The organism is Streptomyces sp. NPDC047042 (genome assembly GCF_040644035.1).
Lineage (GTDB): Bacteria > Actinomycetota > Actinomycetes > Streptomycetales > Streptomycetaceae > Streptomyces.
The window spans coordinates 1-56,772 of record NZ_JBEYVP010000047.1; the positions used below are offsets into that span (position 1 = coordinate 1).

The 56,772-nt window shown below is 70.4% G+C and carries 51 protein-coding genes, 1 pseudogene and 1 riboswitch (1 of these 53 only partly in view); of the genes and pseudogenes, 16 read left to right on the forward strand and 36 right to left on the reverse strand.

Annotation, left to right across the window (positions count from 1 at the left end; all coding sequences use genetic code 11):
• Both ABZ855_RS39855 and ABZ855_RS39860 read right to left on the reverse strand, forming a co-directional pair.
• A pseudogene (locus tag ABZ855_RS39855) lies at window positions 1–100 on the reverse strand (16S rRNA (cytidine(1402)-2'-O)-methyltransferase); the annotation flags it as partial.
• A 602-nt stretch (window positions 101–702) separates the two neighbouring features.
• The gene (locus tag ABZ855_RS39860) at window positions 703–1,563 is read right to left on the reverse strand and encodes a thioesterase family protein (RefSeq protein ID WP_360815962.1); all 861 of its coding nucleotides are present in this window, start codon (window positions 1,561–1,563) and stop codon (window positions 703–705) included.
• 153 nt (window positions 1,564–1,716) lie between these two features.
• Here ABZ855_RS39860 and ABZ855_RS39865 point away from each other — a divergent pair, with 153 nt between their 5' ends.
• Window positions 1,717–2,973: an alpha/beta hydrolase-fold protein gene (locus ABZ855_RS39865; protein ID WP_360815965.1), complete on the forward strand. Its 1,257-nt coding sequence runs from the start codon at window positions 1,717–1,719 to the stop codon at window positions 2,971–2,973.
• On the opposite strand, the gene ABZ855_RS39870 is transcribed toward ABZ855_RS39865, so the two are convergent.
• The 10 genes from ABZ855_RS39870 to ABZ855_RS39915 all read right to left on the reverse strand — a co-directional run bounded on the left by ABZ855_RS39870 (window position 2,870) and on the right by ABZ855_RS39915 (window position 14,275).
• A complete protein-coding gene (locus ABZ855_RS39870) occupies window positions 2,870–3,538 on the reverse strand; it encodes a trimeric intracellular cation channel family protein (RefSeq protein WP_360816124.1) in 669 nt (222 codons plus the stop codon). The two genes, ABZ855_RS39865 and ABZ855_RS39870, sit on opposite strands and share 104 nt — an antisense overlap.
• Before the next feature lie 27 nt (window positions 3,539–3,565).
• A complete protein-coding gene (locus ABZ855_RS39875) occupies window positions 3,566–4,957 on the reverse strand; it encodes a M1 family metallopeptidase (RefSeq protein WP_360815968.1) in 1,392 nt (463 codons plus the stop codon).
• A 102-nt stretch (window positions 4,958–5,059) separates the two neighbouring features.
• Entirely contained in the window at window positions 5,060–6,274 is a 1,215-nt protein-coding gene (locus tag ABZ855_RS39880; RefSeq protein WP_360815971.1) for a dipeptide ABC transporter ATP-binding protein, read from the reverse strand.
• On the reverse strand, window positions 6,271–7,362 hold the full coding sequence (locus ABZ855_RS39885; RefSeq protein ID WP_360815974.1) for an ABC transporter ATP-binding protein: 1,092 nt from the start codon (window positions 7,360–7,362) through the stop codon (window positions 6,271–6,273). Before ABZ855_RS39885 ends, ABZ855_RS39880 begins: the two co-directional genes overlap by 4 nt.
• Window positions 7,359–8,366 carry an ABC transporter permease gene (locus ABZ855_RS39890; protein WP_105970537.1) on the reverse strand — a complete coding sequence of 336 codons (1,008 nt, stop codon included), beginning with the start codon at window positions 8,364–8,366 and terminating at the stop codon, window positions 7,359–7,361. The genes ABZ855_RS39885 and ABZ855_RS39890 overlap by 4 nt, the downstream gene beginning before the upstream one ends.
• Before the next feature lie 71 nt (window positions 8,367–8,437).
• The gene (locus ABZ855_RS39895; RefSeq protein WP_360815977.1) at window positions 8,438–10,189 is read right to left on the reverse strand and encodes an ABC transporter substrate-binding protein; all 1,752 of its coding nucleotides are present in this window, start codon (window positions 10,187–10,189) and stop codon (window positions 8,438–8,440) included.
• Window positions 10,190–10,245: 56 nt separating this feature from the next.
• Window positions 10,246–11,244: an ABC transporter permease gene (locus ABZ855_RS39900; RefSeq protein ID WP_360815979.1), complete on the reverse strand. Its 999-nt coding sequence runs from the start codon at window positions 11,242–11,244 to the stop codon at window positions 10,246–10,248.
• Between the two features lie 466 nt (window positions 11,245–11,710).
• Complete coding sequence (locus ABZ855_RS39905; protein WP_319209932.1) at window positions 11,711–12,508, reverse strand: enhanced serine sensitivity protein SseB C-terminal domain-containing protein; 798 nt, start codon at window positions 12,506–12,508, stop codon at window positions 11,711–11,713.
• Window positions 12,509–12,694: 186 nt separating this feature from the next.
• Entirely contained in the window at window positions 12,695–13,495 is an 801-nt protein-coding gene (locus ABZ855_RS39910; protein WP_360815982.1) for an enhanced serine sensitivity protein SseB, read from the reverse strand.
• A gap of 93 nt (window positions 13,496–13,588) precedes the next feature.
• On the reverse strand, window positions 13,589–14,275 hold the full coding sequence (locus ABZ855_RS39915; protein WP_360816127.1) for an AAA family ATPase: 687 nt from the start codon (window positions 14,273–14,275) through the stop codon (window positions 13,589–13,591).
• Window positions 14,276–14,497: 222 nt separating this feature from the next.
• Window positions 14,498–14,598, forward strand: a riboswitch (glycine riboswitch).
• 160 nt (window positions 14,599–14,758) lie between these two features.
• Between ABZ855_RS39915 and gcvT the strand changes: the two genes are divergently transcribed.
• The 9 genes from gcvT (at window position 14,759) to ABZ855_RS39960 (ending at window position 22,727) form a co-directional block, all read left to right on the forward strand.
• Entirely contained in the window at window positions 14,759–15,877 is a 1,119-nt protein-coding gene (gene gcvT, locus ABZ855_RS39920) for a glycine cleavage system aminomethyltransferase GcvT (RefSeq protein ID WP_360815985.1), read from the forward strand.
• A 101-nt stretch (window positions 15,878–15,978) separates the two neighbouring features.
• Window positions 15,979–16,356, forward strand: a complete 378-nt coding sequence (gene gcvH, locus ABZ855_RS39925) for a glycine cleavage system protein GcvH (RefSeq protein WP_360815988.1) — start codon at window positions 15,979–15,981, stop codon at window positions 16,354–16,356.
• A 29-nt stretch (window positions 16,357–16,385) separates the two neighbouring features.
• Window positions 16,386–17,648 carry a serine hydroxymethyltransferase gene (gene glyA, locus ABZ855_RS39930; RefSeq protein WP_360815991.1) on the forward strand — a complete coding sequence of 421 codons (1,263 nt, stop codon included), beginning with the start codon at window positions 16,386–16,388 and terminating at the stop codon, window positions 17,646–17,648.
• Window positions 17,649–17,704: 56 nt separating this feature from the next.
• Window positions 17,705–19,072, forward strand: coding sequence for an L-serine ammonia-lyase (locus ABZ855_RS39935; RefSeq protein ID WP_360815994.1), 1,368 nt, complete (start codon window positions 17,705–17,707; stop codon window positions 19,070–19,072).
• A gap of 28 nt (window positions 19,073–19,100) precedes the next feature.
• Entirely contained in the window at window positions 19,101–19,910 is an 810-nt protein-coding gene (locus tag ABZ855_RS39940) for a leucine-rich repeat domain-containing protein (protein WP_360815997.1), read from the forward strand.
• Between the two features lie 65 nt (window positions 19,911–19,975).
• A complete protein-coding gene (locus tag ABZ855_RS39945; RefSeq protein WP_360816000.1) occupies window positions 19,976–20,995 on the forward strand; it encodes a S66 peptidase family protein in 1,020 nt (339 codons plus the stop codon).
• Window positions 20,996–21,091: 96 nt separating this feature from the next.
• Entirely contained in the window at window positions 21,092–21,772 is a 681-nt protein-coding gene (locus ABZ855_RS39950) for a hypothetical protein (RefSeq protein ID WP_360816003.1), read from the forward strand.
• 66 nt (window positions 21,773–21,838) lie between these two features.
• Window positions 21,839–22,138 (forward strand): hypothetical protein, encoded by a 300-nt coding sequence (locus tag ABZ855_RS39955; RefSeq protein ID WP_360816006.1) that lies wholly within the window; start codon window positions 21,839–21,841, stop codon window positions 22,136–22,138.
• Between the two features lie 22 nt (window positions 22,139–22,160).
• Window positions 22,161–22,727: a DUF5709 domain-containing protein gene (locus ABZ855_RS39960; RefSeq protein ID WP_360816009.1), complete on the forward strand. Its 567-nt coding sequence runs from the start codon at window positions 22,161–22,163 to the stop codon at window positions 22,725–22,727.
• Between the two features lie 37 nt (window positions 22,728–22,764).
• Here the strand turns inward: ABZ855_RS39960 and ABZ855_RS39965 are convergent, their stop codons facing one another.
• Window positions 22,765–25,053, reverse strand: a complete 2,289-nt coding sequence (locus tag ABZ855_RS39965; RefSeq protein WP_360816012.1) for a BTAD domain-containing putative transcriptional regulator — start codon at window positions 25,051–25,053, stop codon at window positions 22,765–22,767.
• A 213-nt stretch (window positions 25,054–25,266) separates the two neighbouring features.
• On the opposite strand from ABZ855_RS39965, the gene ABZ855_RS39970 reads away from it, so the two are divergent.
• The 4 genes from ABZ855_RS39970 to ABZ855_RS39985 all read left to right on the forward strand — a co-directional run bounded on the left by ABZ855_RS39970 (window position 25,267) and on the right by ABZ855_RS39985 (window position 28,374).
• Window positions 25,267–26,148, forward strand: coding sequence for an NAD(P)-binding domain-containing protein (locus ABZ855_RS39970; RefSeq protein WP_360816015.1), 882 nt, complete (start codon window positions 25,267–25,269; stop codon window positions 26,146–26,148).
• A 27-nt stretch (window positions 26,149–26,175) separates the two neighbouring features.
• The gene (locus ABZ855_RS39975; RefSeq protein ID WP_360816018.1) at window positions 26,176–26,940 is read left to right on the forward strand and encodes an SDR family oxidoreductase; all 765 of its coding nucleotides are present in this window, start codon (window positions 26,176–26,178) and stop codon (window positions 26,938–26,940) included.
• Between the two features lie 68 nt (window positions 26,941–27,008).
• A complete protein-coding gene (locus ABZ855_RS39980; protein ID WP_360816022.1) occupies window positions 27,009–27,563 on the forward strand; it encodes a glycoside hydrolase family 25 protein in 555 nt (184 codons plus the stop codon).
• A gap of 115 nt (window positions 27,564–27,678) precedes the next feature.
• Complete coding sequence (locus ABZ855_RS39985) at window positions 27,679–28,374, forward strand: Crp/Fnr family transcriptional regulator (protein WP_360816024.1); 696 nt, start codon at window positions 27,679–27,681, stop codon at window positions 28,372–28,374.
• Window positions 28,375–28,405: 31 nt separating this feature from the next.
• On the opposite strand, the gene ABZ855_RS39990 is transcribed toward ABZ855_RS39985, so the two are convergent.
• The 6 genes from ABZ855_RS39990 to ABZ855_RS40015 form a co-directional block, all read right to left on the reverse strand.
• On the reverse strand, window positions 28,406–30,331 hold the full coding sequence (locus ABZ855_RS39990) for a hypothetical protein (RefSeq protein ID WP_360816027.1): 1,926 nt from the start codon (window positions 30,329–30,331) through the stop codon (window positions 28,406–28,408).
• Window positions 30,331–31,986 (reverse strand): protein phosphatase 2C domain-containing protein, encoded by a 1,656-nt coding sequence (locus ABZ855_RS39995; protein WP_360816030.1) that lies wholly within the window; start codon window positions 31,984–31,986, stop codon window positions 30,331–30,333. Before ABZ855_RS39995 ends, ABZ855_RS39990 begins: the two co-directional genes overlap by 1 nt.
• 1 nt (window position 31,987) lies before the next feature.
• Complete coding sequence (locus ABZ855_RS40000; protein WP_360816033.1) at window positions 31,988–32,668, reverse strand: hypothetical protein; 681 nt, start codon at window positions 32,666–32,668, stop codon at window positions 31,988–31,990.
• A gap of 68 nt (window positions 32,669–32,736) precedes the next feature.
• Window positions 32,737–34,668 (reverse strand): hypothetical protein, encoded by a 1,932-nt coding sequence (locus ABZ855_RS40005; protein WP_360816036.1) that lies wholly within the window; start codon window positions 34,666–34,668, stop codon window positions 32,737–32,739.
• Window positions 34,665–37,013 carry a hypothetical protein gene (locus ABZ855_RS40010; protein WP_360816039.1) on the reverse strand — a complete coding sequence of 783 codons (2,349 nt, stop codon included), beginning with the start codon at window positions 37,011–37,013 and terminating at the stop codon, window positions 34,665–34,667. Before ABZ855_RS40010 ends, ABZ855_RS40005 begins: the two co-directional genes overlap by 4 nt.
• Window positions 37,010–37,843, reverse strand: a complete 834-nt coding sequence (locus ABZ855_RS40015) for a hypothetical protein (RefSeq protein ID WP_360816042.1) — start codon at window positions 37,841–37,843, stop codon at window positions 37,010–37,012. The genes ABZ855_RS40010 and ABZ855_RS40015 overlap by 4 nt, the downstream gene beginning before the upstream one ends.
• 261 nt (window positions 37,844–38,104) lie before the next feature.
• Here ABZ855_RS40015 and ABZ855_RS40020 point away from each other — a divergent pair, with 261 nt between their 5' ends.
• Window positions 38,105–40,102: a beta-N-acetylglucosaminidase domain-containing protein gene (locus ABZ855_RS40020; RefSeq protein WP_360816044.1), complete on the forward strand. Its 1,998-nt coding sequence runs from the start codon at window positions 38,105–38,107 to the stop codon at window positions 40,100–40,102.
• Window positions 40,103–40,172: 70 nt separating this feature from the next.
• Here the strand turns inward: ABZ855_RS40020 and ABZ855_RS40025 are convergent, their stop codons facing one another.
• From ABZ855_RS40025 to ABZ855_RS40065, 9 genes are all read right to left on the reverse strand, one after another.
• A complete protein-coding gene (locus ABZ855_RS40025; protein WP_360816047.1) occupies window positions 40,173–40,385 on the reverse strand; it encodes an EF-hand domain-containing protein in 213 nt (70 codons plus the stop codon).
• Between the two features lie 42 nt (window positions 40,386–40,427).
• Window positions 40,428–41,342 carry a MerR family transcriptional regulator gene (locus tag ABZ855_RS40030; protein ID WP_360816050.1) on the reverse strand — a complete coding sequence of 305 codons (915 nt, stop codon included), beginning with the start codon at window positions 41,340–41,342 and terminating at the stop codon, window positions 40,428–40,430.
• A gap of 140 nt (window positions 41,343–41,482) precedes the next feature.
• On the reverse strand, window positions 41,483–42,094 hold the full coding sequence (locus ABZ855_RS40035; RefSeq protein ID WP_360816053.1) for an ADP-ribosyltransferase: 612 nt from the start codon (window positions 42,092–42,094) through the stop codon (window positions 41,483–41,485).
• Window positions 42,095–42,191: 97 nt separating this feature from the next.
• Window positions 42,192–43,400, reverse strand: coding sequence for a hypothetical protein (locus ABZ855_RS40040; protein ID WP_360816055.1), 1,209 nt, complete (start codon window positions 43,398–43,400; stop codon window positions 42,192–42,194).
• Window positions 43,400–44,164, reverse strand: a complete 765-nt coding sequence (locus ABZ855_RS40045) for a polysaccharide deacetylase family protein (protein ID WP_360816058.1) — start codon at window positions 44,162–44,164, stop codon at window positions 43,400–43,402. The genes ABZ855_RS40040 and ABZ855_RS40045 overlap by 1 nt, the downstream gene beginning before the upstream one ends.
• Window positions 44,165–44,420: 256 nt before the next feature.
• Window positions 44,421–44,924, reverse strand: coding sequence for an ATP-binding protein (locus ABZ855_RS40050; RefSeq protein ID WP_360816061.1), 504 nt, complete (start codon window positions 44,922–44,924; stop codon window positions 44,421–44,423).
• 262 nt (window positions 44,925–45,186) lie between these two features.
• Window positions 45,187–45,954 (reverse strand): enoyl-CoA hydratase-related protein, encoded by a 768-nt coding sequence (locus ABZ855_RS40055; protein WP_360816064.1) that lies wholly within the window; start codon window positions 45,952–45,954, stop codon window positions 45,187–45,189.
• Between the two features lie 78 nt (window positions 45,955–46,032).
• Window positions 46,033–47,259 (reverse strand): Ig-like domain-containing protein, encoded by a 1,227-nt coding sequence (locus ABZ855_RS40060; protein ID WP_360816130.1) that lies wholly within the window; start codon window positions 47,257–47,259, stop codon window positions 46,033–46,035.
• 210 nt (window positions 47,260–47,469) lie between these two features.
• A complete protein-coding gene (locus ABZ855_RS40065) occupies window positions 47,470–48,711 on the reverse strand; it encodes an Ig-like domain-containing protein (protein WP_360816067.1) in 1,242 nt (413 codons plus the stop codon).
• 153 nt (window positions 48,712–48,864) lie between these two features.
• Here ABZ855_RS40065 and glgX point away from each other — a divergent pair, with 153 nt between their 5' ends.
• A complete protein-coding gene (glgX, locus tag ABZ855_RS40070; RefSeq protein WP_360816070.1) occupies window positions 48,865–51,174 on the forward strand; it encodes a glycogen debranching protein GlgX in 2,310 nt (769 codons plus the stop codon).
• Between the two features lie 56 nt (window positions 51,175–51,230).
• Here glgX and ABZ855_RS40075 read toward each other — a convergent pair whose 3' ends face one another.
• The 8 genes from ABZ855_RS40075 to ABZ855_RS40110 all read right to left on the reverse strand — a co-directional run.
• The gene (locus ABZ855_RS40075) at window positions 51,231–51,635 is read right to left on the reverse strand and encodes a hypothetical protein (protein ID WP_360816133.1); all 405 of its coding nucleotides are present in this window, start codon (window positions 51,633–51,635) and stop codon (window positions 51,231–51,233) included.
• Window positions 51,636–51,647: 12 nt separating this feature from the next.
• Window positions 51,648–52,190, reverse strand: coding sequence for a GNAT family N-acetyltransferase (locus tag ABZ855_RS40080; RefSeq protein ID WP_360816073.1), 543 nt, complete (start codon window positions 52,188–52,190; stop codon window positions 51,648–51,650).
• Between the two features lies 1 nt (window position 52,191).
• Window positions 52,192–52,845, reverse strand: a complete 654-nt coding sequence (locus ABZ855_RS40085; protein WP_360816076.1) for a GNAT family protein — start codon at window positions 52,843–52,845, stop codon at window positions 52,192–52,194.
• Entirely contained in the window at window positions 52,842–53,165 is a 324-nt protein-coding gene (locus ABZ855_RS40090; RefSeq protein WP_360816136.1) for a hypothetical protein, read from the reverse strand. Before ABZ855_RS40090 ends, ABZ855_RS40085 begins: the two co-directional genes overlap by 4 nt.
• Window positions 53,166–53,278: 113 nt before the next feature.
• The gene (locus ABZ855_RS40095) at window positions 53,279–53,914 is read right to left on the reverse strand and encodes a response regulator transcription factor (protein WP_360816079.1); all 636 of its coding nucleotides are present in this window, start codon (window positions 53,912–53,914) and stop codon (window positions 53,279–53,281) included.
• Window positions 53,904–55,136: a sensor histidine kinase gene (locus ABZ855_RS40100; RefSeq protein ID WP_360816139.1), complete on the reverse strand. Its 1,233-nt coding sequence runs from the start codon at window positions 55,134–55,136 to the stop codon at window positions 53,904–53,906. The genes ABZ855_RS40095 and ABZ855_RS40100 overlap by 11 nt, the downstream gene beginning before the upstream one ends.
• Before the next feature lie 149 nt (window positions 55,137–55,285).
• On the reverse strand, window positions 55,286–56,083 hold the full coding sequence (locus ABZ855_RS40105) for an ABC transporter permease (RefSeq protein WP_360816082.1): 798 nt from the start codon (window positions 56,081–56,083) through the stop codon (window positions 55,286–55,288).
• A protein-coding gene (locus tag ABZ855_RS40110) for an ABC transporter ATP-binding protein (protein WP_360816085.1) crosses the window boundary here: on the reverse strand, window positions 56,080–56,772 show its 3' portion. 213 nt of this gene lie beyond the right edge of the window; only the last 693 of its 906 coding nucleotides appear in the window; its start codon lies beyond the right edge, outside the window — the gene reads right to left on this strand; it ends in the stop codon at window positions 56,080–56,082. The genes ABZ855_RS40105 and ABZ855_RS40110 overlap by 4 nt, the downstream gene beginning before the upstream one ends.

The window sequence follows — 56,772 nt, forward strand, 5'->3', positions numbered from 1 at the left end:
CCTCGTTGCCCTCGAAGTACGACACGACCCGGCCCTTGGGCTGCACCCCGAGCGCCTGGGTGAGCCGGCGCAGTCGCCGGGTGTCCTCGGCCGCGGCCAGGCAGCGTGCTCGGAAAGCCGGGCCGAGAAGCCCGGGCTGCAGGCTCAGACGGCGGAGTCGGGAACCCGCGCCGGGCCGCCCGCCCTGGAACGCGGGAGCGAGAAACCGCGCCGGGCCGCCCGCCCTGGAACGCGGGAGCGAGAAACCGCGCCGGGCCGCCCGCCCAGGAACACGGAAGCCAAAAGCCGCACCGGGGCCACACGCCCAGCCACACGGGAGCCAAAAGCCGCACCAGGGCCACACGCCCAGGAACGCGGAGCCAGAAGCCACTCCGAGCCGCCCGCCCAGCCACACAGAAGCCAAAAGCCGCACCGAGCCGCACGCCCAGGAACGCGGGGGCGGGAGGCCGCGTCGGGCGGTCGACTCGGTGGCGGCCCGCGTCGGGTGGGGCGGTGGGCCGTGCGGCCGAGGAGGGTCGGCAACTTCGGCCTGGCCGGAGGCGTCCCCGGCGCCTCGGGCGGGGCGGCGGGACTGCGGGGCGGCACCGCGAGGAGCCCGGCAGCTCTGCCCCGCCGGAGGCACCTCACCTGCCCGTCAGGGAAAGCGCGCCCGCAGGGACGCGCCCGACCTGACCTGCCCTGCCCTGCCCTCGGAGAGCGAACTCAGCCGAGCCGTACGCTCGCCAACTGGCGTGACTGGGCGACCAGTCGGTCTGCGCTGTCCCAGACCTCGGCGTCCTCCTCCAGGAAGCCGCCGGCCAGGTTGCGGGTCGTGATCGAGACGCGCAGCGGGCCCGGCGCCGGGCGGCAGCGCACATGCACGGTCAGTTCGACCGTCGGGACCCAGCCGGACATGCCGATCTCGAAGGCGGTCGGCGGCAGCGCGTCGACGGCCAGGAGCAGCGAGAGCGGGTCGGCGTCGCGGCCGTCCGCGAGCCCGAACCAGGACCGCATCTCCCCCTTGCCGGAGGGCGCGCCGAGCGCCCAGCCGAGGGTCGCCGGGTCGAGCTTGAGCATCAGCCGGTCGGCGATGGCGGAGCCGGCCGCACCCGGGTCGGGGGCGTCCTGCGGCCCGAAGCACTGGTCCATGGGCGGGAACACCGGCGGCTCGGCGCTCGTGCGGACGTCGTCGGGAAGGGCGTCCAGGTCGCCGTAGGAGGCGAGGACGCGGATCCGCTCGATCTCCTGGCCCTCGTCGTCGTACTGGAAGAGGGAGGCCGTGCCGGTCGACAGCGAGCGTCCGGTGCGGACCACCTCCGTGCGGATCACGGCCGGGCCCGGCCGGGACGCGGTGAGGTAGTGCGCGGTGACGCTGAACGGGTCGCCGTGCGGCAGGGCGTCGGCGAGGGCGCGGCCCAGTATCGCCAGCAGATAACCGCCGTTGACGGCGTTGAGGATGGTCCAGCCGGCGGAGAGTTCGGTGTCGTAGACACCGGGCGCACGCCGGGTGACGGCGGTGTCGCGGTCGAACTCGCTGTCGCCGATGCTCGCTCGCACGGCCTGGACGGAAGCTGCTTCTGGCATACGTGAAAGGTACAGCAGAACCATACTAAGCGGTAGCTTTTTTCGCTCACCTGTCTTCGCCGACCTCCGGCGCTCGGTAAGTGCCCGGAATGTCTTGGGTAAGGGTTCGCCCGCCACCGTGACCTCCCGCGCCCGCGCCGCCTCCTCCCAGACATGAGCCTCACCGGTACGCCGTTCCTCGTCACGACGATCGCGCTCGCCGCCGTCGCCGTACTGCTGCCCCTCGCCCTCTGGTCCCGGGTGCGGGGGCCCGCGCTCGTGCGCGGTGCCGCCAGGCTGCTGATGGTGCTGTTCGCCCAGGCCACCGCGATCACCCTGGTCTTCCTGGTGGTGAACAACGCCAACAACCTGTACGACAACTGGGGCGACCTCCTCGGGACGGGCGACCACGTCCAGGCCGCCGCCGACCTCGGCCCCGACGGCACCGGCGGTATCTCGCTGCGCAGCCTGCCCAAGGTGAGGCAGACATTCCACCAGGCGAACGGACCCGGCATGCACGCGGCCGGCGGAGTCGAGGTCACCGAACTCAGGGGCCGCGTCTCGGGCGTCGACGCCGAGGTCTATGTCTGGCTGCCGCCGCAGTACCACGAGGCCGCCTACCGGCACCGGACGTTCCCTGTCGTCGAGCTGCTGCCGGGCTACCCCGGCTCCCCGAAGGCCTGGTTCGGCTCCCTGCACGCGCCCGCGCAACTGCTGCCGTTGATGAGGAGCGGCCAGATCACGCCCTTCATCCTGGTGGCGCCGCGCACGACGCTCATCGCCGACGCGGACACCGGCTGCGCCAACATCCCGGGCCGGGTCAACGCGGACAGCTGGCTCAGTGTCGACGTACCGAAAATGGTCACGGACAACTTCCGTGCCGAGAGCGGGCCGGGCGGCTGGGCCGTGGCCGGGTACTCGGCCGGGGCGCACTGCGCGACGAAGCTCGCCGTGGCGCACCCCGACCGCTACCACGCCGCCGTCTCCATGTCCGGCTACAACGACCCCATGGGCGAACCCGTCTCGCTGGCCGCGCAGGACCCGCGGCTGCGGGCCGCGAACAACCCGTACCTGATCCTCGGGCACGACCCGGTCCCGCCCGCCGTCGCGCTCTACTTCTCCGGTGAGTCCGGCGACGGCTACGAGGCCGGTCTGGCCCTGCGGAAGGAGGCGAAGCCGCCGACCAGGGTGGACGTGGTGTGGCTGCCGCGCAGCGCCGGCGGCCACAACATGGCGCTGTGGCGGCCCCAGATCACCACGGTGTTCCGCTGGCTGACCCAGCAGTTCGACGCGAGCGGCCGGAATGCGGGCGGCGCCACGGGCGGGTTCACCGGCCGGACTCTTCCTCCTGAGCCGTCGACCGCCGGTTCCACGCACGCGGCGCTCGCCAGTGGAACCGCATCGCGAGCAGCCGCAGTGCGAAGGCCGTGACGGCCGCCAGCCCGCTGGTGACCGGGTTGAGCGCGTCGTAGCGGATGCACAGGACGACCAGCGCGGAGCCGACGATCGCCGGGACCGCGTACAGGTCACGGTCCCAACGCAGCAGCGAGGGAACCTCGTTGGCGAGTACGTCACGCAGCACTCCGCCGCCCACGGCGGTCGCGAGACCGAGGGCGGCGGAGGCGGTGAGGCCCAGGCCGTAGTCGTACGCCTTCACCGTGCCCGTGACACAGAACAGCCCGAGCCCCGCCGCGTCGAACACGTTCACGCCCGCCTGGATGCGCTCCACCTCCGGGTGGAGGAAGAAGACGAGCAGCGCGGCGAGCAGCGGAGTCAGGAAGTAGCCGAGATCCGTGAAGGCGGCCGGCGGCACCGCCCCGATGACCACGTCCCGCAGCAGTCCGCCGCCCAGCGCGGTGACCTCGGCGAGCACGGCGATGCCGAAGACGTCGAAGTTCTTCCGGACGGCGAGCAGGGCGCCGGAGATCGCGAAGACGAAGATGCCGACGAGGTCGAGGGTGTGCTGGACGGAGGGGCTGAAGAGCTGCTGGATCACCACCTCCGTATTCTCACCGGCGAGGGTTTACAGGGTGGGCTTGCCGGTCGTGAAGAGCCAGGTCCGGAAGAGATCGTCGAGCTGCTGCCCGCTGATCCTCTCCGCGAGCCGGACGAAGTCGTCCGTGTCGGCGTTCCCGTACCGGTGGAGCTTCGTCCAGGTGGGCAGGAGCTTGAAGAAGGCCGGGTCGCCGATGCGTTCGCGGAGCATCTGCAGGGTCATCGCGCCGCGCTGGTAGACGGCCGAGGCGAACATGGTGTCGCGTTGCGGGTCGCCGACGACGATCTGCCAGAAGGCGCTGTTAGCGGGGCGGGAGTTGTACCCGGCGAGGAAGGAGTCGTGCGCGGAGCGGGTGCCCTTGTACCCGGCCCACAGCCACTGGGAGTAGGTGGCGAAGCCCTCGTTGAGCCAGATGTCCTTCCAGTGGTCGACCGACACGGAGTCGCCGAACCACTGGTGGGCCAGCTCGTGCACGATGGTCGTCTCGTTGCGGACGGCCGAGTAGACCGGCTTGGTCTGCGTCTCCAGCGAGAACCCGGCCGCCGGCATGTCGTCGACGATCGCGCCGGTCTCCTCGAACGGGTACGGCCCGAAGACCTTCGACCAGTAGTCCGTGGCCTCGGCCGTCACCGCGTACACATCGACGTTGTTGCTGTTGGCCAGCACCGGGTCGATCGCGACGTAGATCGGCGTCCCGCCGGGCGTGACGCCCGTCTTCACATCGAACTTCCCGATGGTCGCGGTGGCGAGATAGGTCGCCATCTGCTTCTTCTCACGCCAGTGGGTGTACGTCGAGCCGCCCTTGTCGTACGTCGAGACCAGCCGGCCGTTGGAGACGGCGGTCAGCCCCTTCGGCGCCTTGATCCGGATGTCGAAGGCGGCCTTGTCGCCGGGGTGGTCGCTGGACGGGAACCAGGTGGAGGCGGCGTTGGGTTCACAGGCGACGAAGACTCCGTCGGGGGTCTTCATCCACCCGTAGCTGGAGCCGAAGACGATGGGCCCACCGAGCGGCTCGGGCACCCCGCCATAGGTGACGGCGACCTCGAACTCCCGCCCCTTGGCCAGGAATCCGCGGGGCGTGACGCGTATCTCGTCGCCGTCGCGCGCGAACTGGGCGCGTCTGCCGTTCACTTCGACCCGGGTGACCTCCAGCTTCTGCAGGTCCAGATCGAAGGACGAGAGGTTCTGGGTGGCCCGGGCGGTGATGGTCGTACGGCCGTCGAGGCGGTCGGTGTCCGGGTTGTAGGCGAGGTCAAGGGTGTAATGGCGGGCGTCGAAGCCGCCGTTGCCGAGCTGGGGGAAGTAGGAGTCGCCGATGCCGTCGGCCCCGGGGGCCGGATGGGAGGAGGCGGCGATGACAAGGAAGGAGGCCGCCGCGGTGGCGACGGCCCCTAAACGTGCCGAACGGGAGAGGGTCATGAGTCGTCCCTTTCGAGCGTGCACCGGTCTGATACGACGGACACGGACGACTCTGCGCTCTCCCGTTCAGGCATGCGCATGACTTTGCCAACTTGTCATGCCCTACTTGTCCGTTGACTCCTGCGGGTCTGACTCCTGCGGGTCCGTGGTGGCTTGTCGCGCCCCCGCGGCGGTAGCCGCAGATTCAGCACTGTCCCGCGCCCCTGGGTGGGTCTCCGCCGCCGGGGTTACCAGTTCCACGGCCTCCCTCGCCGCCGACAGCAGCACGGTGTCCTGCGGGGCCTGGTCCTCGGCGTTCTCCGGGTGGTGGCAGGCGACCTGCTGACCGGGCTTCAGCTCCAGGAGCGGCGGCTCGGTCGTCTTGCAGATCTCGGTCGCCTTCCAGCACCGGGTGTGGAAGCGGCAGCCGCTCGGCGGTGCGATCGGCGAGGGGACATCGCCCTTGAGCAGGATGCGCTCGCTCTTGGCGCCCCGGCGCTTGGGGTCGGGAACCGGCACCGCCGACATCAGGGCCTTGGTGTACGGGTGCATCGGCGCCTCGTACAGGGACGACCGGTCGGAGAGCTCGACGATCTTGCCGAGGTACATCACCGCGATCCGGTCCGAGACATGGCGAACGACGGACAGGTCGTGCGCGATGATCACGTAGGTCAGGCCGAGTTCCTGCTGGAGGTCGTCCATCAGGTTCACGACCTGCGCCTGGATCGACACGTCCAGCGCGGAGACCGGCTCGTCCGCGACGACCAGCTTCGGCTTCAGGGCGAGCGCGCGGGCGATGCCGATGCGCTGGCGCTGACCGCCGGAGAACTCGTGCGGGTAGCGGTTGAAGTGCTCCGGGCTCAGACCCACCAGCTCCAGGAGGCGCTGGACCTCCTTCTTCACCCCTCCCTCGGGTTCCACGCCCTGGAGCCGGAAGGGCGCCGAGACGATCGAGCCGATGGTGTGGCGGGGGTTCAGGGAGCCGTACGGGTCCTGGAAGATCATCTGGATGTCCCGCCGCAGCGGACGCATCCCGGCCGCGTTCAGCCGTGTGATGTCCTGGCCCTCGAAGTGGATCGAGCCGCCCGTCGGTTCCTGGAGCCGGGTGATGACCCGGCCCATGGTCGACTTGCCGCAGCCCGACTCGCCGACCACGCCGAGGGTCTCGCCCTTGCGCACCTCGAAGTCGATGCCGTCGACGGCCTTCACCGCGGCGACCTGACGCTGCAGGATCCCCTTCTTGATGGGGAAGTGCTTGACCAGGCCCTCGACCTTGAGCAGCACCTCGCGCTCGTCGGCGGAGGAGGCCGCCACCTCGGGTTTCTTCGTCTCACTCACAGCTTCGGCGCAATCTCTTCGGTCCAGATCCGCGTACGGTCCTCCGGCGAGAGGTGGCAGGCGGAGAAGTGCCCGCCGGCGACCTGCTGCAGCTCCGGACGCACGGTACGGGTGACATCGCCCTTGGGGATGTCCGCGTACGGGCAGCGCGGATGGAAGGCGCAGCCCGAGGGGACGTTGATGAGGCTCGGCGGCTGGCCCTTGACCGGGATGAGCCGGTCGGAGGTCTCCCGGTCGATACGCGGCATGGAGCCGAGCAGACCCCAGGTGTACGGGTGCTGCGGCTGCTCGAAGATCTCACCGACCGGCCCCCGCTCCACGCACCGGCCGCCGTACATCACCAGAACGTCGTCGGCGATCTCGGCGACCACGCCGAGGTCGTGGGTGATGAGGACGACCGCGGAGCCGAACTCCTTCTGGAGATCGCGGATCAGGTCGAGGATCTGCGCCTGGACGGTGACGTCGAGAGCGGTGGTGGGCTCGTCCGCGATCAGCAGTTCGGGGTTGTTGACCAGCGCCATCGCGATCATCGCGCGCTGACGCATACCGCCGGAGAACTCGTGCGGATAGCCGTCGACACGCTTGCCGGGCTCGGGGATACCGACCCGGTCGAGCATCTCGATCGCCCGGGTGCGGGCGACCTTCTTGCTGACGTCGTGGTGGACGCGGTACGCCTCCACGATCTGGTTGCCGATCGTGTAGTACGGGTGCATCGCGGACAGCGGATCCTGGAAGATCATCGCCATCTCGCGGCCCCGCAGCTTGCGCACCTCGTCCGGGTCGGCGCCGACCAGTTCCTTGCCGTCGAGCCAGATCTCCCCGCTCATCCGCACGTTCTTACCGCGTGCGCCGAGCCGGTGCAGACCCATGATGGCCAGCGAGGTGACGGACTTGCCGGAGCCGGACTCGCCCACGATGGAGAGGGTCTTGCCCTTCTCCAGCTGGAAGCTGAGCCCGTCGACGGACTTGACGAGGCCGTCGTCGGTCGGGAAGTGCACCTTGAGGTCGCGGACTTCGAGGAAGGCGCTGGGCGCGTTCGAGGGCGAGGGCTCGCCCACCGCCGCGCCGGTCTTGGACAGTTCGGTCACGAGAGCCTCACCCGCGGGTCGGCGGCCGCGTAGAGCAGGTCCACCAGAAGATTTGCGACAACGACGAAGAGGGCGGCGAGCAGGGTGACGCCGAGGATCGGGGGCAGGTCGTTGTCCTTGATGCCCTGCACCGCGTACTCACCGACCCCGTGCAGTGAGAACACCGTCTCGGTGATCAGGGCGCCGCCGAGCAGCAGGCCCAGGTCCATGCCGAACACCGTGATGATCGGCGTCAGCGCGGCCCGCAGACCGTGCCGGACGACGACCTTGCGCTCCCGCAGGCCCTTGGCGCGGGCCGTACGGATGAAGTCCTCGTTCATCGTCTCCAGCATCCCCGAGCGGGTGAGCCGCGCGTAGATGGCGGAGTAGAGCAGGGCGAGCGAACACCATGCCGGGAACAGGGTGTTGGCCCACTGTGCCGGGTTCTCGGTGAACGGCACATAGGTGCGGCCGAAGATCGGCCACTGGTAGGTGAAGAGCAGCAGCGCCAGGTTGCCGGTGAAGAACATGGGCAGGGAGACACCCGCGAGGGCGACGCCCATGAAGGACCGGTCGAAGAACGAGCCGGGCTTCAAGGCCGAGATGACGCCGATGGCCACACCGGACACCAGCCACATCACGGCCGCGCCGGCGGCGAGCGAGATCGTCACCGGAAGGCGGGAGGTGAGCTGCGGCCAGACCTCGACATGGGTCTTGAAGGAGTAGCCGAAGCACGGCGCGTTGCACTGTGTCGTGGTGGGCCCCAGGTCATAGGTGGCACCGGACACGATCCCCTTGATGAAGTGCCAGTACTGGAGATAGAGGGGGTCGTCCAGACCGAGGTTGCTCTTGACCGCAGCGATGTCCGCCGCCGACGGGCTCTTCCCGATGTACTGCTGGGCCAGCTGGTCGGCGGTCTGGCCGGCGAGCCGTGGCAGCAGGAAGAAGATGGCGAAGGTCACCGCGGTGACGACCAGCAGCAGGATCACTGCCGCGAACGTCCGACGGAGGATGTACGAGATCACGGGGATCGGCCTGGTGCCCGCGGGCTGCGAAGCCCGCGGGCACCAATGCCTTCACCTGCCTTCCGGGGCTGCTACTTCTTCGTGGTGCCGATGTTGAGGTAGTCGTACTGACCGCTGAAGGCCGCCGTGGAGACCAGGTTGGTGAAGTTGGCCGGGCGGTACAGCAGGACCTTGAAGTAGGTCAGCGGGACGAGCGCCGCCGCGTCCATGGTCTTCTTGTCGATCTCGGCGTACATGCCCTCACGCGCGGCCTTGTCCTCGGTGCCGATCGCCTTCCCCAGCAGGTCGTTGACGCTCTTGTCGTCGAACTGCGAGAGGTTGGTGTTGCCCGAGGCACCGATGGCGGAGCCGTTCAGGATCTGCTGGAGGAAGCCGAAGCCGGCCGGCCAGTCGGCACCCCACTGCATCATCATCAGACCGACGTTGTTGTCCGCGTCCCACTTCGGGACACCCGCGTAGTCGGTGAAGTACTTGCCCGACGGGAACTGCTTCAGGCTGGCGTTGATGCCGGCCTTCTTCAGCGAGTTGATGATCGCGGTGGCCGCGTCGATCTCGGCCGGACGGTCGCTGCGCGCGGTGATGTTGGTGTTGATCGTGGTCTGGCCACAGGCCTTGAGAGCGTCCTTGGCCTTGGTCACGTCACCCTTGTTGCCGTCGGTGGCGTAGACGTCCGACTTCGCGTAGCCCGGGATGTCGGGCGGGAGGACGGTCGTGGCGATGTCACCGCGGATCGGGCCACCCTCGGCGGTCTGCACCGAGACCTTGTCGATCGCGTACTGCACGGCCTTGCGGCAGTCGACGTTGTCGAACGGCTTCAGCTTGGTGTTGATCGCCAGGTAGACGAGACGGCCACCGTAGGTGTTGTCGGTGCTGGCCTTCTTGTCGGCGTTGTTGATCACGTCGGCCTGGGTCGCGGCCTGGACACCGGTACCACCGAGGTCGATGGCGTTGCCCGCCATGACGTCCTGGTCGATGGTCTCCGGGTTGACCTTCAGGTTGACCACGATCTTGTCCGGGTACTGCTTGCGCAGCGGGTCGGTCGCGGGGTCCCAGTTCTTGTTGCGGACGAGGACGGCCGACTTGCCCTCGTCGTAGCTCTCGAACTGGTACGAGCCCGAGGACACGATGTTCTTGACGTAGTCGATGCCCTTGTCCTTGGACTGGGGCACCGGCGCCGTCTGCGGCTGCGCGGTCAGGTAGTCGAACTCCTGGAAGGCGCGGTTGAGCTTGAAGACGATCGTGGTGTCGTCCGGCGTCTGGATGGACGCCAGGCCCGCGGGGTTCTTGTCCTTGTAGGGACCCTTGTACTTGTCGCCGCCGTCGAGGAACTGCTGGAAGTAGTTCGGGCCGAGGGAGAGCACGTCACGCGCGAAGTTGGAGCGCTCGACGGCGTACTTGACGTCCTTCGAGGTGATCGGGGTGCCGTCCTGGTACTTCAGCCCCGAACGGAGCTTGTACGTCCAGGTCTTGCCGCCGTCGCTGGGGACACCGGCGCTCTCGGCGAGGTCCGGGACCAGCTCGTTGCCCTTCTGTCCCGGGCCGGGCTTGAAGGTCATCAGCGAGCGCGCGTACAGCCGGCTGAAGTTGAACATGTACCCGTAGTACGTGTTGCCGGGGTCGAAGGAGTCCGGGACGTCGGACAGCTCGTAGGTGACCGTGCCCCCCTTCTGGTCGGACACGTTGACGACGCCCGTGGTCGCTGCGTTGGCCCCAGCCGCCTTGGTACCGTCGTCCGTCTTGCCGTCATCGGCTTTGCTGCAGCCCGCGAGCACCAGGCTCGCAGATCCGATCGCCGCAACCGCGGCCAGCGCTGACCTTCGCATGATGGTCTGCTTCTCCTCCATTAGTGGAAACTTGCTGAACTCCCGACGCGACCGCATCAGCGGCTGCGCGGGTCGAGTGCGTCCCGGAGACCGTCGCCGAGCAGGTTGAACGCCAGAACGGTCACGAAGATGGCAAGACCGGGCACGATCATGAACTGCGGGTCGACCTGGTAGTAGGTGACCGCCTGGTTGAGCATGCCGCCCCAGGAAGCCTGCGGGGGCTGGATACCGACGCCGAGGAAGCTCAGTGAGGCCTCGAAGAGGATGTTGGTCGGGATGAGCAGCGTCGAGTAGACGATGATCGGGCCGACCAGGTTCGGCAGCAGCTCGCGGAAGAGGATGTACGGCCCCTTGGCGCCCATTCCGCGGGAGGCGTCCACGAACTCTCGCTCGCGCAGGGCCAGCGTCTGGCCGCGGACGATGCGCCCCAGGTAGGGCCAGTTGAAGAAGCCGATGACGAAGATCAGCACGGTGATGTGGAGCGGCAGCCCTTCCAGACCGAACGCGCCGCCCTGGAGCGTGGCGGAGATGGCGATGGCGAAGAGCAGGAGGGGGAAGGCGAGGAAGGTGTCCATCAGCCGACTGATGATCGTGTCGACCCGTCCGCCGTAGTACCCGGCGACCACACCGAGGACCGTGCCGATCACGTTGGACAGGATCGTGGCGCCGAACGCGACGACCAGCGAGACCCAGGAGCCCTCCAGGATGCGGGTGGCGATGTCACGCCCGAACTTCGGTTCGACACCGAGCGGGTGGTCCCAGCTCATGCCACCGAAGTCACCCTTGGGGAGGGAGGTGTTGGGGTCGATCAGGTCCTGGTTGAACGCGTTGGGATCGAGGCCGAACACGGCCTGGATGGGCCGCGAGAGGACCGCGAGCAGGACGAGCAGGATGACGATGACGCCGCCGGCGACCGCCACCTTGTCCTTCTTGAACCGGGTCCAGGCGATCTGTCCCAGGGAACGGCCCTCGATCTGCCCCTTACCGGCACCGGCGAGCACAGCCTCCGGCTGTGCCTCGGCTGCCGCTGCGGTGGTCTCGATCGGTGCGGTCACAGTGACCCGACCCCTCTCGCCGGTGGTGACCGGCCTACGCCTGCCGCTGTCTGCGGCTTGATTCACTTGCCTGCCGGGTTCGTGCCGCAGATGGTGCGGCCCGCCGACCCGGCTGTTCCTGTCGTGCTGACGATCATGCTGATTAGTCGACTAAACCATGCGTGTCGACTCACAGACACGGCCACCCCATCGTCTGACAGGCGAGTCTTCAGTGATTCGGCGATCACGTGAAAGACCTGTAGGCGAAAGTATGCGCAACCGTGATGCTCCCCTGTGGATTCCGTTATCCGAACACCGGGTAACGTCCCCCGAACGCGGGGCAGTTGGAACATAAGGTACATGCTATAGCGAAAGCGACTTTTCGTCGCTATCTACGCGCGGAGACCACGATCATGGATGGAGCCGTTCGTATGAGGAATCAGCCGCGTCGTCGGCCGGTCGGTCGGCGCCCGCCGGAGCGGCGGCGTCAGTAAGGTCGGAGTTGTGGGTATCCGTACCCGCCGGCCGCGGGCGCCTGTGCCGGAGCCGCGTGTGCCTCCCGGTCGTAGAACGGCCGGGCGTTCGCGCGCAGCCACATCACGACCGGGTCCTGCTCGTCCGACATCGCGACCGTCGACACCGGGAGCCCCTCCGGGACCGCTCCGATCGACTGCTGCATCATCGCCCGCACCGAGTCCACGGCCGGCGGCGACGTGTCGTACACGTCGAGGCCGATGGCGAGATACGGCGCTCCTAGCGCCGGCTGCACCCAGGCGCGGCGCAGGGTGCGGATCGCCGGGGTGCGGTGGGCGTTCTGACAGAGGAGGGCGTAGAACTGCGGGATCTCGATGCCGGGCTCGGCCAGCCGCAGCGGTCCCGCGGGCTGGCGTTCCAGGCCCGCCGCGATCCGGCGCAGGTCGAGCCAGGGGATGCCGACGCCGCCGCCCGGGGAGTGCGGGTTGAGCCACAGGCCGAACTGGTCGGGGTAGAGGGTGCGGGCCACGTCGAGGCCGTCGACCACCTCGTACGACCTGTTCCAGCCGCTGACCGACAGCTCCTGGGCGGAGGTCACGCAGGGCGCGTAGCCGTACCCGTCGACCTGCATGTTTCCGTACTGGGCGTCGGGGGAACCGGCCTGGCCGTGCCAGAGCAGCATCCAGATCTGGCCGGAGGACGGGGTCGCGAGAGCGCGCAGGAGCGCCTCGTAGGCGTCGTAACGCCCGGGCGTCACTTGGCGCAGCATGTGCTCGACCTGACCGGCCGCGGCCGTGCCCGACGCGCTCACCATTACCGCCCCTTCGTAACACCGAACGAGTTGTGCGTTTCCTAGCTTAAGCGGCGGGGCTGACAGAGGTTGTCTGCGAAGCCGCTGCAGAGCTCGGGACTTGCTGTGGTGGGGCGGCTGCGGGTCCATTGTGGCTGGTCGCGCAGTTCCCCGCGCCCTTGGGGGGGGTGCCCCTGGGCCTGTTTGTCAGTAGCCGTGTTGGTAGAACGGGCGGACTCGGTCTCGCAGCCAGTCCGTCACCGGGTCCTGGGCCAGGTCCAGGAAGACGAGGTTCACCGGCCAGGGGGCGGGGATGTGGCCCAGTGCCCTGGCCAGGGCGTCCATCGGGATGGTGCGGGCGACCGGGTCCCAGGGGGAGAGTTCGACGCCTATGAACATCACGGGGGCCGCCGTCTCTATCGCGGCCAGGCAGCGGCGGGCCGTCTGGACGACGCCCGTGCCGGCGAACTCCGTCGCCGCGGCGGCGAGGAAGTCGACCGGGTCCTCCTGCCAGTTGGGCTCGTAGAGGCGGACGCGGCCGCCGGCCGCGCCGTCGAGGACACTGCGGCCCGCGCGGCAGAGTTCGGCGACGGCCGGCGGGGGCAGCGGGACGCCGACCACGCCGTCCGGGTTCACGGCGATGCCGACCTGGGGCGGCAGGCCGCGGGCGAACTCGACGGCGGGGGCCACGGTGTACGACACATGGCCGCCGACGACCTGCCGGAACTGCTCCTCCGAGCTGAAGACCGGTACGTACGCCTGGCCCGCGATGTCCATCGTCGGCAGGTCGAGCGGGCCGGTGTAGGGGCCGCCGCCGGACGGGAGGGGGACCCAGACGAAGCTGCGGCCGAGGACCTCGACGATGCGGGCGCCCGCGCCGGGCACCCCGAGGGACGCCGAGAGCACTTCCTCCAGCTCGTTGCCCGGCCATCCGCCGTGCGAATGGGGGTGTGCCGGTGCGGGGAAACCCCCGGGAAAGTCCGGGGGGAAGTCCGCCGGGATGTCCATCTGCCTACCGCCTGCTGTGAACCGCTGTCCTGAGTCCCTCAAGGGGAGTCCCTTAATGGGCAAAACCCTAACCGGCCCCGGCGGATACCGAGGTCAGTCCGCGAAGTCGATCCTGCGCAGGACGTCCGCCGCGTCCCGGTCGATCAGCACCGCCGAGCCGCAGCCCTCCGGCAGGTTCCCCTTCTCCACGGAGCGCAGCAGCCGCGAGGCGGCCCGCCGGTGGCGCAGGAACGCGTACCGCGAGACGCCCCGGCCGCGTTCGCGCTGGCCCTCCAGCGCGTCGTCGGGGGTGACGTCGAGCAGGAGGAGATGCAGGGTGCCGCCCCGGCGGCGGGCCTCGCGGGCCAGCCAGCCGCGCACCCAGGCCTGCGTACCGCAGTCGTGGACGACGACTCCGGCACCGGAGCGCAGGGCCCGGCGCAGTCCGGCGTAGTGGGCGAGGCGGACGAGGGGGCGGTAGACGGCGTAGGGAAGGAAGGAGGGCGTACGGGCGTCCCACTCGTCGCGGGTGTTCTGGGAGTCGATGCCGGTGGCGGTCACCGCCCGGCGCATCAGCGTGGACTTGCCGCTGCCGGGCAGACCGGTGACCACGACGAGGTCGCGGGCGCCGAAGGTGAGGCCGTGCGGGCTGCGGCCCGAGCGTTCCCGCAGGTCGCGGATCACGGGTTCCGGGCGCGGGGCGCACGCCTCCCGGACGGGGGCGGCCGGCTGCTTGGGCAGCGCGTCGGTCAGCCCGAGGGCCGAGGTCGTCGCGTACGCCGTGGTCCTGTTCACCGTGATCGTCCTCCCATGGGGTCGGGAGTACCGTCCCCGTCGAGTGTAAAGAGAAGGTAATACGCGGTGTCTCTCGTTTGGGTCCGCTTACTGCAACAGGCCTGCTACAGGGCGATATGCGTGCGATACACACGCTCGTGGCGGGCTGTGCCCCTCCTGTGAAGGGTCCCCCTGCCGTGCCGAAGGAATGCGTGCGATGATGTGGCCGCCAACTGCATACCGGCCGCTTGAATCCGCGCGGGAGAGTTCCGGGACCCCATGGGTACCCGGGCGCCGAAGGAGCAAGTCCCTCCCTTGAATCTCTCAGGCCCCGTTACCGCGCGGGCGAGGCACATCTGAAAAGCGGGCCGCCGGTCGTCGTGACCAGTGGCTCCACCCAAGGTGCAAGTCAGTGACCCGCCGTTTCACCGGTGGTCATGACGAACCTCTCAGGTTCCGATGACAGATGGGGAGGAACGACCTCGCCGTCATGCCCTGGGAGCACTACCGATGAGCAGCACCCCTCTGCGTCTGACCGCGCTCGATGCCCTGCATCGTTCGCTCGGCGCCACCATGACCGACTTCGCCGGCTGGGACATGCCCCTGCGGTACGGCTCCGAGCGCGACGAACATCTGGCCGTACGCACGAAGGCCGGGCTCTTCGACCTCTCCCACATGGGTGAGATCACCGTGTCGGGGCCGGAGGCCGCCCAGTTCCTGAACTTCGCCCTCGTCGGCGACCTCGCGGCGGTGGGCGTGGGCCGCGCCCGCTACACCATGATCTGTGTCGAGAACGGCGGCATCCTGGACGACCTCATCGTGTACCGGCTGGCCGATGCCGAGTACATGGTCGTGTCCAATGCCTCCAACGCCCAGAACGTCCTGAACGAGCTGAGCAACATCGCCGAGGAGTTCGACGTCGAGGTCCGCGACGACCGCGACGCGTACGCGCTGATCGCCGTACAGGGCCCCGAGTCGCCGGGGATCCTGAAGTCCCTCACCGACGCCGACCTCGACGGTCTGAAGTACTACGCGGGTCTGCCCGGGACGGTCGCCGGGGTTCCCGCCCTCATCGCACGCACTGGCTACACCGGAGAGGACGGCTTCGAGCTGTTCGTGAAGCCGGAGCACGCCGTGGACCTGTGGCAGGCCCTGACCAAGGCCGGCGAGGGCGTCGGACTGATCCCCTGCGGACTGTCCTGCCGGGACACCCTCCGCCTGGAGGCGGGCATGCCGCTGTACGGGCATGAGCTGAGCCTCTCCCGCACGCCCTTCGACGCCGGGCTCGGCCGGGTCGTCAAGTTCGACAAGGCGGGTGACTTCGTGGGCCGCGCGGCGCTGCGCGAGGCCGCCGAGCGCGCCTCGTACGAGCCGCCGCGGGTCCTCGTCGGCCTGGTCGCCGAGGGCCGCCGTGTCCCGCGCGCCGGGTACGCGGTCGTCGCCGGCGGCCAGGTGATCGGCGAGGTCACCTCGGGCGCCCCCTCCCCCACCCTCGGCAGGCCGATCGCCATGGCGTACGTCGACGCCGCGTACGCGGAGCCCGGTACGGCGGGCGTGGGCGTGGACATCCGGGGCAGCCACGAGCCGTACGAGGTCGTGGCTCTGCCGTTCTACAAGCGCGGGAAGTGATCCTGCCCGTCGTTCCGGGTTCCCGTGTCCTGCCGGTTCACGGGCCCTCCCTGTAGTACCCCATGCATGACCAGTCCCCCGCGTACAGGAGAATTCAGGCCATGAGCAACCCCCAGCAGCTGCGCTACAGCAAGGAGCACGAGTGGCTGTCGGGCGCCGAGGACGGCGTCTCGACGGTCGGTATCACCGAGCACGCGGCCAACGCGCTCGGCGATGTCGTGTACGTCCAGCTTCCCGACGTCGGAGCCACGGTGACCGCGGGTGAGACCTGCGGCGAGCTGGAGTCGACCAAGTCGGTCAGCGATCTGTACTCCCCGGTCTCCGGTGAGGTCACCGAGGTCAACGAGGACGTCTCCAACGACCCGTCGCTGGTGAACTCCGCCCCGTTCGAGGGCGGTTGGCTCTTCAAGGTGCGCGTGGCGGACGAGCCGGGCGACCTGCTCTCCGCGGACGAGTACACCGCGTTCTCCGGCAGCTGAGGCCCCCAGGCGTAAGGACGTATCGACCCATGTCGCTTCTGAACACTCCCCTGCACGAGCTCGACCCGGACGTCGCCGCCGCCGTCGACGCCGAGCTCAACCGCCAGCAGTCCACCCTGGAGATGATCGCCTCGGAGAACTTCGCTCCGGTCGCCGTCATGGAGGCCCAGGGCTCGGTCCTCACCAACAAGTACGCCGAGGGCTACCCCGGCCGCCGCTACTACGGCGGCTGCGAGCACGTCGACGTCGCCGAGCAGATCGCGATCGACCGGGTCAAGGAACTGTTCGGCGCCGAGTACGCCAATGTGCAGCCGCACTCGGGCGCCTCCGCCAACCAGGCCGCGCTGTTCGCTCTCGCCCAGCCCGGCGACACCATCCTCGGCCTTGACCTGGCCCACGGCGGCCACCTCACCCACGGGATGCGGCTGAACTTCTCCGGCAAGCAGTTCGACGTGGTCGCCTACCACGTGGACGAGGCCGGTCTGGTCGACATGGCCGAGCTGGAGCAGCTCGCCAAGGAGCACCGGCCGAAGGTGATCATCGCGGGCTGGTCGGCGTACCCGCGTCAGCTGGACTTCGCGGAGTTCCGCCGTATCGCGGACGAAGTCGGGGCGTACCTCTGGGTCGACATGGCGCACTTCGCCGGTCTCGTCGCGGCGGGCCTGCACCCGAACCCGGTGCCGTACGCGGACGTCGTCACCTCGACGACCCACAAGACGCTGGGCGGCCCGCGCGGCGGAATCATCCTGGCGAAGCAGGAGTTCGCGAAGAAGCTCAACTCGTCGGTCTTCCCTGGCTTCCAGGGCGGCCCGCTCGAGCATGTGATCGCCGCGAAGGCCGTCTCCTTCAAGGTCGCCGCGAGCGACGAGTTCAAGGAGCGCCAGCGTCGTACGGTCGAGGGCGCCCACATCCTCGCCGAGCGTCTGGTGGCCGCGGACGTCGCCGAGCACGGGGTGTCGGTCCTCTCCGGCGGTACGGACGTCCACCTGGTCCTCGTGGACCTGCGCAACTCCGAACTCGACGGCAAGCAGGCCGAGGACCGGCTCCACGAGGTCGGCATCACCGTCAACCGGAACGCGATCCCGAACGACCCGCGCCCCCCGATGGTGACGTCCGGTCTGCGCATCGGTACGCCGGCCCTCGCCACCCGCGGTTTCACGGCCGAGGACTTCACGGAGGTCGCGGACGTGATCGCCGAGACCCTCAAGCCGTCGTTCGACGTCGACGCCCTGAAGGCACGCGTCAGGGCACTGGCCGACAAGCACCCGCTGTACCCCGGCCTGAACAAGTAGTTTCCTGGCGGGGGCACCCGACGACGCGTGCCCCCGCCCTCTTTGGAGGAGTCCTCGTGGCCATCTCGGTCTTCGACCTGTTCTCGATCGGCATCGGCCCGTCCAGCTCCCACACGGTCGGCCCGATGCGGGCGGCCCGGCTGTTCGCCCGCCGACTGCGCAACGAGGATGTCCTCGGCGCGGTGGTGTCGGTCCGCGCGGAGCTGTACGGCTCGCTCGGCGCGACCGGCCACGGCCACGGCACCCCCAAGGCGGTGCTGCTCGGCCTGGAGGGCGCCTCACCGCGCACGGTGGACGTCGAGGGCGCGGACGAACGGGTCGAGCAGATCAAGGAGTCGGGCCGGCTCAACTTGCTGGCCACCCACGAGATCGCCTTCTCCTTCGACGACGACCTGGTCCTGCACCGCCGTAAGACCCTCCCCTACCACGCGAACGGCATGACCCTGTGGGCGTACGACGCCACGGGCGCCGAACTCCTCTCGAAGACGTACTACTCGGTGGGCGGCGGATTCGTCGTCGACGAGGACGCGGTGGGCGCGGACCGGATCAAGCTCGACGACACGGCCCTCAAGTACCCCTTCCGTACGGGCGACGAGCTGCTGCGCCTGACGAAGGAGACGGGTCTGTCGATCTCCGCGCTGATGCTGGAGAACGAGCGGGCCTGGCGCACCGAGGACGAGATCCGCGCCGGGCTGCTGGACATCTGGCGCGTGATGCAGGCGTGCGTGTCGCGCGGGATGTCCCGAGAAGGCATCCTGCCGGGCGGACTCCGGGTCCGCCGGCGCGCGGCCATGTCCGCCCGCCAACTCCGGGCAGAGGGCGAGCCGTTGGCCCGCGCGATGGAGTGGATCACGCTGTACGCGATGGCGGTGAACGAGGAGAACGCGGCGGGCGGCCGGGTCGTGACCGCCCCGACGAACGGGGCTGCGGGCATCATCCCGGCGGTCCTGCACTACTACCTCAACTTCGTGCCGGGTGCCGACGAGGACGGCGTGGTCCGGTTCCTGCTCGCCGCCGGCGCGATCGGCATGCTGTTCAAGGAGAACGCGTCCATCTCCGGCGCGGAGGTCGGCTGCCAGGGCGAGGTCGGCTCGGCCTGCTCGATGGCGGCGGGCGCGCTGGCGGAGGTGCTGGGCGGCAGCCCCGAGCAGGTCGAGAACGCGGCCGAGATCGGCATGGAGCACAATCTCGGCCTGACCTGCGATCCGGTCGGCGGCCTGGTCCAGATCCCGTGCATCGAGCGCAACGGCATGGCCGCGGTGAAGGCGGTCACGGCGGCACGGATGGCGATGCGGGGGGACGGCTCGCACAAGGTGTCCCTGGACAAGGTCATCAAGACGATGAAGGAGACGGGGGCCGACATGAGCGTCAAGTACAAGGAGACGGCTCGGGGTGGGCTTGCGGTGAACATCATCGAGTGCTGAGGGGATGGGCCCTGACTATCGTTGCTCCATGACGGACGAACAACTGCCCGGCGAACAACAGCCCGCCCAGGTCTTCCCGAACCGCTTTCCCGAGGCGGTGGACTCCCGGCCCGGGGTGCCGCAGGACCGCTGCGACTGCTTAAGCCAGGTCCGGGTGAGTCCGCCCGGCGCGACGGCGCCCTTCCACGCCGAGATCCAGGACACCAGTGCGCCTGGCTGGCTCCGGCTGCTGGAGCTGATCGAAGAGGCGGCGGCCGACGGCCGGGAGGAGTTCCGCCCGCTGATCGAGCTGAGCATCGAGGAGCGCAGGCAGATCGTGACGCTGCCCGCGTCGATCGGGCGGCTGACGGCGGTCCGGAGCCTGGTGCTGTACGGAAGCAACCTGGTCCGGATACCTCCGGAGATCGGCGAATTGACGAGCCTGGAGGAGTTCAGCCCCTACACCTCGGGACGCCTGCACTGGTTCCCGTACGAGATCACGCGGTGCGCTCGGCTGGTGGACAGCACGGTGAGCACGCGCGCGATCTACGGCAACTACAAGCACCGGCCGCCGTTCCCGCGGCTCCTCCCGCCGGGTGACACGGCCTTGGACCTCGGCAGCCTGGATCCCGCCCGCTGGGGCACCACGGCGGCCCGCACCTGCAGTGTCTGTACGGGGCCCATCGCGGCCACGGGCCCGCACCAGGCGTGGCTCTCCCGGGTGGTGGCGACCGACGTCCTGCCCCTCCTGGTCAACGCCTGCTCCCCTGCGTGCCTCGACTCCCTCCCGGCCGGCGCCAAGGACTACATCCCCACCCCTCATCGGGGCGGCAGGATCGAACAGCCTCCGCCGCGCTGACCGTCGGCACCTGGGGCGGGCGAAAGTCGTGTGATCCCGCCCATGACACCGGTGACACTGACGCCATGACCATTTCCGCACTGCCTCAACTGCTTCGGCCGCGTGCTCTGAGGCCCGGAGATCTCGTTGTCATCGCATCGCTGTCCGGTCCGCTGCCGGCCGCCTACGAGCCCAACCTCGAGCAGGCGGTGGTCGCGCTCGAGCGGATGGGATTCCGCGTGCGCCGGGCTCCGCTGCTCGAAGCAGGACGCCGCCACTGGTGGAGCGCGGCCACGCCGACGGAGATCGCCGGGGAGCTCAATGGTCTTCTGCGGGATCCTGAGGTGCGCGCGATCGTCGCGAGTGACGGCGGCCAGACCACGCTCGGCTACCTCGACCTGATCGACGTCGAGGCGATCAGGGCCGACCCCAAGCCGATCGTCGGCTACAGCGACATCTCGCTGCTGCATCTGGTGCTCTATTCACGCACGGGGCTGGTCGGGTTCCACGCCGACATGGCCGTCCCCGGCTTCGGTGGCCACTGGCAGTCCGCGCCCGTGGCGCGCCGAGCGGAACTCGAGAAGCTCTACTCCAGGTTGCTGACCGGTACCGAGGCGATCGGTGCGCTGCCTGCGGGCCCGTCGTGGGAGTGCTGGCGTCCTGGACGTGCCGAGGGCCGGCTGATCGGCGGGGTGATCAACCGCATCGTGCTGGCGCAGGCGACGCGTTTCGCGCTGCCGCTGGACTGGTTCGACGGTGCGGTGCTGTTCTGGGAGGAGACGGGCGGCATGGCGTCGCACGTGTGGAGCTACCTGCAGGTGATGCGGCACTGCGGCATCCTCGACCGGATCTCCGGCATGGTCGTGGGGGTTCCGCGCGAGATCAGTGGACTCGAGCCCGGCGCGTCCCCCACTCTGCCCGAGATCGTCCTCGACGTCCTCGGCGACCGTGACATCCCGGTCCTGGGCAACGTCGAGTTCGGGCATGCCGGCCCGAATCTACCGATGCCGGTCGGCATCCACGTCGGCCTCGACGCGCAGCGGCGGACGCTGTCGCTGCTCGAGCCAGCGGTGGAGCCGGACGCGATGAGGGGGCCGGTCGGCTGAGCTCTGCGGACCAGTGCCACGCATAGGGGAACGGGGTGTTTCGCGACGTTCCCGGCGGTGGCCCGGCTGTCACTGGCATCGGATTGGATGGGGCACATGACTGTCCATGACGTAGCTCGCCAACTCCCCGCCATCGCCGACCTACGGGACCTGTGCCGTTCGCTGGCGATGCTCGATGCGATCCTCAGCCCGGACTGGGCGGACAGGCACTACTCCATGAACGCCGATTGGGCCGACGGCGAGGAGATGGCGTCGATGCGCAACGGGTCGGGAGACGAATACTCCATCGTGTTCTCGACTGCCGGGGTTTATATACGTGGCTTCGACCATGAATCGCCGATGAGCCCATATGGCAATGACGGCGAACCCTGGCCGGGAGTAATCGACGAGGTCCCCGAGCTCTTCAAGCGCTTCGTCGAGGAGCCGGCGTTCACTGACGAGGACGGCGTCCCTGTCGTGACGGCCTGCTTGTGGCGGGGAGCGACGGACGAGCGGTGGCATCACGGGACGATCGATTTCCCCGATCGCGCTGTCGATCCCGACGGAGCGACGGGCCTGTTCGAGCTCCTGGTCGACCGTTCTCCAGAAGCGTTCCAGCGCTTCGCCGAGGACTACTACGAGGTTCCCGTGGACCTGGGGGCCGTGAGCCAGGTGTATGCCTTGCGACCGCTGAGTCCGGAGCTGGTGTCATCCCTGAACCCTGAGGTCAGCTTGACCGGCCTGGCCCAGGACATTTCCGAGATCGGCTACCCGCAGCCGGACCAGGAGTCAACCTGAAGCGCCTCCCGACGGTCGGGGGCCCGCCATCAGGCCTGCTGCTGGGCGAAACCAAGCGTCAAGGAGGTGCTCAAGCCCCTCCACGAGCGTTACCTCCTCGCCGTGTGCCGGTCCACCGAGTACGAGATGATCCACTCCGCACGGGACAGCTCAGAAGCGACACGGATCAGCACCTGGCTCCACGCCTTCGACTACCTCCGCACCGAGGACGACACCTTCACTCGCGCACTCGAGGTCCGGCGCCATGCCCTCGACGCAGGCTTCCACCGCGCCCTGCCCCTCCCCCACCTACTGATCGCCGCCACACCGGAAGTGTGGACACGGCCCACCTGGAAACCCGGGTGCCTGCACGTGAACCCGTTGTAACCGGCCGAGAGGTGCGTCCGCCATGGGGAGCCAGAACCACGACGACGTCATGGGGGACGAGGTCTACCAGCCCTCGGGTCCCGACGACCGCGAGGACGAGGGTGTTCTCGACCAGGAGGACACCCTCACCGACCGGGCCGGCGACCCCTACGAGGAAGGCTGGTCACCGCCCGAGCGTCCGCTTGCGGTGGAGCACCCGGGTACGACGGCGCGGGAGCAGCGCGAGGGCGAGAGCCTGGATCAGAGGCTGGCCGAGGAACGTCCGGACACGGCGTCGGAGTGGACCGTGGCCGACGACGGCGTGGGGGATCTCCCGGGCGGGGCGGGCGAGCCCCGGGACGACGAGGTGGGCAGAGATCGGGCGGGGCGCCTCGTGGCCCCGGACGAGGGAGCGCACGAGGACACCGAGAAGGAGCTGTTCGCCCACGACGTGGGCATCGACGGCGGCGCGGCCTCCGCCGAGGAGGCGGCCGTCCATCTCGTCCCGGACGAGAACGACAGCGACAGCGACAGCAACAGCGACAGCAACAGCAACAGCAACAGCAACAGCGACGATTACGGCGGGGATGGCGGCGGCGTGCTCCCGTGAGCCGTTGCCGACCATGACCGGCCGGTGCCCTCCCCCGTCACGCGCTGTCGCGAACGAGGGTGAGTGATTCGGTCGGCTCGTCCAGCATCACCACGGTGGCGAAACGCTTCCCCGGGGACCAGTCGAGGTTGCACAGGAGTTCCGGTGTCGCGCCGACGATGACGGTGAGCGGAATACGGCCGGGGAGCTGGGCCAGGAGACCGACGAGTTCCACGGCGGCCGTGTCCGCGAGGTGCAGGTCGTCGACGATCAGGACGATCGGCCCGTCCTGCGCGGCGGCTTCCAGGAAGTGCTGCCATACGTCCGTCCACTCGTCGCCGCCCGACCACGACCGGGGGCGGTTCATGGCCTCGAAGAGCGAGGCGCAGCGGGCGGAGATCCGGTTGGCTCGGCTCTTTTCGGTGGTCAGGCGCTGGATGACAGCCCTGATCCTGGTGCGGACCGTCCAGGGCTGGTCCGACTCCGTCACTCCGGCGAACGTGGAGAGGACCATCCGGTGCAGGCCGTACGGGCCCGACTCGGCGGCGTCCTCGCCGTTCCAGGTCAGTACCTGGGCCTCGGAGAGTTCCTCGTCGGCGATACGGGCCAGCTCGTGGAGCACTTGGCGGCGGGGCGCGTCGTGGTCGCCCAGTACGGTGATCAGATGCGGCTGCGACCAGCGGCTGCTGTGGATCATCACGCTCTGGAGCAGCTCGAGTTCCCGGCGGTGCGAGGAGTCGTCCTCACTGGTCCCCGCCGGGTCGTCGTCGACGGCGGAACGGGACTCGAGTTCCTCCAGCAGCCTCCAGCGGGCGGGCAGGCCGGCGATCTCCTCGTACGAGAAGTGCTCCTCGGTCCTGTTTCTGGTGCGTTCGCAGACCAGGACGTCGCCGGGGGCGGCCAGAGCAAGCAGGGGCCCGCAGTCCTGCACCAGCGCGCCGTTGACCCTGGGCGGCGTGCCTCCGGGTCGTCGGCTCACCAGCACCTCCCCCGTCATCACGACGGCACTCGGCACTGCGCGGAGGCTCGTGCCGGCGGTGGTCCCGGGCACGGTCCTCCGCAGGGCGTCGGCGGCGCGCGCCGCCTGGAGCGCGTGCTCCTCACCGTTCGGGTCGGTGGGGAAGAGACCGAGGGTGATGTCGCCCATCGAGGAGACGACGGCGCCGCCGAAGCGTTCGATCTCCTGCTGGACGACGCTGCCGAGCCTGCCCATCGTGACGTCCAGTGCGTCGTAGTCGCCCTGGGCCGGGCCGAGTTCGGTTCTGACGAGCAGCAGGCTGACCTTCTCGCGCTCGGCGGAGAAGGTCTCGCCGGCACTGCCCCCGAGGCCGGGAACGCGTTCGGGAGCCGGGAAGAGGGAGGTGGGGGCGGGGAGCGGTGAAGGGGTGAACCGGGAGGTTGCCGGGGCGGTCCGCGCGAGGCGGGGCGGTGCGGGGACTGAGCCGCGTGCACGGTCCGAGGCGCGGGTGGGGAGTTGTGCCACGGGCGGTAACAGGGCACCGGGTGCGGGCCGGAGGGCGTACGGCGGGAGCGGCGACGCCACGACCGGGGGCATCGCTACCCGGCGCGCGGTCGGGTCGGCCGGTGCCGGGGTGAGGTGGAGGCCGGGGTCGTGGGTGAGGATCGCCTGCTGGAGCTGCTGGAGTTCGCGGCTGGGCTCGAGGCCCAGGTCCTCGACCAGCATGGCGCGCAGCCCGTTGAACACACCGAGCGCGTCGGCCTGGCGCCCGCAGCGGTACAGAGCGCGCATGAGCTGGCCGCAGGCGCGTTCGCGCAACGGCTCGCTCTCCACCATCGACTCCAGTTCGGCCAGCACCGCGTAGTGGCGTCCGCAGGCGAGTTGGGCCTCGAAGAGGTCTTCGAGCGCGTCCAGTCGCGCGTTCTCCAGGGCGGTCAGTTCGGGCCACAGCAGGCCGACTTCGGTGAGGTCGGCCAGGGCGGGGCCGCGCCACAGCTCAAGGGCGTCGCTCAGCAGCCGTGCCGCCCGGTCGGGTTCACCGGCCGCGAGGCGGGAACGCCCCTCCTTCGCCCACCGGTGGAAGAGGTGCAGGTCGATGTGGTCGGGGGTGACGTCGAGGGAGTAACCGGGGGCCTGGGTGCGCAGTGTCACCGGCGCCTGGGCGGTCTCCCCGGTGGCGAGCGTGCGCCGCAGGCCCCAGACGGCGTTCTGGAGGATCTTGCGGGCGGTCATCGGCGCCTCTTCGACGCTCCACAGGGCCGTCAGCAGTCTGCTGATGGGAACCGTCTGGTTGGGATGGAGCAGCAGGTAGCCGAGCGTCGCGCGCTGTTTGCTTCCCCCGAGAGCGAGCTGTTGTCCGTCTGCGACGACCTCGAGTGGGCCCAACATCTTGAACCACATGGCTCCCCCAGCGTGTGGTCGGCGGGCGCAGAAACAGCTCTCCTGTTCCGTGCCGGATCTACACAGCGATCATACAGATCGCAAAAACCAGCTACTTGCTCCCGATTACCGGCCGGTGAGCGGTCGATGGACGCGGCGAGATTCCTCCCCGGCACGCTGCCGGAAGCGAGTTCCACTGTTGGCCGATGGAAAGAGATATCCGTGTCGCGCAGCAACCAAAGTCCGGTCACCGTCCTCGGCCTGGGGATGATGGGCACCGCCCTGGCCACCGCCTTCGTACGGAACGGCAACCGCACCACCGTCTGGAACCGTTCCGCGAACAGGGCGGACGCGCTCGTCGCGCAGGGCGCGGTCGCCGCCCCCGGCGTCAGGGAGGCGATCGCGGCGAGCCCGGTCATCGTGGCCTGCGTCTCCACGTACGAGGTGCTGAACGGGCTGTTCGCCGATGCCGCCGACGAGCTCAAGGGCAAGGTCGTCGTCAACCTCACCTCGGGCACCCCCGAGGACGCCCGGGCCGCCGCCGACTGGGCGGAGCGGCACGGGGTGCGTTATCTGGACGGCGCCATCATGGCCGTACCGCAGATGATCGGCCTGCCCCAGGCCCTGATCTTCTACGCCGGCCCGCAGGAACTGTTCGCCGGGCACGAGGAGTTGCTGAAGCCGCTCGCCGGCACGGGTGTGTACCTCGGCGAGGACACCGGGGTCGCGATGGTCTACGACCTCGGTCTGCTGTCGCTGCTGTGGTCGAGCCTCGCGGGCTACTTCCACGCCGTGGCGCTCGTCCAGTCGGCCGGGGTCTCGGCGGAGGCCTTCACGCCGTTCGCCGCCGGCTGGATCGAGCATGTCATCAGCCCGGCGCTGGCGCAGAGCGCCCGTGAGATCGACTCGGACAGCTTCGAGACCGAGGTCTCCAGCCTCGACGCCAACAGGGCCGCGATCGAACATCTGGTCGCCACGAGCAGGCAGTTGGGCCTCGACAGCGGCCTCTCGACCTCGATCCAGACGCTGATCGAGCGTCGCGTCGCACAGGGTTTCGGCAACCACAGCCTGGCCAGCCTGGTCGAGGCCTTCAAGCAGGGCTGACCGACCATCGAAGGAGAAGGACAACCCATGAGTGTTCACACGGGCAGGAAAGCCGTGATCACCGGCGGTACGCACGGCATGGGCCTCGCGATCGCCAAGGCCCTGGTCGCGGGCGGCGCCGAGGTTCTCGTCACCGGCCGCAACGAGAAGAACATCGAGGAGGCCAAGGCCGCCCTCGGCGTCGACGCACATGTCGTCCGGTCCGACGCCGCCGACCTCGGCGCCATCGACGCGCTGGGCAGAACCGTCGAGGAAAGGCTCGGGCACGTCGACCACCTGTTCGTGAACGCCGGCACGGCCGTCCTGGAACCGCTCCAGTTCGTCACCGAGGAGTCGTACGACCGTCAGTTCGGCCTCAACACCAAGGGTGCCTTCTTCGTCGTCCAGCGCCTCGTGCCGCTCGTCAGGGACGGCGGGTCGATCGTCTTCACCAGCTCCATCGCCGACCACGGTGGCACGCCGGGCATGAGCGTCTACTCAGGTACGAAGGCCGCGCTGATCTCCTTCACCCAGGTCTTCGCCGCGGAGCTGCTGCCGCGCAATATCCGCGTCAACGCCGTCAGCCCCGGTTTCATCGACACCCCGAGCATGGGGATCCCCGGGCTGAGCGCGGAGGAGAAGGCCGGATTCATGGCCCTCGGCGACGAAATCACCCCGATGAAGCGGCACGGCCAGGTCGACGAGGTGGCACGCGCGGCCCTGTATCTGGCTGTCGACGCCACCTACACCACGGGCGCGCGTCTGCCGGTCGACGGTGGTCTCGGGCAGGGGCTCTCGTACCCGCAGCAGTGAATTCCCTGTGCGAAGGTGGGTAAGCGTTGAACTCCTGTCCCCCCCACCGGCACTTCAGGGAGCACCCCATGCTGCGCGGCATAGACGTGAGCGCGTACCAGTCCTCCACCTATGACACGGACGGCCTCTCCTTCGTCTTCGTCAAGGCGACCGAGGGCCGTTCGTACGTCAATCCCAAGCTCGCGGCCCAGACCAAGCGGGCCCGCGACGCCGGTTGTGTGGTCGGCTTCTACCACTTCCTGTGGCCGGGCAATCTGACCGCCCAGGCCGAGTACTTCGTCGGCAAGGCCCCGGACAGGCCGGGCGACATCCTCGCCGTCGACTGGGAGACGACGGGCGAGGGCACCCACGCGTCGAACGCCGAGAAGGACAGCTTCATACGCAAGCTGAAGAAGCTGCGGCCGGACAACCGGGTCGTCCTCTACTGCAACCGGAACTACTGGCTCAACGTCGACACGACCTCCTACGCGGGCGACGGGCTGTGGATCGCCGACTACGTCTCGGCCGGCAAGCCCCGCATCAAGGCCGACTGGACCTTCCACCAGTACACCGACGACCCGGTCGACACGAACGTCGCCGACTTCGCGACCAAGGCCGCGCTGAAGGACTGGGCCACCGTCTGAAGATCCCGGCACCGTCGACTGACGGGTACGGCCGACATATCCTCTGCTCCACAGCACGGCACATCGCAACAAGGCACAGCACGGCACAGCCGCACACCTGGACCGGGGGCGCTCCATGGCCGAGTCGGGCACCGACAGCCGCCGTCCGGCCACCTTCTGGGAGGCTCTCGACCCCGCCGACCGGGATGCCCTGCTGCGGGTCGCGACCCGGGTGACTCTGCCCGCCGACGAACAGTTCCTGGCGCAGGGGGAGGACTCCGACCATCTGGTGGTGCTGCTGCGCGGCTGGGTCAAGGTCGTCGCGCAGTCGCACGCCGGCTACCGGGCGCTGCTCGCCCTGCGCGGCCCCGGTGAACTCCTCGGCGAGCAGGCGGGGTTGGAGCGCAGGCGCCGCTCCGCCTCCCTGCTCACGGCGACGACGGTCGACCTGCTGCAGCTGCCCGCCGTCCGTTTCAAGGCGCTGGCCCGTGCCAGCGCCGGAGTGGCGGCGGCGCTGGAACAGACCCTGTCCGGGCGGCTGCGCGAGGCCGACCTCCAGCGCACCGGCATCACCGAACCGGTCCCGGTGCGCCTCGCCGCGCTCCTCCTAGACCTGGCCGAACGCTGCGGGCATCCCGACCCGGACGGCACCGGCGTACGCATCAGCCTGCCGCTCTCGCAGGACGATCTGGCGGGGCTGGTGCTCAGCTCGCGGCGTACGGTGAGCCGGGTGCTGGAGCAATGGCGGGGACGGGGCTGGATTGTGACGGGACGTCAGTCGCTGCTGATCCGGTCGGTCGATCAGCTGAAGGGGCAGGCGTTCGGGGGATGAACGTCAGGAGGTGACCGTCAGGAGGTGACCGTCAGCAGGACGAGTAACTCACCCCTTCCTTGGGCGCCTTGAAGATGCGGTAGCCCTTCGTGTAGGTCAGCTGGTAGGTGATCGTCCAGTCGTCGCAGGTGTCGTCGGGGTTCGAGGCGGGGCCGTAGCCGGGGTCCTGCGTGCTGCGGAAACTGACCGTGGCGAGGGTGTACGTCCCGTCGCTCGACAGCTCGGTCAGCTCGATGTCGGACTCCTGCGTCGTGCTCATCTCCCGCGCCCACCCCTGTCGGCTCTTCGCCGAATCCACGTTCACCACACGGGAGTTGGGGTCGTAGGCGCGTACCGCCTTGTCGTAGTCGCGCTTGTTGATCGCCCCGTAGAAGTGGGCGAACATCGTCGCCACCGCCCGTGCCCTCCGGTCGTCGACGACCTGCGAGAAGTCGACGTTCGCTCCGGGAGCCTCGGCCCGGTCGACCGGCTCCGGCTCCGGCTCCTTCGGCGGGTCGCTGAGGCCGGGTGCCGACTTGACACTCGTGTCCGGCGTGGACGACGACGATGACGACGAGGATGAGGATGAGGAGTCCGTGGGCGAGCCGTCGCTGGCCGCGTTGTCGGAGTCCGGTGCGTATCGCGAGGCGCCCAGCCACACGCCCACGGCGACCAGCAGGGCCACGACCACACCGATGGCACGGCCGGCCGCCGAGACGCCGGGGGTGGACGGCCGCGCCGTGTAGGGCGTGTACGGCGTCGACTGGGCCGGCTGGAACGGCTGGTTCGGTTGGTTCGGTTGGTTGGGCTGGTTCGGTTGGTTGGGCTGGTTCGGTTGGTTGGGCTGGTTCGGTTGGTTGGGCTGGTTCGGTTGGTTGGGTTGGTTCGGTTGGTTGGGCTGCGGGAACGGCGTCCCCGGGCCCTGGTACGGCCGGTTCGTGCCCGGCGAGGGGAACTGGAACCCGGTGGTCGGCCGCTGCTGCGGCGGTTGCTGCTGCGGCTGCGTGACCGGTGGACGCTGCTGCGCCGACTGCTGTTGCGGCCGGGGCCGGGGCGGCGGTGGCGGTGGCGGCGGAGGCTTCTGCTTCTGCTGGGCGCGGGTCTGCTCCAGTGCCCGCAGCCAGTCCGACATCGGCGGGCGGGTGCCCGGATCGGAACTTCTGCTGCGTTCGGCGAGGTTGGCCAGAGCCGACGACACGTTCCGCAGCCCGGTGAGGTCGGTGCTCGACTGGTGCCGGTTGAAGAGCCTGGTGGCGATCAGCCCGAACTTGTACGTGTCCGAGGCGGGCGTCGCCTTCGCGTTCTCCGGGACGTGCCAGTCGTCGGTCTCCACCTGGGGCAGGACGTCCTTCCCGGCCAGCCGCATCGAGTCGCAGTCGATCAGCAGGCACTTGGGAGAGGGGTCCAGCATGAACAGGACGTTCTTCGGGGAGAGGTCACCCACGGTCACCCGGTGCCGGTGAAGGCGGTTGATGGTCGCCGCCAGGTCGATGAGCAGCCGCAGCCTGCGCGCGTCGTCGACGTTCAGTCCGAGCGACTGGGTGTAGCCGTCGGCGTTGAGCAGGAACTCCATGCCCTGCGGTTTCACCTTGCCGAGCGCGCTGCTGTCGAGCTCGAACTCCTCGGTGATCCGCTGCATCAGGAACCCGGTCACCTTCGTGCCGGGGTTCTCGCTCGGCGACGGACGCGTGGGCCGGTCGCCGGTGTAGACGAGCGCGATCGGCCAGGTCAGCCGCTTGTCCAGGAAAGCGTGGTCGTGCCGGTCGGTGCGGCCCAACTCGTCGAAGAAGTAGACCAGTTGGTAGAGGGCGTCGGGGTCGCTGGTCACCGACGGCAGGTACTCCTTGTACGCGAGGTACTCGCCGGCGAACTTTCCCGGCGGGTCGGGCACCGCGTACACCACCCCCTGTCCGCCGTCGCCCAGCCGGTTCGCCGCGAGGTCGCCGAGCTTGTCCCGGCCTACCCAGGAGATCGTCATCAACTGGGGCCTCCTGGCGCGTCGTTCCACGGCCACAGGGCGATCAGCGTGCGGTCGTCGTCGTAGGTCTCCCGGGAGAAGTCGAGCAGGTGGGCGAAGCCCAACGGTGGTACGGGGGTGCGCAGTCCGTAGTAGAAGTGGCGGGCCACAGCCCCGTACCCGTCGCCGAGCGGGTCGCCGAAGCCGTCCGTGCCGACCAGCAGGACCGTGAGCTGCTCGAGGGCGAAGGACAGCGGACGGACGACTCCGGGTACGAAGGGCAGCGGATCCACCGTCGAGGAGTACAGCCCGTCCGAGCCGGCCCCTTTGCCGCCCGTCAGCCGGTAGAACTTGTCGTGCTTGATCTGCCAGGCGCCCGAGTCGCCGATCGAGATCAGGTGGACGAAGACGCCCTGGTCGGTGGGGGTCGCCGTGCCGGCCACCAGGGTGGTCGCCAGCAGATCGGCGGTCTCCTCGGGGCCCGCGTCCGGGCGGTGCAGGATGCGGCGGGCCTGCTCGACGAGCTGCCAGTGGACGGTGGACAGCAGCTTGTCCCAGTCGGCGACATAGCCGGCGCCCTCGCCCCTGACCTGCTTGAGCATCTCGTCGACGGCGCTGCGGCAGGCCAGTTGGGAGCCGATGTGCGGCTGGCGTGCGCTGGAGACGCCGTCGGCGACGGCGAACACCACGGTCCCGGTGTCCTCGTCCCAGGCCGCCGCCGCGTCGTCCTCGCGGGGCCGGCCCTCGTACCGGTGCTGGTTTCCGCGTACGGAGGCGAGACGCAGGGCCATCTTCCCCGTCTGCCAGCCGTCGCAGACGGTGTCCGGACGGTAGGACAGCCCGCGCGGCGGCACGGTCTCGAACGGCGGAACGGGCTTCCCGACGACGATGGGCCGCCAGTGCCCGGCGAGGTTCATCCCTACGGGTGCCTCCGGCGGCTCAGCCAGCGGTGCCTTAAGCGGCCGGCACGCCGACTCCGGCGCCTTCTCCGTGCCGGGGGCCGGGCCGGAGGCCGCGCTGGGGGGCATCCCGGGGCCGGCCCCTGGGCCCGTGCCGGAGGCCATGCCGGGGCCGGTCCCGAGGCCCGTGCCGGGGGCCGGGCCGAAGGCCATGCCGGGGCCGGTGCCGGGGCCGGTGCCGGGGGCCGGGCCGGAGGCCATGCCGGGGGCCGTGCCGAGGCCGGTGCCGGGGGCCGTGCCGGGGCCGGTGCCGGGGGCCGGGCCGGAGGCCATGCCGGGGCCGGTCCCGAGGCCCGTGCCAGGGGCCATGCCGGGGGTGGTGCCGGGGCCGGTCCCGAGGCCCGTGCCGGGTGCCATGCCGGGGGCCATGCCGGGGGCCATGCCGGAAGCCGGGCCGGAGGCCGGGCCGGGGGCCATGCCGGAAGCCGGGCCGGGGCCGGTCCCGGGGCCCAGGCCGGAGGCCATGCCGGAAGCCGGGCCGGAGGCCACGCCGGAAGCCGGGCCGGGGCCGGTCCCGGGGCCCAGGCCGGAGGCCATGCCGGAAGCCGGGCCGGGGCTGGTCTCGGGGGTGATGCCGGGGCCGGGGGCGTTCGGGGCGTCGGTCGTGCCGTTGGCGTGGTGGGTCGTGGAGTCGCGTGCCGGGTCGGGCCGCCCGGCGGGGGCCGGGCCGTCGGGCCGCCGCTCCGTCTCGCTCTGCCGCCTGCCGAACCGGACCATGTCAGATCACATCGATCGCGACGGTGAAGCCTTCCGGCTTGTCGACGGTGAGCTGCGGGTTGGCCGAGCCGAGCGAACGGCCCGAGGCGATCACGCTTCTGGTGAGCGCGGTGCAGAACTTGGCGATGGCGTCGCCGACTTCGACGCCCTTGTTCACGATGAACCCGAACTCGGGCTGCGTGGCGACCGCGTTGATGATCGCCGCGTCGGCGTCCTCGATGCCGACGGCGATGATGTTGGGCGCGCCCAGGGTCGACTGGCGGTCGGTGAGCCGGTGATGTGCGCTCTGCCAGTCCTCGCCCCGGTTGGGCAGCCCGTCGCTGAAGAAGAACACGGCGGGCCGGTGCACCTGGTAGCCCTCCGCCTTGAGGCTCTGGATGTCGGCGGGGATGCGGGTGATCAGGTCCTGGAAGGCGGTGGCGTAGCTGGTCATGCCGCGGGTGGTCAGGAGGGGGAACTCGCCCGCGCCGCGCAGGTCGACGAGATGGACGCGCTCGATCACGTCGTCCGAGAAGCCCAGGACGGAGAAGCGCACCTTCGCCGCGGCCATCGGCTCACCGAGCAGCGCCTGGTGCAGGGACCGCAGGCCGTCGTTCAGGTCGTCGATGTGGTGGATCATCGACCCCGACTCGTCGGCCAGGACGTAGACGGGAAGCAAGTGCCCCCGGTTGCTTTCGATCATCGTCACTTGTCCTTACCTGTGCTTGTCTGATCTTGAACTGTTCCCTTGTGCCGCTCTCGGCGCCGTCGTCACAGCGCGTCCTCCGCCGCCCGGAACCCGTCCGGCGCCGCGAGGCTGAACTGCGGGTCGCCCGCGCCCAGGCGCTGCCCGTAGCCGACGATCGTGTCCCGCAGGAAGGAGGCGACGCTGTGGGCGGCGGACGCGGCGTCCTGGTGCGGTGCCGCCATGAAGCCGAACTCCGGACGGGTGGCCAGCGTCCGTACCGCCGAGGCCTCCGCGTCGCCCAGGCCGAGGGCGATCATGTGCGGGGCGATCGAGTTGCCGCCCTGATCGACGAGTTCGGCGTACGCGCCGCGCCAGCCGGTGCCCTCGTCGGGGGTGCCGCCGGTGAGGAAGAAGACGATCGGCCGCAGCACCTGCGTACGCTGCGTCTTCACCAGGGCGACGTCCTGCCGCAGCAGCGCCTGGAGGGTACGGAAGGCGTGGGCGTACGACAGTCCCGGGCGCCCGGTGAGGATCGGGGTGCGGGTGCTGGGCAGCACGGTGTCCAGGGGCAGCCTGAGTTCCGTGGCGGCGGCCATGCCCAGTACGCACAGCCGCAGCGCGGCGGAGACGGCCGGGGCGCCGGAGAGCGCGGCGTGCAGGGAGGCGAGGCCCCGGTTGAGTTCGTCGAGGGAGCCCCGGTCGAGGGACTCGTCGAGGACGAGATAGATGAGGGCGGCGCCGGAGAACGCGGCCGGGGCGGGGCCCTGTGCCGAGGAGCCGCTCGGCTGGACCGGCACGACCAGCGTGGGTTCGTACACCTGCGGTTGTCCCGGCGGCCCGTATCCCTGCCCCGGTTGTCCCGGCGGCGCGTATCCCTGCTGCGGATGTCCGGTCTGGGGCTGACCCTGTTGCGGGTAGCCCGGGTGCGGCTGTGCGGGCGGCGGCTGCTGCTGGGCGGGCGCCGGCCCCGGTGCCTGGGGTGGGGCCGCCGCCGTGAGCTGGGCCGGGGCGGCGGTGGCGGGGGCGTCCCACGGGCGGGCGCCCGGGAGCGCGGGCGGGGCCGCGGCCGAGAGGGGGACGTGGCCGCCGGTGGCCATGCCGACCTGGCCGGTGAGCTGTTGGCGCAGCAGGTCGAGGTCGCCGGCGACGATGAGCCCCTTCTCGGCCATCACCTGGAACAGGCCGAGCGCACGCTGGTTCTGGAGTTCGGCGGTGGCCATCCGGGCCGCCTCGAGCTGGCGGCTCATCTCGAAGGCGCCGGCGGCGTCGCCCGGGTGGGTGATCAGGTAGTGCCGGATGAGGCCCTCGCTGTTGGTGAGCATGCCCTCGAAGGCGTCGGCCTGGCGTTTCGTGGACTCGATCTCGTAGCTCTGTTTGATGGCGTCGAGCTGGCCGCCCCGGTGGGCGCCGCCGACCGCGGGCACGTGTTCGGCGGAGTCGCGGCGTTCCTTCCAGTCGGCGTCGATCAGCGACTCCAGGAAGGCCAGCGCCTTGCTGTCGGGGCGTACGGAGACCCGGCAGCCGTCGATGACGAGCCCTTGGGAGAGGGCGGTGGGGGCGGCGCAGAGCTGGTTGAGATGGCGCTGGAGGCCGAAGGAGTCCTCGATGGAGAACCGTTGCCCCGCGCCGTGGAACAGGCTGATCAGGTGTCCGTGGACGAGGGGCAGCGGGTCGGTGAGGCCGGAGCGGACGAACTCCTCGGCGCCCCGCCAGCCGTCGACGCGGAAGGTGAAGGAGAGGGTGACCTCGAAGGCGTGGACGCCGTCCCGGGAGACCAGGGGGTTGTTGCGCAGGACCGCGCTGCGGTTCTGGGGGCGCATGTCGACCTCGTACCGCGTGCGGTAGCGGGAGAAGACCTGCTGGCCGGGGGTGAGGGGACGGCCGTCGATGCAGACGACCTCGCCGGAGGCGGTGGCGTAGACGACGGCGAGGTGGGGTTCGCGTGCCTTGGTGGGGCCGACGGCGAAGCGCGGCACCGGCGACTGGTTGACGATCAAGGACACCGGCTGGGTCACCGGGCACCTCCTGGCCGATCGGGCGGAGCGGGCGGAGCGGGCGGAGCGGGCGGTCTCAGTCGTAGGGCGCTGGTGAGGACGGCCGCGGAGCGGGGCAGGGGACGGAAGTTGTCGCGTTCGTTCCAGTGGGAGACATGGCGCTGGAGGATCTGGCCGGCGCGGGGACTGCGCGCGGCGACGTCGTCGACGAGGATGCGGACCAGGTCGTCCAGGAGGAGCGGATCGTTCTCGGCCTGGGCGGCCCATTTCTGGAGTACGGCCTCGGCCTCCTCGCCGAAGAGTTCGCCGCCGATCACCTCGGCCCACAAGTAGCCGAGCAGGCGCCGCAGTTCACCGCCCGGCACGTCGGTGGCGGCCAGCCGCAGCAGGGTGGGGCGGCTGCGCGGGGCGATGCCGGGGCTCGGGGGTTCCTCGGAGAGGAGGGTGTCGGCGAGGATCAGGAAGACGAGGTGTCCGCAGGCGCGGCTCTCGGCGGTGTGGGCCATCTCGGCGACGGCGCGCAGGACGACGAGGGCGTGCGCGGCGAGGTCCTCCTCCAGCAGGTCGGCGAAGCTGTCGCCGATCGCGATGGCGACCTGGATGTTGTCGACGGTGCCGAGCCGGGTGAGCGCCGAGACGGCGGCGGTGAGGTCGGCGCCGCCGAGGCAGAGGCCGTAGGCGCGGGCGGCGGCGGCCTGGTACTGCCAGACGTCGCTCAGGTACCAGCCGTCGACGAGCGCCCGGACTCCGCCGCGCAGGGCCGGATCGCGGGCGCAGACCTTGAGGGCGTATCCGATGGCCTCGCGGCGCTGCCAGCCGCTGTCCTCGTCGAGGGCCCAGCCGGCGAAGACCTGGTTGGCGATGTACTCGAAGGCCTCGGTGGCGATGAGCCCTAGTGCGGTGCCGGCGAAGCTGCGCACCTGTTGGGTGGGCGAGTCGACCAACTCGGCGAGCCAGCCGACGAGTTCGCGCTGGATGCGGTACTCGGACCAGACGTGCCGGATGATCCGGGGCGGGTAGGCGGGGTCGCGGTACTCGGCGACCGTGCACGGCAGCCGGCCGAGGCTGCCCCGGGTGACGGCGCCGACGGTCCGGGCGCGTAACTTCTCGGCGAGCAGCCGCCGGGACTGGGCGAACGGGTCGTGCCGCAGGGGTACCGGACCCTGCTCGACGCTGGGGGTGAGGATGCCGCGTTCGCTGCGGAACCACTCCAGGAGCAGGGTCGCGGCGAGGGCCACGTCCTCCTGGGGGAGCCCGCCGAGGACGGCGAGGGCAACGGCCTGGGTGCGCAGCACGGTGTCACCGAGGCCCTCGAACCACTCCTCGGGTGTCTCACCGCCGGCCCGGTCCATCCGGGTGCGCACACGGTCGGTGTCGATGGCGCCGGCCTTGTGCTCGTGCGCGAGCACCTCGGCGAGCCTCGCGGCGTCGCGGCAGGCGGCGGTGTCGTCGAGGAGTTCGGCGGCGAGGTCTGCGACACCGGCGGCGGCGAGCGCGCGCTCGGCCTCCAACTCGCCGATCAGATGCGCGAGATGGGCCGACAGTACGGCGTCCAGTGTGCCGGGGCGGTCGATCCGCCGTACGTACTCGGCTGCCCCGCGCCCGAGTTCGGCCTCGGGTCCGGCGATCAGCACGAGCCGGGCATCGGCGCGGCGCAGCAGCTCCTCCAGCCCCTGGAGCAGGGAGCCGCTGAGTTCGTCCAGGTCGGGCGGCCGGTCCAGCAACAGGCCCGCTCCGCTGCCGAGTTGCCTCAGATCGGTGAGCCGGCTCAGTTCGGCGACGGAGTCCAGCAGGTACCAGGCCTTCACCTGGGCGGAGATCAGCAGCCGCACCCCGGCCGCGGTCTTGCCCGCCCCGCCGGGACCCCGCAGCACGACGGACCGCCGCTGCCAGGCGTCGGCCAGTACGTCGTCCCAGCGGGGCGGCGGCCGGAAGGCGTGCCGGACGGTCTCGACGGTGGTCGCGGACAGGGCCCGCAGGACGACGTCCCGCTGGCCCGCCGCGACCTGGACGACGATCTTGTCGCCGTGGACCCGGTCCCCGCCGATGTGCGTCCACGCCTCACGCAGTGTCCCGGCGCGCAGACTGCCCTGCCCGGTGCGGTTGGTGGCCCCTCTGGCCCGGGACCCGGCCCCGACGTTGTCGCCACCGCCGCCCGGCTCCCCCGACTGAGCACCGCTGTCGCCGCCCGCCGGGCCGCCCTGTCCGTCGCCGCCCGGCGGAGGTCCGGCACCGTCACCGGCGTTGCCGCCGGGCTGCGGCGCGGGCGCGCCCGCCGGTGCCGGACCGGCGGGGGACGGCGCGGGCGCCGGGGCGGGAGCGGCGGCGGGCGCGGGGCCGGGCGCCGGGGCGCCGGGCGTGCTCATCTCTCGTCCGCGGGCATGTTGACGTAGTACACGTTGCCCGCCACCTCGTCGCGGCCGACGACCTTCGCTCCGTCACCGACGGCGATCTGGCCGCCGGTCACATCACGTGCGGTGAGCGTGGGCGGCGGAACCGGGCTCCCCGTGCCGATTCCGCCGCCGGCTCCTCCCGCTCCGCCGCCCGGGGCCTGGGCTCCCCCGATTGCCCGGCCGGGCGGCTCCCCCGGATTCGCGGGAAGTCCTGGTGGCGCCGCGTAGCCGGGTACGGTGACCCAGCCGCGGCGCGGTTCGCCGTGCTTGGTGACGAAGTCGGCGGGCAGGTAGGCCGCCGGGTCGATGCCCGGGTAGCCGCCCAGCACGACCGACGTGTGGACGTTCTCCGAGACCACCAGCACGAGCAGGGCCCGGCGCGCCTCGGCGAGGACCTGCTTGACGGGGCCCGCGTCGACCAGCCGGGCCAGGTCGTTGATGGCAGCGCCGGTCCAGCGCTTGCCCTCCCGCCGCACGAGCCCCTGGTTGAGGCCGACCCGCAGCCGCATCCGGTGGACCTCGTTGTACTTCGCCCGGTGCGCCAGCAGCGCGTCGTCCAGCCCGCGCTGGAGTTCCCGCAGCAGCCTGACCGGGCTGGTCTCCACGGGGACCAGCATGAGCATCCCGTCGCCGCGGTCCTGCACCCGGCAGTCGGCGTAGGTGAGGCCGGCCCTGCCGAGTGCGAGCGCGACCACCTCGTACAGCTCATCGTGCAGGGTGGCCTGGGCGTTCTCCGGACGCAGACTGAAGTCCTCGATGTCGATCAGCACGATCCAGTAGCTGACGGGGTCCGGCGACACCATGTCCGTCCTCCTGTGCTCCGGGCCGGGGCATCGAACGTCCCGGCCCATCCATGCAAGGGCCATACATCAACAGTGTCTACGCCAACTGGCGCACAGTGTGGCTGATTTGACACATCGGCATCTTTTCCGACATGACGCCACACAAACAGTTAAGAGGTCGCTTGCCCTGTTTACCTGACTTCACCGAACGGGTAGGGAAGGGTCGGCACGGACGGACGAGACAGCGGACTGGACAGCGGTCGAGCCACCGAGGGGGACTCTGTGCGTCAATGGCCCGCCTCCATCGGGTTGCTGTTCGGCGCCGCGCTGGCGCTGGTGGGTCTGCTCCTGGCGAGCGCCCTCACTCACGGCTCCGGGGACCCCGACGCCCCCAAGAGCCCCACGGGAAGCACCCGTTCGTCCACACCGGCCTCACCGGCCCCCGACGACAACAAGGGCGACGGCGGCGGACGCGCGGCCCAACTCCCCTCCACAGTCCCCGACTTGTGGCCGACCCCACGAGAAGTACGCCCGGGCCGGGGGTCCGTGCCGTTCGGCCGGACGGTGGCGCTGCGCTCCGACGCCGGGACGGACCCGGCCACCCTGGAAGCCGTCGCCCGGACCCTCCGCGAGGCCGGCGTCCACCAGGTTCGCTATGGTGACCGCCCGCAACGGAACGAACTGCTGCTCACCATCGTTTCCAAGGCCCCTGACGCCTCCAACACCTCTGACGAAGCGTCAACAGTCCTTCAAACCCTCGGAATTGAGCCACCGAGGAAACTCCCACCCGGCGGCTACGTCCTCGCGGCGGGCAACGACCGGAAGGGCCGCCCCCGTGTCGTCCTCGCCGGCACCGACCCGGCCGGCGCCTTCCACGCGGCCCAGACGCTGGCCCAGCTGGTGCGTCCCGTCGGCTCCACGGCACCCCGCGCCGAGCTGCCCGCCGTACACATCCGCGACTGGCCCGCCACCTCGGTGCGGGGCATCGTCGAGGGCTTCTACGGCACCCCCTGGACCCAGCGACAGCGCCTCGAGCAACTGGACTTCGCGGCCCGCTGGAAACTGAACACCTACCTCTACACACCCAAGGACGACCCCTACCTGCGCACCCGCTGGCGCGACGCCTACCCCGCCTCCCGGCTGACCACGTTGCGCGCTCTGGTGCAGCGGGCCACCGACGACCACATCACCTTCGTCTACGCCCTCTCCCCCGGCCCCAGCGTCTGCTACAGCTCCCCCACCGACACCGCCGCGCTCACCCGCAAGTTCCGGCAGCTGTGGGACATCGGGGTGCGCGCGTTCGCCGTGCCCCTCGACGACATCGACATCAGCCGCTGGAACTGCGCCCGGGACAGGTCGGCGTACGGCTCCGGCACGGCGGCCGTCGCACGCGCCCAGGCCGATCTCCTCAACCGGGTCCAGCGCGATTTCGTCGCCGCCCACCGGGGCGCCGCGCCGCTGATCACCGTGCCCACCGAGTACACGGGATCCCGGCCCAGCGCCTACAAGCGCGCCCTCGCCGCCCGCCTCGACCCGGCCGTCACCGTGATGTGGACGGGCCCCCAGGTCGTCTCCCCCACGCTGCGCACCACCCGGGCCCGCGAGGCCCGCCGCGTCTACGCCCACCCGCTGCTGGTCTGGGACAACTACCCGGTCAACGACTACACGCCGGGTCACCTCCTGTTGGGCCCCTACGAGGGCCGCGACCGTACGCTGCCGGGCACGGTCGCCGGTCTCACCGCCAACCCGATGAACCAGGCCGTCGCCTCCGACCCGGCCCTGTTCTCCCTGGCGGCCTACACCTGGAACCCCGAGAAGTACCGCCCCGAGGCCGCCCTCGACGCGGGCCTCGCCACCCTGGCCGCCGGCGACTCCCGCGCCCTCACGGCGCTGCGCGCCTTCGCCGACGTCAACCGCGCCTCCCGCGTCAACGGCGTCCAAGCCCCCGGACTGGCGGCGCTGACGGCGGCGTACTGGCGGGGCGGCGCCACCGCCGAGAAGGCCCTGCGCGCCCGGCTGACCGTCCTGGCCGGCGCCCGCGACAACGTCCCGGCCGCCTTCCGGACGGCGGCGTCACCCTGGCTGGCCTGCGCGAACGACTGGGCCAGGGCCGCGCTGGCCGCGATGGCCGTGCACGAGGGCAGGGGCGACCGCTCCGAGGTCCGGGCCCTGCGCGACGCCGCCCGCGCCCACACGGTCCGCGACTATCTGGGCCGGGCGCGCGAGGTCGAGGTCGGCACGGGCGTCCTGGACACGTTCGTGGCCCGCGCACTGGCGTAGACGCACGTGTGGGGCACCCCCCGAGGCCCGGCGGACACCCCACACGCACACCGATTTCATCGGCTTCGCACTACTTGTTCAGGTACGTCCAGAACTCGTCGAACGACAGGAGCTTGTCGCCGTCGAGGTCGCGGGAGGCGATGATGACCTCGGCCACGGACTCGGTGACGTTCCAGTCACCCTCCTGCGCGAGGGCAGTCTTGAACTCGGCGGCCGTGATGAACCCGTCACCGTTCGTGTCGATGCGGTCGAACTGCTTGCGTGCTTCCTCGATGTCCGCCACCGGGACCCGCCCCTTCCTGTACGTACTGCTGACGGGGTCAGATTAGCTGGCCAGGCGGGCGCGCAGCGCCGCGACCACCCACGCGAACTCCTCGCGGTGTGCCGAGGCGGGCTCCGCGCCCTTCATCCTGACCAGCAACTCCCGGTACCGGGCAAGCCTGTTGTTGGAAGCCGACTCGATACGCTCGAGCACCGCGGCCGGGTCGCCGTCCCCCAGTACCTCGCGCAGGATCGCCTCGGCCTCCGGCCCCTCGGGGGCGATGCCCTGCTCACGGGCCTGCCCCGCCAGCTGGACCAGCCTCATGGGGAACCAGGTGGACCGCCCCGCGGCGGGGCCGCGGCCCTGGTCCGCCGCGTTGAACTCGATCACCTGCCGCATCTGCGCCCGGAACTCCGGGTCCTGGACCATCTCCGCCAGCTCCACCCAGGCGTCCACCTGCTCCGGCGTCGGGTCCTCGGGCAGGTCCACGGCGACGGAGCGCATCCGCTCCCGGATCTCCGGGTCGACGGAGTCGAGCCCGTGGAACAGCTCCTCCACGAACTCCTCCATGATCCGCTTGCGTTCGCCGGCCGACAGCCGCGCCAGTTTGTTCATGAGCGTCATCTCCTCCGCGGTCGAACCGCGTCTCGCCACGGACGACAGCACCGCACGGGTCACCCGCAGCGTCCTGATCTGCGCGTCCAGCGCCGCCACATGCGTGGCGGCCACCTCCGCGACCGTCGTCTCCCCGGCCAGCACCGCGCGTACGTGGTCCAGGCCGAGGCCCAGTTCACGCAGGGTGCGGATCAGTTCGAGGCGGGCCACGGAGCCGGCGTCGTACAGCCGGTAACCGCCGGAGGACCGGGTCACGGGCGGCAGGGCGCCCTCGTCGGACCAGTAACGGATGGTCCGTACGGTCAGTCCGGTGGCCCGGGCGAGTTCACCGATGGTGAGATGTCCGGTGCCGTCGTCGATCATGATGGCGAGTCTGGGCCTTCCAGTAGGTGGAGACTCAAGAGGCAGGCTGAGCGAAGGCGCGCCTTCAAGGGTCGCGGGGAACCGCGCGACAAGCCCCCACCGGCCGGCAGCGGAACGAACCGCCTACCCGGCGGAGCGGCTCAGTGCCAGGCCTCATAGTGCGGGTTGCTCTGGCACCCGCTCATGATCTCGACCTTCGTGGTCTTGTTCACCGGACAGACCCCGATGATGTACTTCCGCTCGATTCCGCCGGGGAAGGCCACCTCGACCTGGTCCGCCCACTTGTGGGTGTCACCGATGGTCTTGTTGACGTCCACGCCGCCCGGGGCGTCGATGTAGTAGTTGTAGCCCGACTTCCACCACGTCTTGTACAGGTCGTGGTCGTACGTCGTGGAGACGTACGGGGAGGGCTGGTTGACCAGGACGTACTTCTCGATGTCGTACTGGCCGTTGATGACGTCCCGGGGCTTGAAGCCCTCCGCGAAGACGGTCTCCGGGCCCCGGCCGTCGCTGCGGTAGAGGGTGCCGCAGGTCTTGCGCCAGACCGGCTCGGGCGTGATGCGGTCGACGTCGACACGGCGGTCGACGGCGGCCTTGACCGGGTCGTCGAACTGGGGGCAGGCGGGCGCGGCCTTGGTGAGGGCCGTCTTCGGGGCGGCGGCTGCGGGAAGGGTGGTGGCGGAGGTCGCGAAGACGGCGGCCAGGGAGAAGATGACGGCGGCGGTCCGCCGCCGCAGGCGAGTTGTGATCATGGATGCACCCTGTCGGGTCTGCGGCGGCGGGCCGGGGATCGTCACTCGATCGGCGGCGTGTCACACGAGGTGGTCGGGTACCCCAACTGGGGCCGGATCAGCGGAAGATGCCCGTGTGGCCGAGTGAATAGCGGCCGGGCTGCGGGTAGACGGCGAGTCCGTGCGGGCCGCTGCCCACCTTGATCCGGGCGAGCTGTTCGCCGGTCCGGGTGTCGACGGCGTACACCTCCGAGTTGTAACGCCCCGACAGCCAGAGGACTTTGCCGTCGGCGGAGACGCCGCCCATGTCGGGGCTGCCGCCGTGGGGCAGCCGCCACTTCTTTGTCACCTCACCCTTCTCGAAGTCGAAGACGGAGACGGTTCCCTCGCCCCGGTTGGAGACGTACATCTCGCGGGAGTCGCGGCTGACGTACAGCCCGTGGGTGCCCTTGCCGGTGGGCAGGAGGGTGGGCCGGGTGAACTTGTCGCCGTCCAGAACCCACATGCCGTCGGCCATCATGTCGGCGATGTAGAACCGCTTGCCGTCCGGCGAGATCTTGACGTCCTGCGGCATCGCGCCCTCGTAGGGCAGCTTCTGCTGCGCGACGACCTTCATTCGCTCGGTGTCGACCTTGAGCAGTTCGCCGCTGAACTCGCAGGACACGATGAAGTACCGGCCGTCGAAGGAGAAGTCGGCGTGGTTGACGCCGTAGCAGCTGACGGGTTCGGTCTTGACGCGCTTCATGGTGTGCGCGTCCCGGAAGACGAGTTCGCGGTCGAGGGAGGCCATGACGACGGCGTACTTGCCGTTGGGCGTGAAGTAGAGGTTGTACGGGTCGTGGACCTCGACCGGCTTGCCCGCCTTCCCCGTTTTGGGGTCGATGGGCGTGAGGGTGTGGCCGCGGTTGTTGTTGACCCAGAGGGTCTTCAAGTCCCAGGAGGGGACGACGTGTTGGGGCTGGCGCCCGACGTGGATCGTCTCGACGACCTCGTACGTCTTCGGGTCGATGACGGAGACGGTGTCGGACTCGGTGTTGGGCACGTAGACGCGGGACGGGAAGTCCCGGACGACCGGGGAGAGCCGGTTCGGCCGGTCGGCGGCGTACACATCACGTGGGTGCAGGACGGGCGGCATCCCGCGCAGCCCCTGGACGACGGGCTTGACGGGTACGGCGGGCTTGACCGGCTTGACGGGTTCGACGGGCTCGGCCGCGCGGAGGGGCCGGTTCGGCTGGTCCCCGGTTTCGGTGCCGCAGGCGGCGAGTCCGGCGAGGACGGTGAGGGCGGCTCCCGTGACGAGGGCGCGGGTGATGACGGTGGGGGGCATCAGGTCAGCAACTCCGTGGTGGTCACCGCGTGCAGGCCGCGGCGGTCGAGTTCGTGCAGGAGGCCGGGGAACGCGGCAACCGTGTCCGCGTATCCGAAGTGCAGGCTGACGATCGATCCGGCGCGGACGTCGGCCATGACGTTGCGTACGACGGCGGGGGCGCCCGGCGAGGTGAAGTCGAGGGAGTCGACGTCGTACGACAGGACGTGCGGGTAGCCGGCGCGACGGGCGAGCCGTTCGACGAGCGGGGAGGCGCGGGCGCCGCGCGAGGGCCGGAACCAGGTGCCGATGGACCCGGTGAGCGCCGTCAGCCGCTCGGCGCACCCCCTGATCTCGGCGTCGGCGTCCGCCTCCGGCATGGCGTTGATGTCGAGGTGGCGCAGGGTGTGGTTGCCGAGTTCATGACCTCCGTCGAGGATGCGGCGGGCGAGGCCGGGATGGGCGTCGAGCCAGGTCCCGACGGCGAACACGGTGACCCGGGAGCCGTGTTTCTCAGCGGCGGCGAGCAGCGCGTGCGCGGTGGCGGGGTCACCGTCGCCGTGGAAGGTGAGGGCGACTTGGGGGCGGTCGCGGGGGCCGTGCTGAATCTGGGCGGGGTAACGGAGGAGGGGGGCGGGCGCGGCTCCGGTACGGGAGGCGGGCGCGTCGGGGTGAGTGGCGGCACCGCCGGTGGCGGTTCCGTCCGCGCACCCGGCGGCCAGCGCCCCCGAGGCAACGATCCCGGCGCCGGCACGCAGCACCGCTCGACGGTCGGTCGTGGTCACCGCACCATTTAAGGGGGGTTGGGAGGGAAAACAGCCGATTAGCCCGATCGGCGGCCCGCCCATACGGTCCCGCACAGCCGCAACGCGCCGGAACCCTCACAAGGCCGAGCAGCCGCACGCCGGGCCGGGAGCGTCACACCGAGCCGGGCAGCCGCACGGCAGGCCGGGAGCCTCACAGCAGGCCGGGCAGCCGCGCGTCAGCGCGTGCGGGGGCTCACACCAGGCCGAGCAGCCGCGCGTCAGTGCGTGCGGGGGCTCAGCGGTCGGCGACCCGCATTTCGAACCACGTTGTCTTGCCGCGTGGCAACAGGTCGACGCCCCAGCGGTCGGAGAGCTTGTCCACCAGCATCAGGCCCCGGCCGCTGATGTCCATCTCCTGAACCGGCATCAGGCACGGCAGCCCCCGTGAGGGGTCGCGGACCTCGACGCGGATCCAGCCCCGGCGGCGGAGCATCCGCAGGCCGAACGCCCGCGCGCCGGTGTGCCGCACGGCGTTGCCGACCAGTTCGGAGACGAGCAGTACCGCGTCCTCGGTCATTTTGGGGGACAGTCCCCAGTGGCGGAGGACGACGACCTGGGCGAGGCGGCGCGCGGTCGCGGCGGACTCGGGGCGGGACGGCAGCTGGACCTCGTCTTCCGTCGGGTCTCCGAACAGCTCGAGCGCCTTGAGTGCTCGCTCGTCCTCCACCGCAGGCGACCAACGCGCCGCCGTCGCACGGCCGTGTCCCCGCGGCTGTTCCATGCCCTCCAGCCCCGCCATGCCCCCATCATGGCCGCCCGAGCGATCCGCCGGGGCCGTTCCGGAGGAATACGCCCCCCGGAGCGCGCCATTCCGAATAGGCTGATCGTCATATGCCGATGGCATTCCGTCAGCCCCTAAAGGGTCTTCGACCTGCGGCGGAAGCTCACTTTCGGGCAAGCGACAGGCCCCCTCGACAAGACAGGCTTAAGGTTGGCTTAAGGCTCCCATAAACCGCCCTATCGAGGGACCCGGATAAGACTTCACGTCAACTGCAAGTGCTTTAGCGGAACTTCGCCTTACCGGGACCTTCGTCCACGAAGCTCCGCATCCCGATCTCCCGGTCCTCCGTCGCGAACAGACCCGCGAACCAGTTCCGTTCGATCGCCAGCCCTGTCTCCAGGTCCGTTTCCAGACCCGCGTCGATCGACTCCTTCGCCGCGCGCAGCGCGATCGCCGGACCCTGGGCGAGTTTCGCCGCCCAGGCGTGCGCCTCGGTGTACACGTCGGCGGCCGGGACCACCCGGTCCACCAGACCGAGGGACAGCGCTTCGTCGGCCCTGACCATCCGGCCCGTGAAGATCAGGTCCTTGGCCTTGGACGGCCCGATCAGCCGCGCCAGTCGCTGGGTACCGCCCGCGCCGGGGATCAGACCGAGCAGGATCTCCGGCTGACCGAGTTTCGCATTGTCACCGGCGATGCGGTAGTCCGCGCAGAGCGCCAACTCGCAGCCGCCGCCGAGGGCGTAGCCGGTCACGGCGGCGACGACGGGCTTGGGGATACGGGCGACGGCGCTGAAGGAGTCCTGCAGGTCCCTGGACCGGGCGACCATCGCCGCGTGGTCCATCGCCTGCATCTCCTTGATGTCCGCGCCGGCCGCGAACACCTTCTCCCCGCCGTACACGACGACCGCCCGGACGTCGTCGCGCCGGGTGGCCTCCCCCGCGAGTTCCCTGAGGCGGTCCTGGGTGGCGACGTCCAGCGCGTTCATGGGCGGCCGGTCCAGCCGGATCGTGCCCACACCTTCGGCGACTTCGAGATGCACAGTCATGGAGGCAGGTTAACGGGCACTAACGACAACGAGCCCGGTGCTGTCAGTCACACCGGGCCCGTCGACGACGCAGCGGGACTACGCCTTCCACTTCTCCCAGGACATGTTCCAGGCGTTGAGCCCGTTGTCCGGTTCGACCACGCGGTCGTTGGAGTTCTTCACGATCACCACGTCGCCGATCATCGAGCGGTTGAAGAACCAGGCCGCGGCCACCCCGCTGTCGTAGCCGCCGCGCACGTCCCGCAGGCCGATGCAGCCGTGGCTGGCGTTGTAGTTGCCGAAGGCGTCGCCGCCCCAGTAGTTGCCGTGGATGAAGGTGCCGGAGGTGGTCAGGCGCTGGGCGTGCGGGACGTCCTTGATGTCGTACTCGCCGCCGTAGCCGACCGTCTCGCCGTTCATCCGGGTCACTTCGAGGCGCTCGGTGATGACCATCTGGCCGTTCCAGGTCTCGTACCCGGGCGCGCCGGTGGTGACGGGGATGGTCTTGATGACCTTGCCGTCCCGGCGTACGACCATCTTCTTCGTCTTGACGTCGACCGTGGAGACCTGGCTGCGGCCGATGGTGAAGGAGACCTGCTTGGCCTGCTTGCCGTAGACGCCGGGGCGTCCCTCGACGCCGTCGAGGGCGAGGGCGACGGTGACCTTCGTACCCGGTGCCCAGTACTTCTCCGGGCGGAAGTCGAGGCGGTCGTTGCCGAACCAGTGGCCCTCGACGTCGACGGCCGGTTCGGTCTTGACGGTGATGGCCTTCTCGACGGCCTCGGGGTGCGTGATGCCCCGGGTGAAGCGGATCGAGAACGGCATGCCCACGCCGACCTTGGAACCGTCCTCGGGCGTGAACGTACCGATGAACGTGTTCTTCGGGGTGAGGGTGGTGAAGGACGACTCCTCCGCCGCCGTACGCCCCTCGGCGTCCTTCGCGACGACGTGCACCTTGTACGTGGTGGACGCGGCGAGATGCGTCGAGGGGGCCCACTTGGTGTCCCCGGCGGTCAGCGCCCCCGCGACCGGGTTGCCCTTGGGGTCCTCGACCTTGACCTCGGTCAGTTTGCCCTTGGCGGCGCTGACGGTGAGGGCGCCGCTGGTGTCGACGGACTTCGAGCCGTCCTTGGGGGCGATCGTGACGACCGCCTGCGACTGCTGGGTTGTCGCGGTGGTGGAGTCCTTGCCCTTCGGCTTGGCGTCGTCGGTGCCGGACTCCGAGCCGCCGCCGCCCCCGCCGCACGCGGTGACGGCGACGAGCACGACACCGGCGAGCAGCGCGAGTGCCCCTCTGCTCCGCCGTGTGCGTCGTGCCCCTGATATGCCGGGTGCGCCGTCCCCTCGTACCGCCGCCGAAGCCCCCGATATCGGTCGCGCGTTCAAGCTTTCTCCCCTCCCGTGGCCTGGCTCAGGCCCACTTCCCCGGCGCGTACCGCGCACCCCGGCGCATATTAAGCACAAGGTCACACCCCCCGGCGGCCCCTGAAGGTCACTGTTTCGTCCCAACATCATCAGATTGTCGGACCCGACTGTTCACTTCACGGCGCCGCCCGCCTTCCACTCCTTCCAGCCCATGTTCCATCCCCCGAGCCCGTTGTCGGGAGCGATCCGCTTGTCCTCGCTGTTGACGACCTCGACGACGTCACCGACCAGACTCCGGTCGAAGAACCAGCCCGCCGGAGTGTCCGAACTGCCGCCCTTCACATCCCTCAGCCCGACACAGCCATGGCTGACGTTGGCCTTGCCGAAGGCGTCCGGCGCCCAGTAGTTGCCGTGCAGGAAGGTGCCGGAGGTGGTCAGCCGCATCGCGTGCGGCACGTCCGGGATGTCGTACTCGCCGTTGCCGTCCTTCTTCTTGAAGCCGACCGTGGCGCCGTTCATCCGGGTCAGCTCCAGCATCTCCAGGACCACCATCTTGCCGTTGTACGTGGTGGTCTTCGGCGCCCCCGCCGTGATCGGCACGGTGGCGAGCAGATCGCCGTCGCGCCGCACCTCCATGGTGTGCGCGGCCGCGTCCACCAGGGAGACCTGGCTGCGGCCGACGGTGAAGGTGAACGTCTTCCGCTGGATCCCGTACACCCCCGGCGCCCCCTCGACGTCCCGCAGCGCCAGGTCGACGGTGACCTCGGTGCCCGGGGCCCAGTACTCCTCGGGCCGGAAGTCGAGGCGGTCGTCGCCGAACCAGTGCGGGCGGATCTCTACCGCGGGGTTCGCGGTGACACGGACGGCGCGTTCGACGGCGGCGCGGTCGCGCACCTCGCGGTTGAACTCCAGGGACACGATCATGCCGGTGCCGACGGTGGCGCGGTTCTCCGGGGTGACGTATCCGATGAACCGCTCGTCGGGCACGTATGTCGTGAAGGTCGTGTGCCGGGCCGAGCGGTGTCCGTCGCCGTCGAGCGCCACGGCGTCGACCGTGTATCTGGCGGCCAGCGCGAGCCGCGCGTCGTCGGGCCGCCAGGACAGCCCGTCCGCGGAGATCCGCCCGGCCACCACCGACTCCTGCGCGTCCTGCGACCTGACGACCCGCACCGACTCCAGACGCCCGCCGGGCACCCGTACGAGAAGGGGGTTCTCGGGGCGTACCAGGCGGCTGCCGTCGGCCGGCGAGACGCGGATCACGTCCTTCGGCGCCCGGGGTTTCCCGAACATCGAGTCCGCCCCGCCCACCCCCTCCGAAGTGCAGCCGGCGGCTCCGGCCAGCAGTCCTGCCCATGTCAGTACGGCGGCCAGCCCGGCCCTCGCGCGCCGAGCGCGCCCAGTTACGTGCCTCACGCACGACCCAACGACGCGGCCCGCCCCGGGGAAACGTGAGTGCGAGCCATGCTCTGGGCAGAACAGGGGGGAGAAACGACGCGACAGGGCACTGCGGCAGGGACGCCGTACGCCTGTTCTCGCTTCGTTCCACGAGTCGCGGGAGGTGGAGAGGTGTCCAGCGCAGCCGAGCAGAAAGCGGTGGCCCAGCAGCGCGCCGTCGAGAACGGGCACCCCGGCACCGCGTCTGTGGACGCCGCGTCGCCCGCCGCCGTGCCCAGTCTCGACGGCGCGCCACGCGCCACGCTGCCCGCCGTACCCGTGTGGCCGGGGACACCGATGCCCCTGGGCGCGCGTTTTCGCACGGGCCCGGACGGGGTGTCGGGCACCAACTTCGCGCTGTGGGCGGGCGGGGCGGAGGCGGTGGAGCTGTGCCTGTTCGGGGAGGTGGAGCCGGGTGGCGGGGAGGTGGAGACGCGCGTCCCCCTCACCGAGCTGACGCACGAGATCTGGCACGGCTTCGTGCCCGGGGTCATGCCGGGTCAGCGCTACGGCTACCGCGTGCACGGCCGCTGGGACCCGTGGACCGGCGCCCGCTGGAACCCGGCGAAGCTGCTCCTGGACCCGTACGCGCGTGCCGTGGACGGCGACTTCGAGCTGCCGCCCGAGGTGTACGGGCACGTCAGGGACTGGCCCCAGCAGCAGGTCGCGGACACCGTGCGCGACGACCGCGACTCGGCGCCGTACGTCCCGAAGGGGGTCGTGGTCCACGACGACGCCCCCGACGACGAGTGGGCGGACGACCGCCGCCCGAAGACCCCGTGGGCCGACTCGGTGATCTACGAGCTCCACGTCAAGGGCTTCACCAAGCTGCACCCGGACATCCCCGAGGAACTGCGGGGCACCTACGCGGGCCTGGCGCATCCCGCGGCGATAGAGCACCTGACACGACTGGGCGTGACGGCGGTCGAACTACTGCCCGTACACCAGTTCGCGCACGAGGACCATCTCCTGCGCCGGGGCATGAAGAACTACTGGGGCTACAACTCGATCGGCTACTTCGCCCCGCACGCGGGCTACGCGGCCACGGGTACGGCGGGCCAGCAGGTCGGCGAGTTCAAGCGCATGGTGCGCGCGCTGCACGCGGCGGGCATCGAGGTCATCCTCGACGTGGTCTACAACCACACGGCCGAGGCGGACGAACACGGCCCGACCCTCTCCCTGCGAGGCGTCGACAACAGGGGCTACTACCGGCTGCAGAACGACCCCCGCAGCTACGCCGACTACACGGGCTGCGGAAACACGCTGCACGTCGTCCAGCCGCACGTTTTGCGCCTGATCACGGACTCGCTGCGGTACTGGGTGACCGAGATGGGCGTGGACGGCTTCCGCTTCGACCTGGCGGCGGCCCTGGCCCGCTCGATGCACGACGTGGACATGCTCTCCCCGTTCCTCGCGGTGATCGCACAGGACCCGGTACTGCGCCGGGTCAAACTGATCGCGGAACCGTGGGACGTCGGCTCCGGCGGCTACCAGGTAGGCGCGTTCCCCCCGCTCTGGACAGAGTGGAACGACCGCTATCGCAACGCCGTACGGGACTTCTGGCGGGGCGCGCTGCCGGACGTACGGGACCTCGGCTACCGCCTGTCGGGCTCGAGCGACCTGTACGCGTGGGGTGGCCGGCGCCCGTACGCCTCGGTCAACTTCGTGACGGCGCACGACGGTTTCACGCTCCGGGACATGGTGTCCTACGAGCGCAAGCACAACGAGGCCAACGGGGAGGGCAACCGGGACGGCACGGACGACAACCGCGCCTGGAACTGCGGGGTGGAGGGAGAGACGGCCGACGAGGGCGTACAGGCGCTGAGGCGCCGCCAGTTGCGCAACCTGCTCACAACTCTCCTCCTCTCGACGGGCGTTCCGATGCTGGTCGCGGGCGACGAGCTGGGCCGCACGCAGGGGGGCAACAACAACGCGTACTGCCAGGACAACGAGATCAGCTGGGTGGACTGGGGTCTGTTGCAGGACCCCGGCTGGCGCGCCCTGACCGAACTCACCGCCCGCCTCATCGAGTTGCGCCACCGCCACCCGGTACTGCGCCGCCGGGCGTTCTTCTCCGGGCGGGCCCACTCGGCGGACGGACTGCGGGACCTGGCCTGGTTCACCCCCGGCGGCACGGAGATGACGGAAGGCGACTGGTACGCCCCGGCATCGACGGTGGGCATGTACCTGTCCGGCCGGGACATCCCGGGCCGGGACGCCCGGGGCGCCGCGATCGTCGACGAGAGCTTCCTGGCGATCCTGCACGCGGGCGACCGCCCGACGAGCTTCGTGCTGCCGGGGGCACCTTGGGCGCAGCGGTACGAGGTGGTCGTGGACACGTCGCGCGAGGAGCAGGGGGAGGCGCCCGGGGTGGGTTATTCGGCGGGCGAGGAGATCAGTGTGCCGGGGCGGGCAGTGCTGTTGTTGCGGGTGGCGGGGTGAGGGGGCGGAGGCTTCGCTTTCGCTGCTTTCACTCACCCGGTGCGCGCCGTCACCTTTCAGGTCCCGTTCGCCTCGTGGAGGAGAGCTGCGGCCCGGAGGTCGTTGGTGACCATCAGCTGGGCCAGGCGGCCCGCGACCGCCATGACGCTGCCCCAAGCCTGAGCGTCAAGGTAGACCTCGTCCGACGCACCGCTACCTACCTCTTCCTCCACGGCCGAGTAGGCCTCGCCCAGCTCCTTCATGAGCGCGACTTCCCCCTCCGTCCGCAGACTCTTGCCCAGCCACGGCGCGGGATCGTCTGCGTCGCAGAAGTCGTCGAACAGAACCGTGACCACGTAGTCCAGGTCCTCGAACTCCTCCGGCCGGAGCCAGACGTCGCGCTGCCACGACGGACTCGCCAGAGAGAGGACCGCCGGCACGACGTGCAGTCGGGAGGCGGGAAATTCGATGCCGTGGTCCATCACGTCGTGAGCCTACTGATGGGTGCCGGTCGAGGTCGTCGGCAAGGTCGCGGACTTCGGCCCGAGTGTCAGGTCGCGTTGGTACCACGTGCCTTGCTTGCCGCCGAGGTCGGTCGGGGCCGCTGGGCCGGTCGGGGTGAAACCGGCCTTGGTCAGCGCCTTCTGGGACGCGGGGTTCTGGTGGGTGACGGCCGCCCGGAGTGTGTGCAGGGCGTGGCGTGACGGCGTCAGGCGGCACAGGTCGCGGACCGTCGCGGTCGCCACTCCGTGGCCTGCGGCGTGCTGCGCGACGCGGTAGCCGAGTTGTGCGGTGCCGTCCTCGATGTCGATCAGGTTGAACCTGCCCAGGATCGAGCCGTCCTCGGCGACGAGCACGTAGAACGCGCAGATGCCGGCCTCCTGCTCGGCCAACAGGGCGTTGTACCCGTCGGTGAAGCGGGCGAAGTAGTCGTCGCCGCGGTCGGTGATCGAGGCGGCGAAGTAGGTGCGGTTGAGCTGCTCGAAGTCCAGGACCGCCGGCGCGTGACCGGCGTTCAGCCGCTGCAGTTCGGGCATCTCACGGCCTCGTCCGGACGGGGCTCGACGCGGCCGTCCGAGCCCTCGCGAGGCGTTCTTCGAGGTTCGCCCGGCAGGTCGGCCACTCCTCCCCGGTGATCGAGAAGATCGCCGAGTCGCGGAGGCGGCCTTCCTCGCCCGGCGCCCAGGAGCGGGACCAGTTGCGCAGTACGCCCTCGAAGCGGGCGCCCGTCCTTTCGATCGCCGCGCGTGAACGGCCGTTGCGGGCGTCCGTCTTCAGGTCGACGCGTGCCACGCCCCAGCTCTCGAACGCGTGCCGGAACAGCAGGTACTTGGCCTCGGTGTTCAGCCCGGTGCCCTGGGCGGAGGCCGCGAGCCAGGTGAAGCCGATCTCGATCGCGGAGAGGCTGTCGTCCTCCAGCCACCGTCGCGGATCCCAGTAGGCCGTGGCCCCGACCGCGCGGCCCGACGCCCGATCCACCTGCGCGTACGGGGCCAGTTGCCCGGCGGCGGCGCGGGCGAGCTGTGCGTCGATGTAGCCGTCGACCTCTGCCGCCGACGGCACCCAGGTGAACCGGTACGAGTCGCGGTCCTCCTCCGCCGCCGCGGCGAGGTCCGGGGCGTGCCGGTGCTCCAGTGGTTCCAGGCGGACCAGGGAGCCCTCCAGGATTGGTCCGGCCAGCGTGAAGCTCATGGCGCCGTGCCGGGGTCTTCGAGGAAGCGGAGCAGTACGGCGGCCTCCGCGCGGAGTCGTTCGGCGCGGTCGGCGTGCGCGGGTGCGGTCAACCGGTCCGCCGCGTCGAGTCGTTCGGCGGCCTCGGCGCGTACGACCTCCACCACGGCGTGTTCGCTCAGCTCGCGCCGCTCCGCCTCGGTTGCGCCGGCCCCCACCGGGGACAACTCGAGTGCCACGCCCCGCAGTCCGGCTTCGTCCACGGGTGCCGCCTCGGCGTTGTCCAGCGCGCCCAGTGTCGAGCGCAGGGCGCTCACCGCGACCTTGTCACGGGCGCGCATCGCTTCCGGCAGGGCTTGACGCATACGTAGACGTAAAGACATGGGTGTGACCCTAGGGGGGCGGGTCAAGGAGCCACAACGGGATTAGGGGGCGGCGGGACCAGGGGCTGTGGTCAGCTCAGGATTCCCCGTTGGTACGCCGTCGCCACCGCCGCCGCGCGGTCCTTCACGCCCAACTTGCCGTACAGGTGGGTGAGATGGGTCTTCACCGTGGCCTCGCTGATGAACAGGACGCGGGCGATCTCCCGGTTCGACGTGCCCTTGGCGACCAGGGCGAGGACCTCGCGTTCGCGGGCCGAGAGGGGTTCGTTGCCCGGGGTGCGGACCGCCGAGACCAGGCGGGAGGCCACCGCCGGGGAGAGGACCGTACGGCCCTGGGCGGCGGCCCGTACCGCTGTGAAGAGTTCGTCCCTCGGGGCGTCCTTCAGGAGGTAGCCCGTCGCGCCCGCCTCGATCGCGGGCAGGGTGTCGGAGTCCGTGTCGTACGTCGTCAGGACGAGGATTTTCGCCCGGGACCGGCGCCGGGTCAGTTCGGCGATCGCGTCCACTCCCCCGCCGCCCGGCATCCGCAGGTCCATCAGGACGACGTCGGGGTCGAGCGTGGCGGCCAGTTCGACCGCCTCCACGCCGTTCGCCGCCTCGGCCAGCACCGTGAAGTCCGGTACCGACTCGAACATGCCGCGCAGACCGTTCCGTACAACCGGGTGGTCGTCGACGATCAGAAGGGTGATGGGTGCGTCAGTGGTCATGGGTGACCAACGGTACGCGTGCCGAGACCGCCGTGCCGTGGCCCGGCTCGGACTCCACGGTGAGCGCGCCCGCGATGCGTTCGGCGCGGGCTCGCATGCCGCCGAGGCCGAAGCCGCCGGTGCCGGTGCGTTCGCGGACGGCGCGCGGGTCGAAGCCCTTGCCGTCGTCGCGGATGTCGAGGATCACCTCGTCGCCGAGGAAGGTCAGGGTGACGCCCACCCGTGACGCGTGGGCGTGGCGGGAGGTGTTCGACAGGGCTTCCTGGGCGATGCGCAGAAGGGTCGCCGAGAGTTCGGCGTGGAGGTCCTCCGCCGGGCCGGTGACCGTGAAGTCGGCGCGTGCGCCCGTCCGTTCGGCCCATTCGGCGACCGTCTTCCGCAGGGCCTGGGGCAGTCCGTCGTGCTCCAGGGCCACGGGGGCCAGGTTCTGTACGGAGCGGCGGGCCTCGCCGAGGCTGTGGCGGGCCAGTTTCGTGGCGCGGTCGATGTGGTCGCGCGCCTGGGTCGGGTCGGGGGTGTTCGTCGCCACCTGGAGCTGGGCGATGATCCCGGTCAGGCCCTGGGCGATGGTGTCGTGGATCTCGGCGGCCAGCCGGCGGCGTTCGTCCGCGACGCCCGCTTCCCTTGCCTGGTGCAGGAGTTGGGCGTGCAGGGCCGCGTTCTCGTCGAGGGCCTGCCGCAACGCCGTGTTGGCGTGCTCGAGTTCGGTGATGGTGAGGGCCCGGTCGCGGGAGCGCTGCTCCTCCTGCTCCGTGGCGTGGGCGACCAGCGCCTGCAGGCCGAAGTTGACGACCAGCAGCCCGGCGAACGCCGCCCACTGCCCCCCGCTGTGGAACGGCAGCCCGCCGGCCTGCGCGGCGGCCACGGTGACCGCGCTGGCGAACAGCCCGAGCCGCCGCCACAGGCCCGGGATCAGCTCGTCGGCGTCCATGTAGCCGGTGGCGGCGTAGAACGCGAAGAACGGGTTGATCCAAGTGAGCAGGAAGGCGATCGCCCAGCGGACGACGTAGTACGCGGTCCCGACCGGGGACGGGGTCCGGCCGCGGTCGGCGCGGCGGGAGCGGGTGCCGTGCCACCAGAGCTGGAGCGCGAGCGCGGCGCCGACCAGGACCCCGGCGGCCCACCACTGGACGGGGCCGTCGACCAGCTCCGCGGAGATGCCCGCGAGGACGGAGCTGACGCCGAGCAGGCCGTACGGCCCCCAGATGTGCAGCTGGTCCATGCGCCGGTCGAGCTGAGAGTCCACCCGTGTCGCGGCCTGTGTGCCGACTTGTGTGCCGGCTTGTGTGCCCACTGGTGGGCCCGGCTGTGTGTCGGCCCGGGTGTTCGCCGCGGTCATTCCCCCAGTCTGCACGGACCGTCGCCCCTCCCCTACTCCCACCGGAACCAGCGCGCGGCGCCCGCCGTCAGCAGCAGCGTCCACGCCACCAGCACGCCCAGGTGGCCCCAGCCGGGCCAGTCTCCCGCCGCCGCCCGGTTCAGCGCCTCGGCCGCCGCGCCGAACGGGGTGAAGCCGACGATCCTGGCCAGTACTTCCGGCATGGTCTGCACCGGCGCCCACACGCCCGCGCAGAACATCGACGGGAAGAACACGGCCGACCCGATCGCGCCCGCGACCTTCGTCGTGCGGGACAGCGCGGAGATCACGGCACCGAGCGCGAGGGCGACCAGCACGGTCAGGACGAGGGCCAGGGCGTAGCCGAGGGGCTGTCGAGGCAGCCGTACGTCGAAGGCGAGGCGGCCGACCGCGAGGGCCAGCAGCGACGACGCCAGGGCGGCCCCGCCGTACACCAGCATCTGTGCCCGGAGGAGGGCGGCCGGGCGGACCGGGGTGGCGGACATCCGGCGCAGGATGCCGCGCTCGCGGTAGCCGGTGAGGGTCTGCGGCATGGACTGGAGGCCGCCGACGATCGGGCCGAGGAGCACGGCCACGGGCACGTACACGTCGATCGTGCGCAGGCCGCCCAGGTCGGCCTGGGGGTCGCCGAAGGAGGGGATCGAGCCGAGGATCACCAGGAGGAGGGCCGGGAACAGGAGGATCCAGAACAGGGCGCCGGGTTCGCGGCGGAAGAGGCGTATCTCGGTCCTCAGTACGGCGGTGCCGGCGGCGGACGTGATCGATGCGGGCGTGATCGATTCGGGCGTGATCGATTCGGGTGTGGCGCTCATGCCGCGTCCTCCTTGGTGAGGTCGAGGAAGGCGTCGTCCAACGTGGCGTCGGTGACGCGGAGTTGGTGCGCGGTGACATGGCTTCGGGCGAGGAGGGTGATGACGGCGTTGACGGTCTCGTCGGTGCCGGAGAGGGTGACGCGGCCGTCCCGGTAGTCGACTGAGGCGAGCGCGGGAAGTGTGCTCAGGGCTTCCTCGGGCAGGGGTGCGGAGGGTGTGAAGCTGATCATGGTTGCGCCCGCCGAGCGGCGGATCAGACCGGCGGGGGTGTCCAGGGCGGCGATCCGGCCCTTGTCGATCACGGCGATCCGGTCGCAGAGCCGCTGGGCCTCCTCCATGAAGTGGGTGACCAGCAGGACCGTCACCCCGCTCTCCCGTACGTCCTCGATGAGCTGCCAGGTGTCCCGGCGGGCGCGTGGGTCCAGGCCGGTGGTCAGTTCGTCGAGGACGACGACCCGGGGGTTTCCGATGAGCGCGAGCGCGATGAACAGGCGCTGTTTCTGGCCACCGGAGAGTTTGCCGAATCGCGCGTCGAGACGGTCGGTCAGGGCCAGGCGTTCGGCCAGCGGGCGCCAGTCGGCCGGGCGGGGGTAGAAGGCGGCGTACAGCTCCAGGGCCTCGCGGACGGTCAGTTTGGCCTGAAGTTCGCTCTGCTGGAGCTGGGCGCCCAGGACCCGGCTGGTGGCCTC

Excerpts from the sequence above, each read along its gene's own strand:
- ABZ855_RS39860 (WP_360815962.1), bottom strand. The coding sequence starts at position 1,563 with ATGCCAGAAGCAGCTTCCGTCCAGGCCGTGCGAGCGAGCATCGGCGAC.
- ABZ855_RS39865 (WP_360815965.1), top strand. The coding sequence starts at position 1,717 with ATGAGCCTCACCGGTACGCCGTTCCTCGTCACGACGATCGCGCTCGCC.
- ABZ855_RS39875 (WP_360815968.1), bottom strand. The coding sequence starts at position 4,957 with ATGACCCTCTCCCGTTCGGCACGTTTAGGGGCCGTCGCCACCGCGGCG.
- ABZ855_RS39895 (WP_360815977.1), bottom strand. The coding sequence starts at position 10,189 with ATGCGAAGGTCAGCGCTGGCCGCGGTTGCGGCGATCGGATCTGCGAGC.
- ABZ855_RS39910 (WP_360815982.1), bottom strand. The coding sequence starts at position 13,495 with ATGGACATCCCGGCGGACTTCCCCCCGGACTTTCCCGGGGGTTTCCCC.
- gcvT (WP_360815985.1), top strand. The coding sequence starts at position 14,759 with ATGAGCAGCACCCCTCTGCGTCTGACCGCGCTCGATGCCCTGCATCGT.
- gcvH (WP_360815988.1), top strand. The coding sequence starts at position 15,979 with ATGAGCAACCCCCAGCAGCTGCGCTACAGCAAGGAGCACGAGTGGCTG.
- glyA (WP_360815991.1), top strand. The coding sequence starts at position 16,386 with ATGTCGCTTCTGAACACTCCCCTGCACGAGCTCGACCCGGACGTCGCC.
- ABZ855_RS39940 (WP_360815997.1), top strand. The coding sequence starts at position 19,101 with ATGACGGACGAACAACTGCCCGGCGAACAACAGCCCGCCCAGGTCTTC.
- ABZ855_RS39945 (WP_360816000.1), top strand. The coding sequence starts at position 19,976 with ATGACCATTTCCGCACTGCCTCAACTGCTTCGGCCGCGTGCTCTGAGG.
- ABZ855_RS39950 (WP_360816003.1), top strand. The coding sequence starts at position 21,092 with ATGACTGTCCATGACGTAGCTCGCCAACTCCCCGCCATCGCCGACCTA.
- ABZ855_RS39960 (WP_360816009.1), top strand. The coding sequence starts at position 22,161 with ATGGGGAGCCAGAACCACGACGACGTCATGGGGGACGAGGTCTACCAG.
- ABZ855_RS39965 (WP_360816012.1), bottom strand. The coding sequence starts at position 25,053 with ATGTTGGGCCCACTCGAGGTCGTCGCAGACGGACAACAGCTCGCTCTC.
- ABZ855_RS39975 (WP_360816018.1), top strand. The coding sequence starts at position 26,176 with ATGAGTGTTCACACGGGCAGGAAAGCCGTGATCACCGGCGGTACGCAC.
- ABZ855_RS39980 (WP_360816022.1), top strand. The coding sequence starts at position 27,009 with ATGCTGCGCGGCATAGACGTGAGCGCGTACCAGTCCTCCACCTATGAC.
- ABZ855_RS39985 (WP_360816024.1), top strand. The coding sequence starts at position 27,679 with ATGGCCGAGTCGGGCACCGACAGCCGCCGTCCGGCCACCTTCTGGGAG.
- ABZ855_RS39990 (WP_360816027.1), bottom strand. The coding sequence starts at position 30,331 with ATGACGATCTCCTGGGTAGGCCGGGACAAGCTCGGCGACCTCGCGGCG.
- ABZ855_RS39995 (WP_360816030.1), bottom strand. The coding sequence starts at position 31,986 with ATGGTCCGGTTCGGCAGGCGGCAGAGCGAGACGGAGCGGCGGCCCGAC.
- ABZ855_RS40000 (WP_360816033.1), bottom strand. The coding sequence starts at position 32,668 with ATGATCGAAAGCAACCGGGGGCACTTGCTTCCCGTCTACGTCCTGGCC.
- ABZ855_RS40010 (WP_360816039.1), bottom strand. The coding sequence starts at position 37,013 with ATGAGCACGCCCGGCGCCCCGGCGCCCGGCCCCGCGCCCGCCGCCGCT.
- ABZ855_RS40015 (WP_360816042.1), bottom strand. The coding sequence starts at position 37,843 with ATGGTGTCGCCGGACCCCGTCAGCTACTGGATCGTGCTGATCGACATC.
- ABZ855_RS40030 (WP_360816050.1), bottom strand. The coding sequence starts at position 41,342 with ATGATCGACGACGGCACCGGACATCTCACCATCGGTGAACTCGCCCGG.
- ABZ855_RS40035 (WP_360816053.1), bottom strand. The coding sequence starts at position 42,094 with ATGATCACAACTCGCCTGCGGCGGCGGACCGCCGCCGTCATCTTCTCC.
- ABZ855_RS40040 (WP_360816055.1), bottom strand. The coding sequence starts at position 43,400 with ATGCCCCCCACCGTCATCACCCGCGCCCTCGTCACGGGAGCCGCCCTC.
- ABZ855_RS40050 (WP_360816061.1), bottom strand. The coding sequence starts at position 44,924 with ATGGCGGGGCTGGAGGGCATGGAACAGCCGCGGGGACACGGCCGTGCG.
- ABZ855_RS40055 (WP_360816064.1), bottom strand. The coding sequence starts at position 45,954 with ATGACTGTGCATCTCGAAGTCGCCGAAGGTGTGGGCACGATCCGGCTG.
- ABZ855_RS40075 (WP_360816133.1), bottom strand. The coding sequence starts at position 51,635 with ATGGACCACGGCATCGAATTTCCCGCCTCCCGACTGCACGTCGTGCCG.
- ABZ855_RS40080 (WP_360816073.1), bottom strand. The coding sequence starts at position 52,190 with ATGCCCGAACTGCAGCGGCTGAACGCCGGTCACGCGCCGGCGGTCCTG.
- ABZ855_RS40085 (WP_360816076.1), bottom strand. The coding sequence starts at position 52,845 with ATGAGCTTCACGCTGGCCGGACCAATCCTGGAGGGCTCCCTGGTCCGC.
- ABZ855_RS40090 (WP_360816136.1), bottom strand. The coding sequence starts at position 53,165 with ATGCGCGCCCGTGACAAGGTCGCGGTGAGCGCCCTGCGCTCGACACTG.
- ABZ855_RS40095 (WP_360816079.1), bottom strand. The coding sequence starts at position 53,914 with ATGACCACTGACGCACCCATCACCCTTCTGATCGTCGACGACCACCCG.
- ABZ855_RS40100 (WP_360816139.1), bottom strand. The coding sequence starts at position 55,136 with ATGGACCAGCTGCACATCTGGGGGCCGTACGGCCTGCTCGGCGTCAGC.
- ABZ855_RS40105 (WP_360816082.1), bottom strand. The coding sequence starts at position 56,083 with ATGAGCGCCACACCCGAATCGATCACGCCCGAATCGATCACGCCCGCA.